This is a genomic window from Mesorhizobium sp. M1322 (assembly GCF_040318085.1).
Taxonomy (GTDB): domain Bacteria; phylum Pseudomonadota; class Alphaproteobacteria; order Rhizobiales; family Rhizobiaceae; genus Mesorhizobium.
The window spans coordinates 1-44,578 of the sequence record NZ_JAMYLP010000043.1; the positions used below are offsets into that span (position 1 = coordinate 1).

General features: G+C 62.3%; 41 protein-coding genes, 1 tRNA gene, 2 pseudogenes and 2 riboswitches. Of the genes and pseudogenes, 32 read left to right on the top strand and 12 right to left on the bottom strand.

Features of this window, described 5'->3' with window-relative positions; translation table 11 throughout:
• The 4 genes and pseudogenes from NKH12_RS17135 to NKH12_RS17150 all read right to left on the bottom strand — a co-directional run.
• Positions 1-596, bottom strand: a pseudogene (locus NKH12_RS17135) (cobaltochelatase subunit CobN); the annotation flags it as partial.
• 18 nt (positions 597-614) lie between these two features.
• Positions 615-1,667, bottom strand: coding sequence for a cobalamin biosynthesis protein CobW (gene cobW, locus NKH12_RS17140; RefSeq protein ID WP_352954219.1), 1,053 nt, complete (start codon positions 1,665-1,667; stop codon positions 615-617).
• Positions 1,664-2,098 carry a DUF1636 family protein gene (locus NKH12_RS17145; protein ID WP_352954220.1) on the bottom strand — a complete coding sequence of 145 codons (435 nt, stop codon included), beginning with the start codon at positions 2,096-2,098 and terminating at the stop codon, positions 1,664-1,666. Before NKH12_RS17145 ends, cobW begins: the two co-directional genes overlap by 4 nt.
• 37 nt (positions 2,099-2,135) lie before the next feature.
• Positions 2,136-2,339: riboswitch (cobalamin riboswitch) on the bottom strand.
• A 29-nt stretch (positions 2,340-2,368) separates the two neighbouring features.
• The gene (locus NKH12_RS17150) at positions 2,369-3,568 is read right to left on the bottom strand and encodes a winged helix-turn-helix domain-containing protein (protein ID WP_352954221.1); all 1,200 of its coding nucleotides are present in this window, start codon (positions 3,566-3,568) and stop codon (positions 2,369-2,371) included.
• Between the two features lie 332 nt (positions 3,569-3,900).
• On the opposite strand from NKH12_RS17150, the gene NKH12_RS17155 reads away from it, so the two are divergent.
• From NKH12_RS17155 to NKH12_RS17265, 23 genes and pseudogenes are all read left to right on the top strand, one after another.
• Positions 3,901-4,266 (top strand): NADH-quinone oxidoreductase subunit A, encoded by a 366-nt coding sequence (locus NKH12_RS17155; RefSeq protein WP_023798850.1) that lies wholly within the window; start codon positions 3,901-3,903, stop codon positions 4,264-4,266.
• A complete protein-coding gene (locus tag NKH12_RS17160) occupies positions 4,257-4,838 on the top strand; it encodes a NuoB/complex I 20 kDa subunit family protein (RefSeq protein ID WP_027156092.1) in 582 nt (193 codons plus the stop codon). The genes NKH12_RS17155 and NKH12_RS17160 overlap by 10 nt, the downstream gene beginning before the upstream one ends.
• A gap of 5 nt (positions 4,839-4,843) precedes the next feature.
• Positions 4,844-5,446 (top strand): NADH-quinone oxidoreductase subunit C, encoded by a 603-nt coding sequence (locus NKH12_RS17165; protein WP_502910807.1) that lies wholly within the window; start codon positions 4,844-4,846, stop codon positions 5,444-5,446.
• A gap of 9 nt (positions 5,447-5,455) precedes the next feature.
• Positions 5,456-6,646 (top strand): NADH-quinone oxidoreductase subunit D, encoded by a 1,191-nt coding sequence (locus tag NKH12_RS17170; RefSeq protein WP_352954222.1) that lies wholly within the window; start codon positions 5,456-5,458, stop codon positions 6,644-6,646.
• Complete coding sequence (locus NKH12_RS17175) at positions 6,647-7,963, top strand: NADH-quinone oxidoreductase subunit E (RefSeq protein WP_352954223.1); 1,317 nt, start codon at positions 6,647-6,649, stop codon at positions 7,961-7,963. It abuts the gene before it with no gap.
• 10 nt (positions 7,964-7,973) lie between these two features.
• Positions 7,974-9,278, top strand: coding sequence for an NADH-quinone oxidoreductase subunit NuoF (gene nuoF / locus NKH12_RS17180; protein WP_287235739.1), 1,305 nt, complete (start codon positions 7,974-7,976; stop codon positions 9,276-9,278).
• A gap of 129 nt (positions 9,279-9,407) precedes the next feature.
• Positions 9,408-10,097, top strand: coding sequence for a helix-hairpin-helix domain-containing protein (locus NKH12_RS17185; protein WP_352954224.1), 690 nt, complete (start codon positions 9,408-9,410; stop codon positions 10,095-10,097).
• 74 nt (positions 10,098-10,171) lie between these two features.
• Positions 10,172-12,253, top strand: a complete 2,082-nt coding sequence (gene nuoG, locus NKH12_RS17190; RefSeq protein ID WP_352954225.1) for an NADH-quinone oxidoreductase subunit NuoG — start codon at positions 10,172-10,174, stop codon at positions 12,251-12,253.
• Between the two features lie 2 nt (positions 12,254-12,255).
• The gene (nuoH, locus tag NKH12_RS17195) at positions 12,256-13,299 is read left to right on the top strand and encodes an NADH-quinone oxidoreductase subunit NuoH (RefSeq protein ID WP_023798860.1); all 1,044 of its coding nucleotides are present in this window, start codon (positions 12,256-12,258) and stop codon (positions 13,297-13,299) included.
• Entirely contained in the window at positions 13,299-13,790 is a 492-nt protein-coding gene (nuoI, locus tag NKH12_RS17200; protein WP_023798861.1) for an NADH-quinone oxidoreductase subunit NuoI, read from the top strand. The genes nuoH and nuoI overlap by 1 nt, the downstream gene beginning before the upstream one ends.
• A 365-nt stretch (positions 13,791-14,155) precedes the next feature.
• On the top strand, positions 14,156-14,776 hold the full coding sequence (locus NKH12_RS17205; RefSeq protein WP_029352049.1) for an NADH-quinone oxidoreductase subunit J: 621 nt from the start codon (positions 14,156-14,158) through the stop codon (positions 14,774-14,776).
• A gap of 1 nt (position 14,777) precedes the next feature.
• The gene (gene nuoK, locus NKH12_RS17210; protein WP_023798863.1) at positions 14,778-15,086 is read left to right on the top strand and encodes an NADH-quinone oxidoreductase subunit NuoK; all 309 of its coding nucleotides are present in this window, start codon (positions 14,778-14,780) and stop codon (positions 15,084-15,086) included.
• A gap of 11 nt (positions 15,087-15,097) precedes the next feature.
• A complete protein-coding gene (nuoL, locus tag NKH12_RS17215; protein ID WP_352954226.1) occupies positions 15,098-17,071 on the top strand; it encodes an NADH-quinone oxidoreductase subunit L in 1,974 nt (657 codons plus the stop codon).
• Positions 17,071-18,576: an NADH-quinone oxidoreductase subunit M gene (locus NKH12_RS17220; RefSeq protein WP_352954227.1), complete on the top strand. Its 1,506-nt coding sequence runs from the start codon at positions 17,071-17,073 to the stop codon at positions 18,574-18,576. Before nuoL ends, NKH12_RS17220 begins: the two co-directional genes overlap by 1 nt.
• 19 nt (positions 18,577-18,595) lie before the next feature.
• Positions 18,596-20,032 carry an NADH-quinone oxidoreductase subunit NuoN gene (gene nuoN, locus NKH12_RS17225; protein ID WP_352954228.1) on the top strand — a complete coding sequence of 479 codons (1,437 nt, stop codon included), beginning with the start codon at positions 18,596-18,598 and terminating at the stop codon, positions 20,030-20,032.
• 4 nt (positions 20,033-20,036) lie between these two features.
• Positions 20,037-20,858 carry a biotin--[acetyl-CoA-carboxylase] ligase gene (locus NKH12_RS17230; protein WP_352954229.1) on the top strand — a complete coding sequence of 274 codons (822 nt, stop codon included), beginning with the start codon at positions 20,037-20,039 and terminating at the stop codon, positions 20,856-20,858.
• A gap of 80 nt (positions 20,859-20,938) precedes the next feature.
• Positions 20,939-22,609, top strand: coding sequence for a ribonuclease J (locus tag NKH12_RS17235; RefSeq protein ID WP_352954230.1), 1,671 nt, complete (start codon positions 20,939-20,941; stop codon positions 22,607-22,609).
• A gap of 96 nt (positions 22,610-22,705) precedes the next feature.
• Entirely contained in the window at positions 22,706-23,110 is a 405-nt protein-coding gene (gene mce, locus NKH12_RS17240) for a methylmalonyl-CoA epimerase (RefSeq protein ID WP_352954231.1), read from the top strand.
• On the top strand, positions 23,107-23,391 hold the full coding sequence (locus tag NKH12_RS17245; RefSeq protein ID WP_352954232.1) for a DUF1467 family protein: 285 nt from the start codon (positions 23,107-23,109) through the stop codon (positions 23,389-23,391). Before mce ends, NKH12_RS17245 begins: the two co-directional genes overlap by 4 nt.
• Positions 23,392-23,948: 557 nt before the next feature.
• Positions 23,949-25,277 carry a proline--tRNA ligase gene (gene proS / locus NKH12_RS17250; RefSeq protein ID WP_352954233.1) on the top strand — a complete coding sequence of 443 codons (1,329 nt, stop codon included), beginning with the start codon at positions 23,949-23,951 and terminating at the stop codon, positions 25,275-25,277.
• Positions 25,274-26,560 carry a lipoprotein-releasing ABC transporter permease subunit gene (locus NKH12_RS17255; protein WP_352954234.1) on the top strand — a complete coding sequence of 429 codons (1,287 nt, stop codon included), beginning with the start codon at positions 25,274-25,276 and terminating at the stop codon, positions 26,558-26,560. The genes proS and NKH12_RS17255 overlap by 4 nt, the downstream gene beginning before the upstream one ends.
• On the top strand, positions 26,557-27,240 hold the full coding sequence (locus NKH12_RS17260; protein WP_352954235.1) for an ABC transporter ATP-binding protein: 684 nt from the start codon (positions 26,557-26,559) through the stop codon (positions 27,238-27,240). The genes NKH12_RS17255 and NKH12_RS17260 overlap by 4 nt, the downstream gene beginning before the upstream one ends.
• 417 nt (positions 27,241-27,657) lie before the next feature.
• Positions 27,658-28,046: pseudogene (locus NKH12_RS17265) on the top strand (endonuclease domain-containing protein); the annotation flags it as partial.
• A 203-nt stretch (positions 28,047-28,249) separates the two neighbouring features.
• On the opposite strand, the gene lipB reads toward NKH12_RS17265, so the two are convergent.
• Positions 28,250-28,993, bottom strand: a complete 744-nt coding sequence (gene lipB / locus NKH12_RS17270; protein WP_352954236.1) for a lipoyl(octanoyl) transferase LipB — start codon at positions 28,991-28,993, stop codon at positions 28,250-28,252.
• A 180-nt stretch (positions 28,994-29,173) separates the two neighbouring features.
• Here lipB and NKH12_RS17275 point away from each other — a divergent pair.
• Positions 29,174-29,258: transfer RNA gene (locus tag NKH12_RS17275), tRNA-Leu, on the top strand.
• A gap of 291 nt (positions 29,259-29,549) precedes the next feature.
• On the opposite strand, the gene NKH12_RS17280 is transcribed toward NKH12_RS17275, so the two are convergent.
• The gene (locus NKH12_RS17280) at positions 29,550-30,479 is read right to left on the bottom strand and encodes a dihydrodipicolinate synthase family protein (protein ID WP_352954237.1); all 930 of its coding nucleotides are present in this window, start codon (positions 30,477-30,479) and stop codon (positions 29,550-29,552) included.
• Positions 30,480-30,797: 318 nt separating this feature from the next.
• Between NKH12_RS17280 and NKH12_RS17285 the strand changes: the two genes are divergently transcribed.
• Together NKH12_RS17285 and NKH12_RS17290 are read left to right on the top strand one after the other, a co-directional pair.
• Complete coding sequence (locus NKH12_RS17285; RefSeq protein WP_352954238.1) at positions 30,798-31,664, top strand: phosphatase PAP2 family protein; 867 nt, start codon at positions 30,798-30,800, stop codon at positions 31,662-31,664.
• Positions 31,665-31,951: 287 nt separating this feature from the next.
• Positions 31,952-33,673, top strand: coding sequence for a GH32 C-terminal domain-containing protein (locus NKH12_RS17290; protein ID WP_352954239.1), 1,722 nt, complete (start codon positions 31,952-31,954; stop codon positions 33,671-33,673).
• Positions 33,674-33,695: 22 nt separating this feature from the next.
• Here NKH12_RS17290 and NKH12_RS17295 read toward each other — a convergent pair whose 3' ends face one another.
• Both NKH12_RS17295 and NKH12_RS17300 read right to left on the bottom strand, forming a co-directional pair.
• Positions 33,696-34,469, bottom strand: a complete 774-nt coding sequence (locus NKH12_RS17295) for an HAD-IIB family hydrolase (protein ID WP_352954240.1) — start codon at positions 34,467-34,469, stop codon at positions 33,696-33,698.
• Positions 34,466-35,803 (bottom strand): glycosyltransferase family 4 protein, encoded by a 1,338-nt coding sequence (locus NKH12_RS17300; protein ID WP_352954241.1) that lies wholly within the window; start codon positions 35,801-35,803, stop codon positions 34,466-34,468. The genes NKH12_RS17295 and NKH12_RS17300 overlap by 4 nt, the downstream gene beginning before the upstream one ends.
• Positions 35,804-36,350: 547 nt before the next feature.
• Here NKH12_RS17300 and mgtE point away from each other — a divergent pair.
• Both mgtE and NKH12_RS17310 read left to right on the top strand, forming a co-directional pair.
• Entirely contained in the window at positions 36,351-37,769 is a 1,419-nt protein-coding gene (gene mgtE, locus NKH12_RS17305; protein ID WP_352954242.1) for a magnesium transporter, read from the top strand.
• A 136-nt stretch (positions 37,770-37,905) separates the two neighbouring features.
• Positions 37,906-38,292, top strand: a complete 387-nt coding sequence (locus tag NKH12_RS17310) for a MerR family transcriptional regulator (protein ID WP_023685221.1) — start codon at positions 37,906-37,908, stop codon at positions 38,290-38,292.
• Between the two features lie 155 nt (positions 38,293-38,447).
• Here the strand turns inward: NKH12_RS17310 and NKH12_RS17315 are convergent, their stop codons facing one another.
• From NKH12_RS17315 to NKH12_RS17325, 3 genes are all read right to left on the bottom strand, one after another.
• Positions 38,448-38,939: a methyltransferase family protein gene (locus NKH12_RS17315; protein ID WP_352954243.1), complete on the bottom strand. Its 492-nt coding sequence runs from the start codon at positions 38,937-38,939 to the stop codon at positions 38,448-38,450.
• The gene (locus tag NKH12_RS17320) at positions 38,936-39,928 is read right to left on the bottom strand and encodes an acetyltransferase domain-containing protein (protein WP_352954244.1); all 993 of its coding nucleotides are present in this window, start codon (positions 39,926-39,928) and stop codon (positions 38,936-38,938) included. Before NKH12_RS17320 ends, NKH12_RS17315 begins: the two co-directional genes overlap by 4 nt.
• A gap of 83 nt (positions 39,929-40,011) precedes the next feature.
• Positions 40,012-41,193 (bottom strand): aromatic ring-hydroxylating oxygenase subunit alpha, encoded by a 1,182-nt coding sequence (locus tag NKH12_RS17325; RefSeq protein ID WP_352954245.1) that lies wholly within the window; start codon positions 41,191-41,193, stop codon positions 40,012-40,014.
• A gap of 232 nt (positions 41,194-41,425) precedes the next feature.
• A riboswitch (cobalamin riboswitch) is annotated at positions 41,426-41,627 on the top strand.
• 37 nt (positions 41,628-41,664) lie between these two features.
• On the opposite strand from NKH12_RS17325, the gene NKH12_RS17330 reads away from it, so the two are divergent.
• Genes NKH12_RS17330 through cobO form a run of 4 tightly spaced genes read left to right on the top strand, consistent with a single transcriptional unit; the run spans position 41,665 to position 43,775 of the window.
• On the top strand, positions 41,665-41,844 hold the full coding sequence (locus NKH12_RS17330) for a CbtB domain-containing protein (protein ID WP_352954246.1): 180 nt from the start codon (positions 41,665-41,667) through the stop codon (positions 41,842-41,844).
• A 15-nt stretch (positions 41,845-41,859) separates the two neighbouring features.
• A complete protein-coding gene (locus NKH12_RS17335) occupies positions 41,860-42,636 on the top strand; it encodes a CbtA family protein (RefSeq protein WP_352954247.1) in 777 nt (258 codons plus the stop codon).
• A 28-nt stretch (positions 42,637-42,664) separates the two neighbouring features.
• A complete protein-coding gene (gene cobU / locus NKH12_RS17340; protein WP_352954248.1) occupies positions 42,665-43,156 on the top strand; it encodes a bifunctional adenosylcobinamide kinase/adenosylcobinamide-phosphate guanylyltransferase in 492 nt (163 codons plus the stop codon).
• A gap of 1 nt (position 43,157) precedes the next feature.
• The gene (cobO, locus tag NKH12_RS17345) at positions 43,158-43,775 is read left to right on the top strand and encodes a cob(I)yrinic acid a,c-diamide adenosyltransferase (RefSeq protein WP_352954249.1); all 618 of its coding nucleotides are present in this window, start codon (positions 43,158-43,160) and stop codon (positions 43,773-43,775) included.
• 417 nt (positions 43,776-44,192) lie between these two features.
• On the opposite strand, the gene NKH12_RS17350 is transcribed toward cobO, so the two are convergent.
• A partial coding sequence (locus NKH12_RS17350; protein ID WP_352954250.1) for a cobalamin biosynthesis protein occupies positions 44,193-44,578 on the bottom strand: 386 nt, incomplete at its 5' end.

The following is a 44,578-nucleotide window of genomic DNA, read 5'->3' on the forward strand; positions in this document are numbered from 1 at the left end:
GCCTGCGGCCGGACCCTCCCCTCAAGGGGGAGGGGGACGACACCGCGTCCCGGCTCATAATAGCCCGCCTTCGGCACGACAACCGGCTCCACGACCGCCGTGTCCTGTCCCGCCAGCCGCGCCAGCCTCTGCACCAGCGCCGTCATATTCTCCGGGCCGCCTTCGCGAAAATAGCCCAGCAGGCCGTCGAGCTCTTCGCGCGGCAGCGTCGAGCATTCGATCAGCCGGAGATCCTCGTCGCGGCACTCGCCGGGCAGCAGCGCCAGTTTTATGCAGCGTGCGCGCGCGATCGAGGCGAGTTGGTCGCAGCCATAGCGCCACCAGTCGTAACCGCCGAGGATGCGAACCAAAATAACCCTCGCGTGCCGGGCGACACTGTCGATCCAGAGGTCGACTGACATCGGATGACGCAGGTCGCGTAAAGCCGCCAGCCGCATCGACGGCAGGCGATGCGCGTCTGCTTTCCACGCCGCTGCCAGCCCGGCCAGATCGCTGTCGGTGAAGGACATCGCCACGACATCTGCAGGCGTCTGCCTGAGATCGACAGGCTCGGCGAGATCGTCGAGCGAGGCGGATGTTGTGGTGAGTATGTGCATCGCGGCTCGTGCCTGAGGTCAGCCGGCGAGAATGCGCTCGATTGCCGGGCGGTTCAGCCCTTTCAGACCGATGACGACGAGGCGCGAGCGGCGGTCATCTTCAGCGGTCCAGGCGCGGTCGTAATAGTGATTGACGCGCGAGCCGACAGCCTGCAGCAAGAGCCGCATCGGCTTGCCGCCGACTTCGACGAACCCTTTTACGCGCAGCACGTTTTCTTCCTCCGCTGCGGTGGCGACGCGCAAAGCCAGCTCATCGGGATTGGCGATCGACGGAATGTCGATGACGAATGAGTCGAAATCGTCATGCTCGTGGTCGAGCTCGTCGTCGTGGTGGGTCTTGCGGTTCTCGATGTCGTCCTCGACGGCAAGGCCGAGGCCGAGCAGCACAGACGGATCGACCTTACCCTGCGAGGTCGGTACGATCTTGACGGCGCGCGCGGTGTGCTCGCCGATGATGGCATTGGCGCGGGCTGAGCCAGCGGCGTCCATCAAGTCGCTCTTCGACAATATGATCAGGTCGGCGCAGGCGAGCTGGTCCTCGAACACCTCCTCGACCGGATCGTCGTGGTCGAGCGTCTCGTCCTGCGCGCGCTGCGCCTGCAGGGCGTCCATGTCGTTGGCGACGCGGCCATCAGCCAGCGCCGGTCCGTCGACCACAGCGATGACGCCGTCGACCGTCACCCGGCTCTTCACCGACGGCCACTGGAAGGCCTGGACCAGCGGCTTCGGCAAAGCGAGGCCGGAAGTTTCGATCAGGATATGATCGACCTTTGGCGTCAGTGAAAGGATTTGATCCAGCGCCGGGACGAAGTCGTCTGCGACGGTGCAGCAGATGCAGCCATTGGCCAGCTCGACGATGTTTTCCTCGGGGCAGGTGTCGATGCCGCAGCCCTTCAGAATCTCGCCGTCGATGCCGATGTCGCCGAACTCATTGACGATGATGGCCAGCCGCTTGCCCCCGGCGTTTTCGAGCAGATGGCGGATCAGCGTCGTCTTGCCGGCGCCGAGAAAACCGGTGACGACGGTGCAGGGCACGCGGGAGACGTTAGCGGACGACTCTGGGGCGGTCATATCTGGTCCTTCAAAAGGTCGAGGGGAGGGATGCGGGCGACGAGGCCGCGCTTCAGGCAATCGGGGCGGCCGCGCCATGGAATGAGGCCGTCCTTCGAGGTGGCGAAGAGCTTTGCGCCAGCTACGAGATCGGCGCCGCTTGTCGCGGTCAGGTCGCCGAAGACATAGCTCCAGCAGCCGTCGCGCAGGATCGCGGCGCTCAGCCGGCGCTTGCAGTTGCCGAGGCATTCGACGGTGCGGATACGGATATTTTCGCCTGATACAGCGCGGCGCGTGTCTTCGGCAAGCAGTTCGCCGGCGCGGGGATGGGCGTCGGAGCCGGTCTCATCGCGGCAGGAGGCGCAGACGATCACGGTGACGCCGGCCAAGGCTTCACTATCGCCGAACAATGCGCCCGCTGTCTCAGCCGAAAAACTGCTGTCGCGTTCCAAATCAGGCTCCTTGCCCGGAAAACCCGCCAGGCGATCGGATTCTTATGTCCTGACGGCAGGTCTCCTGGCTCGCGGGTCATCGCCTTGGTGCCGCCTTCCCGGGAACGTCCCAGTGGTTTTCGGCCTTGGCTCGTCGCTTACAGTTGCGGGGACAGCCGCGGATTTGAAATCGGAATTTCGCACCGCATTCCCTCTTGGCTCCTCCCTTTGCCGAGAGGAGACCGTCTGAAGCGGATTTAGGCTTGTGGAGGCAGTCGTGTCAACGCACGTCTACGGCGCGGCGATATTGGCGAGAGCCGAACCAAGATCCCCCGCAGGCGTCACCTCGATGCGTTCCAGCCCGAGCCAGCCCTGCATCAGCTTCAACTCCTCGAAGAGTTCGGCGGCGGTTTGCGGCGGGGCGCCGGGCTCGGCATAGGCGGCATGGACACGCAGCACGCTTGCAGGCCGGTCTGCTTTGAGGTCGATGCGTGCCACGATCCTGTCGCCGAGCAGGAACGGCAGCACATAATAGCCGTATTGGCGTTTTTCGGCCGGGGTGTAGATCTCGATGCGATAGCGGAAGTCGAACAGTCTTTCCGTGCGCGCTCGCTCGAAGACGACCGGATCGAACGGCGCAAGCAAGGCGCGCGCCTCGATCTTGCGCGGAAAACGGGCGTCCTTGTGAAGATAGGCAGGCTTGTCCCAGCCTTCGACGCGAACCGGCAAAAGGTCGCCTGCCTCGACCAGTTCCTCAATGCGGCCCTTGATGTCGGCGGGAGAAAGACGGAAATAGTCGCGCAGGTCGCCCGCTGTCGCGACGCCGTGGGCGCGGGCGGAGATGCGCAGCAATTCGCGGTGCGCATCCTCAGGGGAGGGCACCGGCAGGGCAAGTATCGCCGGTGGCAGCACGCGCTCCGGCAGATCGTAGAGCCGCTCGAAGCCACGACGCGACGCCGTGGTGATGCGGCCGGCCCAGAACAGCCATTCGAAAGCGTGCTTGGCATCGCTCCAACCCCACCAGCCGCCCGAGCCTTTCTGGCCTTCCAGGGCGGAAGCGGCGATCGGGCCGCGTTGAACGACCTCGCGATAAATGTCTTCAATGTAAGCGGCGCGTTCGCGGCCCCACTTGGCCAGGCCGTTATACATTTCCTCGCCGCGCTCGGCCCGCTCCATGCGCCAGCGCATCAGTGGATAGGTCTCGACCGGCAGAAAGGAGGCCTCATGCGCCCAATATTCGAAGACTTTGCGCTTGCGCGTCACGGCGGCGTTGTCGAGCAGCGCAAGCGGGTAGGGGCCAAGCCGCGAATAGAGCGGCATATAATGGGCGCGCACCACCGCACTGACGGAATCGATCTGCAGCAGGCCGGTACGCCCAAGCACACGGGCCAGATGGCGGCGATCAGGCGTGCTGTTAGGGCGAGGATCGGCAAACCCCTGTGCGGCAAGCGCGATGCGCCGGGCCATGGCGAGCGAGATTTTTTCCTTCATGCAGACGGCACTCTGTTGGCGTTCGGCCAAAGGTTGGGACGATGATTCCGGCCATGCTAGCAGGGTTTTGGCGGCATCTATGTCAGGAGAGAAAAGTGGAGTAAAGTGAAGGAAATCAAACAGGAGCAGATCGGACCAGTTTATCCGCATATGCCGTCCAGCACCGTGTTTTGAACAAGGTTTGACTTGCTTCGCCGAAAGCGCTGCGCTAACCCTCGCCGCGTTGCAGCATAGAGCCTCCTAAAACGGTTCAGTGGTTAAACTGTCACGCTTCCGCAAGTGGGTCCGGTGCTGTAATCAGAGTGGATTGGCCGCCAACGGAAAGCTGCAGCATGAACGCATTGTTGAGTTCGTACCTGCCCATCGTCCTGTTCATCGGCGTGGCGCTGGTTGTCGGCCTGGCGCTGCTTGCCGCACCCTTCCTGGTGGCCTACCGCAACCCAGATCCGGAAAAGCTTTCCGCCTATGAATGCGGCTTCAACTCGTTCGACGACGCCCGCATGAAGTTCGACATCCGCTTCTATCTGGTGTCGATCCTGTTCATCATCTTCGATCTGGAAGTGGCCTTCCTGTTTCCGTGGGCAGTGTCTTTCAGCCAGATCGGCATGCTCGGATTCTGGTCGATGATGGTGTTTCTGGCGGTGCTGACCATCGGCTTTGCCTATGAATGGAAGAAAGGAGCGCTGGAATGGGATTGAGCGACAATTCCGGCACGCTCGTCGCGCCGAAGCCGAAGGGCATTCTCGATCCCAGCACCGGAAAGCCGGTGGGGGCGAATGATCCATTCTTCCTCGAGATCAACAACGAACTGGCCGACAAGGGTTTTCTCGTCACCTCAACCGAGGCGCTGATCACCTGGGCCCGCAGCGGCTCGCTGATGTTCATGACTTTCGGTCTCGCCTGCTGCGCGGTCGAAATGATCCACACCTCGATGCCGCGCTATGACTCGGAGAGGTTCGGTGTTGCTCCTCGCGCGTCTCCGCGCCAGTCCGACATCATGATCGTCGCCGGTACGCTGACCAACAAGATGGCGCCGGCGCTGCGCAAGGTCTACGATCAGATGCCGGAGCCGCGCTACGTCATCTCGATGGGCTCCTGCGCCAATGGCGGCGGCTACTATCACTATTCCTATTCGGTGGTGCGCGGCTGCGATCGCGTCGTGCCCGTCGACATCTACGTGCCCGGCTGTCCGCCGAGTGCGGAAGCGCTGCTCTACGGCATCCTTCTGTTGCAAAAGAAGATCCGCCGCACCGGCACGATCGAGCGGTGAGCGGGATGATGAGCCTGAATGAACTCTCGACCTATCTCGGCGAGAAGCTGAGCGGCCGGATCGGCGATGCGGTGTTTGCCTATGGCGAACTCACCATCTCGGTCGAGCCGCACGATCTGATCGAGGTGGTGAGCTTCCTGCGCGACGATCCAAAATGCCAGTTCATCTCGATCATCGACGTCTGCGGCGCCGATTATCCATCGCGGGCCAAGCGCTTCGACGTCGTCTATCACCTGCTGTCGCCGAAGCAGAATATTCGCATACGCATCAAGGTCCAGGCCGACGAGGAGACGGTGGTGCCGTCGATCACCGGCGTTTATCCCGGCGCCGACTGGTTCGAACGCGAAACCTACGATCTCTATGGAGTGCTGTTTTCGGGCCATCCCGACCTGCGGCGGATTCTTACTGATTACGGCTTCGAGGGTCATCCGCTGCGCAAGGATTTCCCGCTGACCGGTTTCGTCGAGGTGCGCTACGACGACGAGGCCAAGCGGGTCATCTACGAGCCGGTCGAGCTCAAGCAGGAATTCCGCAATTTCGATTTTCTCAGCCCTTGGGAGGGGACGGATTACGTCCTTCCAGGCGACGAGAAAGCCAAGACGAATTGAGACGCCAGAATGGCTGAGACCTCCGTCCGTAATTTTAACATCAACTTTGGACCTCAACACCCTGCAGCGCATGGTGTTTTGAGGCTGGTTCTTGAGTTGGACGGCGAAGTCGTCGATCGCGTCGATCCGCATATCGGGCTGTTGCATCGCGGCACTGAAAAGCTGATCGAAGCCAAAACCTATCTGCAGGCGGTGCCTTATCTCGACCGTCTCGATTACTGCGCGCCGATGAACCAGGAGCATGCCTTCGCGCTGGCCGCAGAGCGGCTGCTTGGGATCGAGGTGCCGAAGCGCGGCCAGCTGATCCGCGTGCTCTATTGCGAGATCGGCCGCATCATGTCGCACATTCTCAATGTGACGACGCAGGCGATGGATGTCGGCGCGCTGACGCCGCCTCTGTGGGGCTTCGTCGAGCGCGAAAAACTAATGGTGTTCTATGAGCGGGCCAGCGGCTCGCGCATGCATGCGGCCTATTTTCGGCCCGGCGGCGTCCACCAGGACCTGCCGCAGCAGCTGGTCGAGGATATCGGCAAGTGGATCGACCCATTCCTGAAATCGGTCGACGATCTCGACGCATTGCTCACCGGCAACCGCATCTTCAAGCAGCGCAATGTCGACATCGGCACCGTCTCGCTGGCCGACGCCTGGGCCTGGGGCTTTTCGGGCGTCATGGTGCGCGGCTCCGGCGTCGCCTGGGATCTGCGCAAATCGCAGCCTTACGAATGCTATGCCGAGATGGATTTCGACATTCCGATCGGCAAGAACGGCGACTGCTTCGACCGTTACCTCGTGCGCATGGAAGAAATGCGCCAGTCGGCGAAAATCATGCGCCAGTGCGTCGACCTGCTGCTCGGCAAGGAGGGCACGGGTCCGGTGTCGAACCTCGACGGCAAGGTGGTGCCGCCGAAGCGCGCCGCGATGAAGCGCTCGATGGAAGCGCTGATCCATCACTTCAAGCTATACACCGAAGGCTACCGCGTGCCGGCCGGCGAGGTCTATGCGGCGGTCGAAGCGCCGAAGGGCGAGTTCGGCGTCTACCTAGTCTCCGACGGCACCAACAAGCCTTACCGCTGCAAGCTGCGCGCGCCCGGCTTCGCCCATCTGCAAGCCATGGATTTCTTGTGCCGCGGCCACATGCTGGCCGACGTCACCGCCGTTCTCGGCTCCCTCGACATCGTGTTTGGTGAGGTCGATCGCTAAATGTCAGTCCGCCGTCTCGCAGAAGCCAGCCTCCAGCCAGCCGCCTTCGCCTTCAACCGGGCGAATGCGGCAGCGGCGAAGCAATGGATCAAGAAGTATCCGAAGGGCCGCGAGCAGTCCGCGATCATCCCCTTGCTGATGCTGGCGCAGGAGCAGGAAGGCTGGGTGACCAAGGCGGCGATCGAGACGATCTCCGACATGCTCGGCATGCCCTACATCAGGGGGCTCGAAGTCGCGACCTTCTACACGCAGTACCAGCTCAATCCGGTCGGCACCCGCGCGCATATCCAGGTCTGCGGCACCACGCCCTGCATGCTGCGCGGCTCGGAAGCGCTGATGGACGTGTGCCGGTCGAAGATCCATCACGACCAGTTTCATACCAACGACAAGGGCACGCTGTCGTGGGAAGAAGTGGAATGCCTCGGCGCCTGCGTCAACGCGCCGATGGTGATGATTTTCAAAGATACGTTCGAGGACCTGACGCCGGAGCGCCTTGCCGAGATCATCGACCTCTATGCTGCCGGCAAGGGCGCCTCGGTGACGCCGGGGCCGCAGAACGGCCGCATCACCTCCGAGCCGATCACCGGTCTGACGACGCTGAAGAGCGAAAAGTCAATCCTGAAGACGACCCGCGACAGGGAAGCCAAGGCGGGTGCCAAGGTCGCCAGGGCGGCAGCACCAGCGGCAATTGTCGCGACGCCGGCGGCTCCGGCCGCACAGGCACCGGCGGCCCCGGTCGCGCCGTCGAAAGCCAGCAAGCCGAAGACCGATGCGCCCGAAACCAGCCCGACGCTGGAGACGCCTTCTCCTGCAAAGGTCGCACCAGAGACGGAAAAGGCGGCGAGCGTCGCCGCGCCGCGGCATTCGGCGGCCAATGCCAATAAGGCGGCGCCGGAAGTCGAAAAGGTTTCAAAACAGCGCAGCGGTCCCAAGACCAAGGCTGAGCCGGCGGCTGCTTTCAAGGCGCCGGAGTTGAAGGAAGCGCCGTTCGGCGTTGCCGGCAAAAAAACCGCCAAGCCTGCCAAGCCTTCGCTCGAAGACAAGAACCGTCCGGCCGGCATCGCAAAGCCGGCACTGGTCGACGATCTCAAGCTGATCTCAGGCGTCGGCCCGAGAACCGAAGGTATCCTGCATTCGCTTGGCATCTTCACTTACGCGCAAGTCGCGTCCTGGAAGAAGGCCGAGCGCGAATGGGTCGACGGCTATCTCAGTCTCCGTGGCCGCATCGAGCGCGAAGACTGGGTCAAGCAGGCCAAGGCGCTCGCCACGGGCGGGGTCGCCGAATATATCCGCGTCTTCGGCAAGAAACCGGTCTGAGGAACGAACAATGCTTCAGGACAGAGACCGCATCTTCAACAACATCTACGGCCGCTTCGACAAGTCGCTGGCCGGCGCGATGGCGCGCGGCGCCTGGGACAACACGCCCGGCATCATCGCCAAGGGGCGCGACTGGATCGTCAACGAGATGAAGGCATCAGGCCTGCGCGGCCGCGGCGGCGCCGGCTTCCCGACCGGGCTAAAGTGGTCGTTCATGCCCAAGCAGAGCGACGGCCGGCCGAGCTATCTCGTCGTCAACGCCGACGAATCCGAACCCGGCACCTGCAAGGACCGCGACATTTTGCGCCATGACCCGCACACGCTGGTCGAAGGCTGCCTGATCGCCGGCTTCGCCATGGGCGCGATCGCCGCCTACATCTATGTGCGCGGCGAGTTCATCCGCGAGCGCGAGGCGCTGCAGCGCGCTATCGACGAGGCCTATGCGGCCAAGCTGATCGGCAAGAACAACACGTCCGGATACGATTTCGACATCTACATGCATCATGGCGCCGGCGCCTATATCTGCGGCGAGGAAACGGCGCTGCTCGAAAGCCTCGAAGGCAAAAAGGGTCAGCCGCGGCTGAAGCCGCCGTTTCCGGCCAATGTCGGCCTCTATGGCTGCCCGACGACGGTCAACAATGTCGAGTCGATCGCGGTGGCGCCGACCATTTTGCGCCGCGGCGCGGCCTGGTTCTCGTCCTTCGGCCGGCCCAACAACGTCGGCACCAAGCTGTTCTGCGTTTCGGGCCACGTCAACACTCCGTGCACCGTCGAAGAGGCGATGTCGATCCCGTTCCGCGAGCTGATCGAAACGCATTGCGGCGGCATTCGCGGCGGCTGGGACAATCTGCTGGCGGTCATTCCGGGCGGCGCTTCGGTGCCGCTGGTGCCGGCGGAGCAGATCATCGACGCGCCGATGGATTTCGATGCGCTGCGCGACCTGAAATCGGGTCTCGGCACGGCGGCTGTCATCGTCATGGACAAATCGACCGATGTCGTGAAGGCGATTGCCCGGCTTTCCTACTTCTACAAGCACGAGAGCTGCGGCCAGTGCACGCCGTGCCGCGAAGGCACCGGCTGGATGTGGCGGGTGATGGAGCGGCTGGTACGCGGCGAGGCGCAGAAGCGCGAGATTGACATGCTGCTCGACGTGACCAAACAGGTCGAAGGCCACACGATCTGCGCGCTGGGCGATGCGGCGGCGTGGCCGATCCAGGGCCTGATGCGGCATTTCCGCGGCGAGGTGGAGCGGCGTATCGACGAGTTTTCTCGCAATGCGCACCGGGCTGAGCCGGTGATGGTGGCGGCGGAATAGACAAGAATTTGAAAGAAGGGCGAATGCCCGATTGGAATGCGGGCAAGTGCCCGATCTGAAATACGGGCAAGGGCCCGATTTGAGGAAACAGGCCCGGGGCATACGGAAGAAACGACCAGGAGACCACCCATGTCGCTGAATTCGAGACCCGATTATTTGATGCCAGATTTGGATCCGTTCGAGAAGATGAGCCAGGACCTGACCAGGATGATGCCGAAGGAGATGGCCAGCGCCGTCAATCTCTTGGCGCACCCTGTCGCGGGTGCGGCAGCGATGTCGGCGCTTGGCATCGGGCTTGCCAATCATGCCTTTGGGGTGTGGATGGGCGTGCTCTCGGGCGCAGCCGAGGCCTCGCAGCGGCTCTTCCAGCCGATGGTCGACGATTTCGATGCCAGGATCGAACGCTTTTCGGAAACAGGGACAAGCTCCTCGACCAAGGCGCGGGCGGCGACGAAAACCTTGATCGCCGAGGCGAAGTCCTTCGCCAGGGACGTGAATGACATAGCGGCGAACAGCATGGATGATGCACCGAGCGTGGTGGATGCGGCTGCCGCCGCGGCCGGGTTGATGCCCGAGGATTTCAAGCAGCCCAAGGCCATGGATCGCCCGGAAAATCCGGCCGACCTCAAGGCGATATCGGGCATCGGGCCGAAGCTGGAAGAGGTGCTGAACGGCTTGGGCATCTGGACTTACGGCCAGATTGCGGCATGGACGCCGGAAGAGATCGCCTGGGTCGACGATTATCTGTCGTTCAAGGGCCGCATCGGTCGCGACAATTGGCTTGGCCAGGCGGCGGTGCTGGCCGCGGCCAAACATTGAATTCAATGCCGGGCGCGGTTTCGGCTCCGCCCGGAAAGAAAGATTGCGGAATGTCCGCAGGGGTTTGAGACGACATGGCAAAGCTCAAGGTCGACGGGAAAGAGATTACTGTACCCGACCACTACACGCTGCTGCAGGCAGCCGAGGACGCCGGCGCGGAAGTGCCGCGCTTCTGCTTCCATGAGCGGCTGTCGATCGCCGGCAATTGCCGCATGTGCCTGATCGAGGTGAAGGGCGGGCCGCCCAAGCCGCAGGCGTCCTGCGCCATGGGCGTGCGCGATCTGCGCCCCGGCCCGAATGGCGAAACACCGGAAATCTTCACCAACACGCCGATGGTCAAGAAGGCCCGGGAAGGCGTGATGGAATTCCTGCTGATCAACCATCCGCTGGATTGCCCGATCTGCGACCAGGGCGGCGAGTGCGACCTGCAGGACCAGGCGATGGCGTTCGGCGTCGATTCCTCGCGCTATCACGAGAACAAGCGGGCGGTCGAAGACAAGTATATCGGGCCGCTGGTCAAGACGATCATGAACCGCTGCATCCATTGCACGCGCTGCGTTCGCTTCACCACCGAAATTGCCGGTATATCCGAGCTAGGCCTGATCGGCCGCGGCGAGGACGCCGAGATCACCACCTATCTCGAAAGCGCGATGACCTCGGAACTGCAGGGCAATGTCATCGACCTTTGCCCGGTCGGTGCGCTGACCTCCAAACCCTACGCCTTCCAGGCTCGGCCGTGGGAACTGACCAAGACCGAATCAATCGACGTGATGGATGCCGTCGGCTCGGCGATCCGTGTCGATTCGAGAGGCCGCGAGGTGATGCGCATCCTGCCGCGCACCAACGAGGCGGTGAACGAGGAGTGGATTTCCGACAAGACCCGCTTCATCTGGGACGGCTTGCGCACCCAGCGCCTCGACCGGCCATACGTACGCAAGAACGGCAAGCTGGCCCCGGCAAGCTGGGCCGAGGCTTTCTCCGTGATCAAGGAAGCGGTGTCGAGTACCGCACCCGACAAGATCGGCGCCATATCAGGCGATCTTGCCGCGGTCGAGGAGATCTATGCGCTGAAGCTGCTGATGGCCTCGCTCGGCTCGAAGAACACCGACTGCCGCCAGGATGGTGCCGCGCTCGATCCGTTGCTCGGCCGGGCAAGCTATATCTTCAACCCGACCATCGAGGGCATCGAGCAGGCCGACGCTGTGCTGATCATCGGCGCCAATCCGCGCTTCGAGGCATCCTTGCTCAACGCCCGCATCCGCAAGCGCTGGCGGGTCGGCAACCTGCCGGTCGGCGTCATCGGCGATGTCGGCGATACGCGCTACGACTATGAGCAGCTCGGCGCCGGAACGGAATCGCTGAAGGATCTGGCCGATGGCAACGGCAATTTCTTCCAGGTGCTGAAGAAGGCGACGCATCCGCTTGTTATCGTCGGCCAAGGAGCCTTGGCACGTCCAGATGGCACGGCCGTGCTCGGCCAGGCGGCGAAGCTCAGCCTGGCCGTCAATGCCGCGAGAGCTGACTGGAACGGCTTTGCCGTGCTGCACACTGCGGCGGGGCGTGTCGGCGGTCTCGATGTCGGTTTTGTGCCGGGCGAGGGCGGCAAGAGTGTCGCCGGCATGCTGGGCGATATGGACGTGCTGTTCCTGCTCGGCGCCGACGAGCTCGACATGGCCGAGATCGGCGGCGCTTTCGTCGCCTATATCGGCACGCATGGCGACCACGGCGCGCACCGCGCCGACGTCATCCTGCCGGGCGCCGCCTATACTGAAAAGTCGGGCACCTACGTCAACACCGAGGGCCGCGTGCAGCAGACCAACCGTGCCGGCTTCGCACCGGGCGATGCGCGTGAGGACTGGGCGATCCTGCGGGCGCTGTCTGATGTACTGGGCAAGAAGCTGTCGTTCGATTCACTGCCGCAGCTTCGGGCAAAACTCTATGGCGAATACCCGCATCTCGCCCGCATCGACCAGGTCGCGGCCGGCAACGCTGACGAAATCGCCAAGGTGGCGAAGCTCGGCGGGCGGCTTAACAAGGGCAGCTTCACCTCGCCGGTCAAGGATTTCTACCTGACCAATCCGATCGCGCGGGCTTCCGCGGTGATGGCGGAATGCTCGGCGCTGGCGAAAAACGGCTTCAGGCAGGCGGCGGAATAAGCATGGACACCTTCTTCTCCTTTTACGTGCTGCCGGCGCTGCTCATCCTGCTGAAGTCGGTCGTGCTGATCGTCGTGCTGTTGATCTTCGTCGCCTACATCCTCTACGCGGACCGCAAGATCTGGGCGGCGGTGCAGCTGCGCCGCGGTCCGAACGTCGTCGGCCCATGGGGCACGCTGCAGGCTTTCGCCGACCTTCTGAAGTTCGTATTCAAGGAGCCGGTGATTCCGTCCGGCGCCAACAAGGGCGTTTTTCTGCTGGCGCCGCTGGTTTCGGCGGTGCTGGCGATCTCGGCCTGGGCGGTGATTCCGGTCAATGAGGGCTGGGCGATCGCCAACGTCAATGTCGGCATCCTCTATGTCTTCGCCATATCCTCGCTCGAGGTCTATGGCGTGATCATGGGCGGCTGGGCGTCTAACTCGAAATACCCGTTCCTTGGCGCGCTGCGCTCGGCGGCGCAGATGGTGTCCTACGAAGTCTCGATCGGTTTCGTCATCGTCACCGTGCTGCTTTGCGTCGGCTCGCTCAACCTGTCCGATATCGTGCTGTCGCAGCAGGATGGGCTGGGCACCCGGGTCGGCCTGCCCAACACCTTCCTCGACTGGCATTGGCTGTCGCTGTTCCCGATGTTCGTCATCTTCTTCATCTCGGCGCTGGCCGAAACGAACCGCCCGCCTTTCGACCTTGTGGAAGCCGAATCGGAACTCGTTGCCGGCCATATGGTCGAATATTCGTCGACGCCGTTCCTGCTGTTCTTCCTCGGCGAGTATGTCGCCATCGTGCTGATGTGCGCGCTGGCCACCATCCTGTTCCTCGGCGGTTGGCTGCCGCCCTTCGACTTCGCTCCCTTCACCTGGGTGCCGGGGCTGATCTGGTTCGTGCTCAAGGTCTGCCTGGTGTTCTTCATGATCTCGATGGTGAAGGCTTTCGTGCCGCGTTACCGCTACGACCAGCTGATGCGGCTCGGCTGGAAGGTCTTCCTGCCGATCTCGCTGGCGATGGTGGTGATTGTCGCCGCGTTCCTCAAGATCACGGGGTTTGCGTGATGTCCGCTCTAGCCCAAGCCGCTAAGTCGCTGCTCCTGCAGGACTTCGTCAGCGCTTTCTTCCTGTCGATGCGCCAGTTCTTCGCGCCGAAGGAGACGATCAACTATCCGCACGAAAAGGGGCCGACCAGCCCGCGCTTCCGCGGCGAGCATGCGCTGCGCCGCTATCCGAACGGCGAGGAACGCTGCATCGCCTGCAAATTGTGCGAGGCGATCTGCCCGGCGCAGGCGATCACCATCGAGGCCGGCCCGCGCCGCAACGACGGCACCCGCCGCACCGTGCGTTACGATATCGATATGGTGAAGTGCATCTATTGCGGCTTCTGCCAGGAGGCCTGCCCGGTCGACGCCATCGTCGAGGGGCCGAATTTCGAATTCGCGACCGAGACGCGCGAGGAACTTTATTACGACAAGGACAAGCTCCTGGCCAATGGCGACCGCTGGGAGCGCGAACTGGCGCGCAACATCTCGCTGGACGCGCCGTACCGATAGGGCAGCTCTCTTCTCCCCGTTCACGGGGAGAAGATGCCGGCAGGCAGATGAGGGGCGGCGCCAACGTCACGCAATTCAGCCCTGGGCCACCAGCCGCCCCGGGGGCGCCCCGCACCACCCCCTTCCCGGGAATATGATGCGGGCAGCCATATGAGGGGCGGCGCCAACGTCACGAAATTCAGCCCTGCCCCTCATCCGGCCCTTCGGGCCACCTTCTCCCCGTGAACGGGGAGAAGGAAACGGAATGACGCATGGACGAGGCGAAGGGCCTCGTTTAAGGAACACGCGGCTTCGGCACCGGAGGCGGAACGAAGCCAGACAGCGGACAGGGCGAAAGCCGGTCCGACAGGAACCCGAGGGAACCCATGCTGAATGGACTAGAGGCGGCCTTTTTCTACCTCTTTGCCTTTGTCGCGGTGGCGTCGGCGTTCATGGTCATTTCGGCGCGCAATCCCGTGCATTCGGTGCTGTTCCTGATCCTGACCTTCTTCAATGCCGCCGGCCTGTTCATGCTGACCGGCGCCGAGTTCCTGGCGATGATCCTGCTCGTCGTCTATGTCGGCGCGGTCATGGTGCTGTTCCTGTTCGTCGTCATGATGCTCGACGTCGATTTCGCCGAAATGAAGGAAGGCGCCCTGCAATACGCGCCGATCGGCGCGCTGGTCGGGCTGATCCTGGCGGCTGAGCTGATCGTGGTGCTCGGCGGCTATACATTCGCGCCGCAACTGGCCGCGACGGTTTCGAAACCCATTCCCGACCTTGCCGCGCGCTCGAACACGGCAGCGCTCGGCGACATCCTCTACACGGACTACCTCTACTATTTCCAGATTGCTGGCCTGGTGCTGCTGGTCGCCATGATCGGCGCCATCGTGCTGACGCTGCGCCACAAGCCGGGCATCAAACGGCAGTCGATATCAGCCCAGGTCGGCCGCACGCCGGCAACGGGAATGGAAATCCGCAAGGTCAAGACGGGCGAAGGAATCTGAGATGGTCGTCGGCATCGCGCATTATCTGACCGTATCGGCGATCCTGTTTACGCTCGGCGTGTTCGGCATCTTCCTCAACCGCAGGAACATCATCGTCATCCTGATGTCGATCGAGCTTATCCTGCTCGCGGTTAACATCAATTTCGTTGCCTTCTCGGCAGCGCTCGGCGACCTCGTCGGACAGGTGTTCGCACTGTTCGTGCTGACGGTCGCAGCGGCTGAAGCCGCCATCGGCCTCGCCATTCTCGTCGTCTTCTTCCGCAACCGCGGTTCGATCGCGGTCGAAGACGTGAACATGATGAAGGGTTGACGGAAACCACCATGTATCAGGCCATCGTCTTCCTTCCTCTGCTCGGCTTCCTGATCGTCGGCCTGTTCGGCACGTCGCTCGGCGCCAAGGCTTCCGAATACATCACCTCCGGCTTCCTAGTGATATCAGCCGTGCTGTCGTGGGTCGCCTTCTTCGCCGTCGGCTTCGGCGAGGGCGAGGTGTTCACCGTGCCGGTGCTGCGCTGGATCCAGTCGGGCGGGTTGGAGGCCGCATGGGCGCTGCGCATCGACACGCTGACGGTGGTGATGCTGGTTGTCGTCAACACGGTTTCGGCGCTGGTCCACGTCTACTCGATCGGCTACATGCATCACGACCCGAACCGGCCGCGCTTCTTCGCCTATCTGTCGCTGTTCACCTTCGCCATGCTGATGCTGGTGACGGCCGACAACCTCGTGCAGATGTTCTTCGGCTGGGAAGGCGTCGGTCTCGCCTCCTACCTGCTGATCGGCTTCTGGTACAAGAAGCCGTCGGCCAATGCCGCCGCGATCAAGGCCTTCATCGTCAACCGCGTCGGCGATTTCGGCTTCGCGCTCGGCATCTTCGGTGTGTTCGTGCTGTTCGGCTCGGTCAATCTCGGCACCATCTTCGCCAATGCGGCGACGTTCATTCCGGCCGAAGGCGCCCCCGGGGGCGCAGCCGTGCTGACATTCCTCGGTTATGCCCTCGACAAGCAGGCTGCGATGACCGTCGTCTGCCTGCTGTTGTTCATGGGCGCCATGGGCAAGTCGGCACAGGTGCCGCTGCACACCTGGCTGCCGGACGCCATGGAAGGGCCGACGCCTGTCTCGGCGCTCATCCATGCCGCCACCATGGTGACGGCCGGCGTGTTCATGCTGGCGCGGCTGTCGCCGCTGTTTGAACTGTCGCATTCAGCGCTGATCGTGGTCACCTTCATCGGCGCCTTCACCGCCTTCTTCGCGGCGACCGTCGGCCTCGTCCAGAACGACATCAAGCGCGTCATCGCCTATTCGACCTGCTCGCAGCTCGGCTACATGTTCGTGGCGCTTGGTGTCGGCGCCTATGGCGCGGCGATCTTCCATCTGTTCACGCATGCCTTCTTCAAGGCGCTGCTGTTCCTCGGGTCCGGCTCGGTGATCCACGCCGTCTCCGACGAGCAGGACATGCGCAGGATGGGCGGCCTCAGAACGCTCATTCCGAAGACCTACTGGATGATGGTGATCGGTACGCTGGCGCTGACCGGCGTCGGCATTCCGGTGACGGTGATCGGCACCGCCGGCTTCTTCTCCAAGGACGCGATCATCGAAAGCGCCTTTGCCGCGCACAATCCGGTCGCCGGCCTTGCCTTTGTGCTGCTGGTCGTCGCCGCCTGCTTCACCAGCTTCTATTCCTGGCGGCTGATCTTCATGACCTTCCACGGTCAGCCGCGGGCGAGCCACGAGGTCATGCACCATGTCCATGAATCGCCGCCGGTCATGCTGGTGCCGCTGTACATCCTGGCGGCGGGCGCGCTGTTCGCCGGCGTGATCTTCCATGGCGCCTTCATCGGCGAGGGCTATGCCGAGTTCTGGAGGGCGTCGCTGTTCACGCTGCCGGAGAACCACATCCTGCACGACATTCACGAAGTGCCGTTGTGGGTGAAGCTGGCGCCGTTTGTCGCCATGCTGATCGGCTTTGCGATTGCCTGGCAATTCTATATCCGCGCGCCGGAGATGCCGAAGAATTTGGCGGCGCAGCATCGCGGGCTCTACGCCTTTCTGCTCAACAAGTGGTTTTTCGACGAGCTCTACGACTTGCTTTTCGTGCGGCCGGCAAAACGCCTGGGGCACTTTCTATGGAAGACCGGCGACGGCACCGTCATCGACGGGCTTGGTCCTGACGGCGTTTCGGCGCGCGTCGTCGACGTGACCAACCGGGTCGTCAAGCTGCAGACCGGCTATCTCTATCATTATGCCTTCGCCATGCTGATCGGCGTTGCCGCATTCGTCACCTGGATGATGCTCTGATGACCGCCTGGCCGATCCTCTCGCTGGTCACCTTCCTGCCGCTGGTTGGTGTGCTGCTCATCCTGTTCGTCCGTGACGACAGCGAAAATGCGCGCCGCAACATCCGCGCCATCGCGCTGTTTACGACGACGTTTACCTTCGTGGTTTCGCTGTTCATCTGGACCGGCTTCGACAATTCGGAGCCTGCCTTTCAGTTCGTCGAGAAGTTTGCCTGGCTGGATTCCGGCATCTCCTACCATATGGGTGTCGACGGCATCTCCATGCTGTTCGTCATCCTGACCACTTTCCTGATGCCGCTCTGCATCCTGGCTTCGTGGGAATCGATCGAGAAGCGCGTCAAGGCCTACATGATCGCATTCCTGCTGCTGGAGACGCTGATGATCGGCGTGTTCTGCGCACTCGACATCGTCTTGTTCTACGTCTTTTTCGAAGCCGGCCTGATCCCGATGTTCATCATCATCGGCGTATGGGGCGGCAAGCGGCGCGTCTACGCCTCGTTCAAGTTCTTCCTCTACACGCTGGCCGGCTCGGTGCTGATGCTGCTCGCCATCATGGCGATGTTCTTCCAGTCCGGCACCACCGACATCCCGACGCTCCTGACGCACAACTTCCCGGCCTCCATGCAGACCTGGCTATGGCTCGCCTTTTTCGCCTCCTTCGCCGTGAAGATGCCGATGTGGCCGGTGCACACCTGGCTGCCGGACGCCCATGTCGAGGCGCCGACGGCCGGTTCGGTGATCCTGGCCGCCATCCTGCTGAAGATGGGCGGATATGGCTTCCTGCGCTTCTCCTTGCCGATGTTTCCGATCGCCTCGGAGATGTTTGCGCCGCTCGTCTTCGCACTGTCCGTCGTCGCCATCATCTACACCTCGCTCGTGGCGTTGATGCAGGAGGACATGAAGAAGCTGATCGCCTACTCGTCGGTCGCCCATATGGGCTTCGTCACCATGGGCATCTTCGCGATGAACCAGGAAGGCGTCCAGGGGGCGATCTTCCAGATGCTGTCGCACGGCCTGGTCTCCGGCGCGCTGTTCCTCTGCGTCGGCGTCATCTACGACCGCATGCACACGCGCGACATCGACGCCTATGGCGGGCTGGTCAACAACATGCCGAAATACGCAACCGTGTTCATGATCTTCACCATGGCCAATGTCGGCCTGCCCGGCACCAGCGGCTTCGTCGGCGAGTTCCTGACCATGCTTGGGGTGTTCCGGGTCAACACCTGGGTGGCGTTCTTCGCCGCCACCGGCGTCATCCTGTCGGCGGCCTATGCGCTCTGGCTCTATCGCCGGGTGATCTTCGGCGCGCTGACCAAGGACAGCCTGAAAGGCCTGCTCGACCTGTCGACGCGCGAGAAGGTGATCATCTACCCGCTGGCCGTGCTGGTCATCTTCTTCGGCGTCTACCCGGCGCCGGTCTTCGACGCGACCGCCGCATCGGTCAAGGCGCTCGTCACCAATGTCACCGCATCCATCGACACCGCGCAGACCGCGGCGGCGAACTGACCCGAGAGGTTTGCGAACCATGACGCCGGACCTACTCTCCAGCCTGTCGCTGTCGACACCAGAGCTTATCCTTGCCGTCGGCGCCTTGGCGCTGCTGATGCTCGGCGCCTATTCGCGCGCCAACACCACCACCACGGTGAGCGGCCTTGCCGTCGCCGTCCTGGTGGTTGCCGGCGTCTGGACGATCTTTTCCACCGGGCAGGGCAACGCTTACGGCGAAGCCTTCGTCCAGGATCCCTTCGCCCGCTTCATGAAGGTGCTGGCGCTGATCGGCTCGGCGGTGACGCTGGTCATGTCGATGCGCTTCGCCAAGGCGGAGCATTTCGACAAGTTCGAGTATCCGGTGCTGATCCTGCTGTGCACGCTCGGCATGATGCTGATGATCTCGGCCAACGGCATGATCGGGCTTTATCTCGGCCTCGAACTGCAGTCGCTGGCAATCTACGTGCTGGCGGCGATCAACCGGGACAATCTGCGCTCGACCGAGGCGGGGTTAAAATATTTCGTCCTCGGCGCGCTGTCGTCGGGCATGCTGCTTTACGGCATCAGCCTCGTCTACGGCTACACCGGCAACACCGGCTTCCAGGAGATCGCCGCAGCGCTTGGCGGCGGCGAGCGGCAGCTTGGCCTGGTCTTCGGCCTGGTCTTCGTGTTAGCAGGCCTTGCCTTCAAGATATCGGCGGTGCCGTTCCACATGTGGACGCCGGACGTCTATGAAGGCGCGCCTACGCCGGTGACGGCCTTCCTCGCTGCGGCGCCGAAGATGGCGGCGATGGCGCTGATCGTGCGCGTCACCATGGACGCCTTCCAGCCGATAGCGGCCGACTGGCAGCAGATCATCGTCTTCATCTCGATCGCCTCGATGCTGCTCGGCGCCTTCGCGGCCATTGGCCAAACCAACATCAAGCGGCTGATGGCCTATTCCTCCATCGGCCATATGGGCTACGCGCTGGTCGGCCTCGCCGCCAACAGCCAAGCCGGCGTGCGGGGTGTCGCCATCTACATGCTGATCTATCTGGTGATGACGCTCGGCACCTTCGCCTTCATCCTCGCCATGCGGCGCGAGGAGGGCAATGTCGAACAGATCAGCGATCTCGCCGGCCTGTCGTCGACCAATCCGATCATGGCGACGATCCTCACCATCCTGATGTTCTCGCTGGCCGGCATCCCGCCGCTCGCCGGCTTCTGGGGGAAGTGGTACGTGTTCCTCGCCGCCATCAACGCCAACCTCTACGCGCTGGCGATCATCGGCGTGCTGGCCTCGGTAGTGGGCGCCTATTATTATCTGCGCATCATCAAGATCATGTGGTTCGACGAACCGGTCGGCGGCTTCGTGCCGATGGCGACCGAGCTTCGCGTCGTGCTCGGCGTCTGCGGCGCCTTCGTGCTGTTCTACGTGCTGATCGGCGGGCCGATCGGCACCTATGCCGAAGCCGCCGCCAAGACATTTTTCTGACGGGATGGCATTTCGGCTGGCTCCAACAGCGGCGTCGGAAGGGTTCCGGCTCGAGGCCCATGACACGGTCGGTTCCACCAATGCGCTGGCGCTGGACCAGGCGCGGGCGGGGGATCCGGGCAAGCTCTGGGTCGTTTCAAAAAAACAGGAAAGCGGCCGTGGCCGGCGCGGCCGGGTCTGGGCGACGCCCGAGGGCAATCTGGCGGCGACGCTGCTGGTGGTCACCAATGCCGAACTTCGCTTGGCCGCGACGCTCGGCTTCGTCGCCGGCCTGGCGCTTGCCGATGCGCTCGACGCCGTCGTGCCGAAGGGCAGGATCGCAATCGGCCTCGACGGCGGCAGCGATGGCAAGAACCGCTTCGAGCTGAAATGGCCGAACGATGTGCTTGCCTCTGGCGCCAAGCTTGCCGGCATCCTGCTGGAATCGGCGATTCTCAAAGGCGATCGCTTCGCGGTGGCGGTGGGCATCGGAGTCAATGTTGTGGAATACCCTGACGATTTGCCTTATCCCGCGACATCGCTTAGCGCGCTAGGCGCCGCTTGCGATGCCGAGACGGTGTTTCTGGCGCTGTCGGATGCCTGGAGCGAGAATGCGCGGCTGTGGAATGATGGCCGCGGACTTTCCGCCGTCAGGCGGCGCTGGCTGGCGCGCGCGGCAGGGCTTGGCGGGCAGGTTGCTGTCAGAATTGACGGTAATGTGGTGCGCGGCACGTTCGAGACCATTGACGAGGACTGCCGTTTCGTGATCCGCGACGATGAGGGTTCGGTTCTGACGATCGCCGCCGGCGATGTGCATTTCGGTGCGGTCGCGTCGGCCCAGGTTTGACGGGCCCAGATTTGACGGACCGGTTTTGACGGGCCCCGGTTTTGAAGGGCCTGGCTTGACCGGCCAGGAAAGGAAAGATCATGGCGACAGCGGAAAACGCCGAACTCGTCTTCGTGCCGCTCGGCGGCGTCGGCGAGATCGGCATGAACTTCGCTCTCTATGGCTACGGCCCGGCCCATGCGCGCGAATGGATCGTCGTCGATGTCGGCGTCACCTTTCCCGATGCCAGCCTGCCCGGCGTCGACCTGGTGCTGCCCGACACGCGCTTCATCGAGGAGAACGTCGCCAACCTGCGCGGCATCATCATCACACACGCGCATGAGGACCATTACGGCGCGCTGCTCGACACATGGCCGAAGCTCAAGGCGCCGGTCTGGATGACGCCGTTCGGCGCCGGATTGCTGGAAGCCAAGCGCCAGGGCGAGCAGGGCGCACCGAAGATCCCGGTGACGATCTACCGCGCCGGCGAAAAGTTCAGCGTCGGCCCGTTCGAGATCGAGGCCATCCCGGTCGCGCATTCGATTCCCGAGCCGATGTCGCTGGCGATCACCTCGCCGGCCGGCACCGTCATCCACACCGGAGATTGGAAGATCGATCCGGCGCCGACGATCGGGCCGATGACCGACGAGGCCCGCTTCCGAGCCTATGGCGACAACGGCGTGCTGGCGCTGATCTGCGAGTCCACCAATGCGCTGCGGGAAGGGGAGTCGCCGTCGGAAGTGGCGGTTGGCGAGGGCCTCAAAGGCGTCATCCAGAGCGCCAAGGGCCGTGTCGCGGTCACCACTTTTTCCTCCAATGTCGGGCGCATCGTCTCCATTGCCAAGGCGGCACGCGACGCCGGCCGCCAGTGTCTGGTGCTCGGCCGCTCGCTGAAGCGCGTCATCGATGTTGCCGGCGAGCTCGGCTATATGGACGGGTTGCCCGAATTCATCGCCGAGGAGGATTTTGGGTTCATCCCGCGCGAAAACCTCGTCATCATCTGCACCGGCAGCCAGGGCGAGCCGCTTGCGGCCTTGGCAAAACTGTCGCGCGAGGAGATGAAATCGGTGTCGCTGACGGCAGGCGACACGGTGGTGTTTTCCTCGCGCACCATTCCCGGCAACGAGAAGGGTATCCTCGAGATCAAGAACCGCCTGATCGATCTCGGCATCAAGATCATCGAGGACGGCGATGCGCTGGTGCATGTCTCCGGCCATCCGCGCCGCAGCGAGTTGCGCAAGATGTATGAATGGGTGCGCCCCCAGATCGGCGTGCCGGTGCATGGCGAGGCGGCGCATCTTGTAGCGCAAGGGTCGCTGATGTCGGTGTCCGGCATTGGCCAGGTGGCGCAGGTGCGCGACGGCGACATGCTGCGGCTCTATCCCGGTGCGGCGACGATCATCGACCAGGTGCCGTTCGGTCGTATCTACAAGGACGGCAGGCTGATCGGCACCGACCAGGCGATGGGCATTCGTGACCGGCGCAAGCTGTCCTTTGCCGGCCATGTCGCGGTCAATGTTGTGCTCGACGACAAGTATGAGCTCGCCGGCGATCCCGATCTGGTCGCAATCGGCGTTGCCGAGGCCGATGCCCGCGGCGACAGCCTGGAAGACCTGATGATCGATGCGGCAATCGGCGCCGTGGACTCCATCCCCCGTCAGCGCCGAAGAGACCTCGACCTCGTGCAGGAGGCAGTGCGCCGCGCCGTGCGCGGCGCCGCCAACGAAGCGTGGGGGAAGAAGCCGCTGGTGACGGTGTTCGTCACAAGGTAAGGGCATAGGGGAGTAGGGCAGTACGGCAGTAGGGGGAGAAAGCAGTTTTCCCTACTCCCATACTGCCCTATTGCCTTACTGCCCTAAGGAAAACCTATGCTCGGACGCCTGAACCATGTAGCGCTTGCCGTGCCGGATCTGGCCGCGGCGACGGCGGCCTATCGCGACACGCTCGGCGCTCGGGTGACCGCGCCGCAGGCGCTGCCGGAGCATGGCGTGACGGTGGTGTTCGTCGATGTCGGCAACACCAAGATCGAATTGCTGGAGCCGCTCGGCGAGGCCTCGCCGATCGCGGCATTTCTTGAGAAGAACCCCTCGGGCGGCATGCATCATGTCTGCTATGAGGTCGACGACATTCTTGCCGCGCGTGATCACCTCAAGGCCAGCGGCGCCCGTGTCCTGGGCGACGGCAACCCGAAGACCGGCGCGCATGGCAAGCCGGTGCTGTTCCTGCACCCGAAGGATTTCTTCGGCACGCTGGTCGAACTGGAGCAAGCATGAGCTGGGTTTCGTTTATCGCCCTGTTCTTCATCACATGGTGGGTGGTCCTGTTCGCCGTCCTGCCGTTCAGCATGAGAACGCAGGACGAGGATGAGGACGTGACGCTGGGCACGGTGCACAGCGCGCCTCGCGGACCGCATATGCTGCGCGCCGTGCTGCGGACGACGATCGCCACGATGGTTCTTCTTGGCATCTTCTATGGCATTACGAGGGGGCTCGGCCTCGGCATCGACGACATCCCGCACATCGTGCCGGATTTCAGCCAGAACCCCGAAAATTAGACCGCCGGGCACGGCTGTCCACATCCTGCATTGTGAGCACCAATCCGGGCCGGAGGCCGATGCAGGTTTCGAACCCGCTGTGCCGACGTTAGGTAAGGTGGTTTGGCAATTTGTCCTGCTAACCAAATGATTGCACAAAAAAAATGCAAGGCACGAGGCCTTGCAATTTAAACGCGTCCGATCTGTTTCCGGTGTCCGGCGGCAGCGAGTAACCGCGCCTAGATCGCATCCTCCCAAGACTTTGACCGCGTAGGAGGGCAGATTTCTTTCCGCCCTCTCGGTTATCGGGGCACATTAGACCAAGGCGGGTGAAAATGTCACGCAGAATTTTGCCTGGAAATAAGCAATCTCGTGCTGCAGTGCACAATAGTGTGGCAGGCGTTGCTTGCGAAACGACCAGCAAGGCGGATGAGGCACTGCGGCGCCTTTGCGACGCCGCAATGGGGGCCCTGGGGGGCGGGTTTCCATTCCGTCATGAAATGGCTATGAAGCCGGGGCAAGCAAGCCTGCGCTGCGCCGATTCCGGTGCGGCAATCCTCTCTCTCACGGACCAGTCCATGCGTTTGTCGCGCTATTTCCTGCCTATCCTCAAAGAAAATCCGCGCGAGGCCGAAATCGTCTCGCACCGGCTGATGCTACGCGCCGGTATGATCCGCCAGCAGGGGCAAGGCAGTTTTTCCTGGCTGCCGCTCGGCAAAAGGGTGCTGGACAAGGTCTGCCGGATCATTCGCGAGGAGCAGGACCGGGCCGGCGCGCTCGAGATCCTGATGCCGACCATCCAGTCCGCCGAGCTGTGGCGCGAAAGCGGCCGCTATGACGACTATGGCAAGGAGATGCTGCGCATCAAGGACCGGCAAGACCGGGACATGCTCTACGGGCCGACCAACGAGGAGGTGGTCACCGAGATTTTCCGCGCCTATGTGAAGTCCTATAAGGATCTGCCGCTCAATCTCTATCACATCCAGTGGAAATTCCGCGACGAGGTGCGGCCGCGGTTCGGCGTCATGCGCAGCAGAGAGTTCCTGATGAAGGACGCCTATTCCTTCGATCTCGATTTCGAAGGCGCCAAGGCGGCCTATAACAGGATGTTCGTGTCCTATCTCAGGACGTTCACGCGCATGGGGCTGCAGGCAATCCCGATGCGTGCCGACACCGGGCCGATCGGCGGCGACCTCAGCCACGAATTCATCATCCTGGCCGACACCGGCGAAAGCCAGGTCTATTGCCATCGCGATTATCTCGCTCTTGCTGTGCCGGGCGCGGACACGGACTTCTCCAACGATGACGCGATCGGCGACATCGTCAAGACATGGACGACGCCCTATGCCGCGACCGACGAGATGCACGACGAGGCGGCGTGGGAGAAGGTTGCGCCAAGCGACCGGGTCTCGGCGCGCGGCATCGAGGTCGGCCACATCTTCCATTTCGGCGACAAGTATTCGAAGCCGATGCGCGCCAAGGTGACCGGGCCCGACGGCAAGGACCATTTTGTCTCCGGGGGTTCCTACGGCATCGGCCCGTCGCGGCTGGTCGCGGCGATCATCGAGGCCAGCCATGACGACAACGGCATCATCTGGCCGGAGGCGGTGGCGCCTTTCGACATCGGCCTGATCAACATGAAAGCCGGCGACGCCGACTGCGACCGCGTCTGCGACGAACTCCATGCGGCGTTTGTCGCCGTCGGCAAGGACGTGCTCTACGACGACACCGACCAGCGGCCAGGCGGCAAGTTCGCCACCGCCGACCTGATCGGCCTGCCGTGGCAGGTGATCGTCGGGCCGCGCGGCGTGGCCGCCGGCGAGGTCGAGACCAAGAACCGCAGGACTGGCGAGCGTGAGACGCTGCCGATCGAGGACGTGAAGAAACGTTTCGGTTTTGCCGCATGAGCGAAGCGGCAGTAGCGAAACCCCCGGCCGCCGGACCTTTTTCCGTTTTCGAACGCATGGTCGCGTGGCGCTATCTGCGCTCGCGCCGCAAGGAGACGGTGATCTCCGTCATCGCCTCGATCTCCTTCCTCGGCATCATGCTGGGCGTCGCCACGCTGATCGTCGTGATGGCTGTCATGAACGGGTTTCGCGCCGAGCTCCTGACGCGCATCCTTGGCGTCAATGGCCATCTGATCGTGCAGCCGCTCGATATGCCGCTGGAGGACTATGCGCAGGTCGCCGGCCGCATCAACGGCGTTCCCGGCGTCCAGTACGCCATTCCGCTAATCGACGGGCAGGTGCTGGCGCAAGGCAATATCGGCGGCGGGTCGGGGGCGCTGGTTCGCGGCATACGCGGCGAGGATCTGGGCAAGATTTCGATCGTCGCCAACAATATCAAGCAGGGCTCGATCACAGGCTTCGACACAGGCGAGGGCGTCGCCATCGGCAGCCGCATGGCTGACAATCTCGGTCTTGTGCTCGGCGACACCATCACGCTTATCGCGCCCGACGGCGATGTGACGCCGCTCGGCACGACACCGCGCATGAAAGGCTATCCGGTCACGGCGATCTTCGAGGTCGGCATGTCAGAATATGACAGCTCCATCGTCTATATGCCGTTCTCGGAAGCGCAGCTCTATTTCAACATGGATGGCCGGGCCCAGGCGATCGAAATCTATGTCGACAATCCCGACAATGTCGACGCGCTGAAGCCGCAGGTCGAGGAGGCATCGCAGCGGCCGATCACCATGGTCGACTGGCGAGAACGCAACAGGACGTTCTTCGATGCGCTGCAGGTGGAGCGCAACGTCATGTTCATGATCCTGACGCTGATCGTGCTGGTGGCGGCGCTCAACATCATTTCGGGCCTGATCATGCTGGTGAAGGACAAGGGCCACGACATCGCCATCCTGCGCACTATGGGCGCCACGCGCGGCGCTATCCTGCGTATCTTCCTGATGACGGGGGCGGCGATCGGAGTGGTGGGCACCATCGCCGGCGTCCTGCTCGGCGTCGTCATCTGTCTGAACGTCGAGCGCATCCGCCAGTTCTTCTCCTGGCTGGCCGGCGAGAGACTGTTCAACCCCGAGCTCTACTTCCTGAGCCAGTTGCCTGCCCGCATGGACGCCAGCGAGACGATCTCGGTGGTGCTGATGGCGCTGGTGCTGTCGTTCCTGGCGACGCTGTTTCCGGCATGGCGCGCGGCCAGGCTCGATCCGGTCGAAGCGCTGAGGTACGAATGATAGCCGAGGCCATTATCGAGCTGAAGAGCGTCGAGCGGCACTATGTGCAGGGGCCGCGCAAGCTGACCATCCTCAACGGTGCCGATTTTTCGCTGAAGCGCGGCGAGATCGTGGCGCTGGTGGCGCCTTCGGGCACCGGCAAATCGACGCTGTTGCACACCGCCGGACTGCTGGAGCGGCCAGACGCCGGCGACGTGATTCTGGCAGGCCGCGCCTGCGGACGGCTTTCCGACGACGAGCGCACGGCGATCCGCCGCAACGATGTCGGCTTCGTCTATCAGTTCCATCACCTGCTGCCGGAGTTCACGGCGCTGGAAAACATCATGATGCCGCAACTGATAAAAGGGCTGACGCGCAAGGAGGCTGCCGAGCGTTCGGCGCAACTGCTCGACTACATGCAGATCGGCAAGCGCGCGCAGCACCGGCCGTCCGAATTGTCCGGCGGCGAGCAGCAGCGCGTCGCCATCGCGCGCGCCGTCGCCAATGCGCCGCTGGTGCTGCTGGCAGACGAGCCGACCGGCAACCTCGATCCGGTCACCGCCTCCTATGTGTTCGAGGCACTGGGAGCGCTGGTCCGGCAATCGGGCTTGGCGGCGCTGATCGCCACCCACAATCACGAGCTTGCCTCGCGCATGGACCGTCGCGTCACGCTCGCCGACGGCAAGGTTGTTCCGCTTTAAGGTGTATCGATATTCAGGTGACGCCGGCCTGACCTGAATCTCCGCCCCGGCGACTTGATTCTCAGCATGCTGTCTGGCTGCACTTTCCCGACACGCAGCCAGCGGAAACAGGGCAATCCGCCTCTCAACCTTTCCTTAACCCTGCCGAACTGAGCGCCCGAAATTCCGCGGCATGCTCGCACGGCGGTTGTTGACATTCGAACAAAATCAGAACAAAATACGAACATACTGAAAACAGGAGAGCGCTATGACCGATCTTGTTCAGGATGTCGTGTCACTGGTGTGCATGAGCACGTTTCTCATTTCCATGGCGATCTGGATCGGCGCGATGTGAGGATTTTCTGAAGGCGTGGCTCGACGCTGACGCCCCCCTCTCCCCGTTCTTCACGGGAGAGGGTAAGGGTGAGGGGCAGCGCCATGCGTGGACCGGAAATCGAGACGACGAAGCGGGCAAGGCGGCTGCGCCAGTCAGACAATGATGCCGAAGGCGCACTTTGGCTTGAGCTGCGTGACCGCAGACTGAACGGCCATAAATTCGTGCGCCAGCTTCCGATAGGCTCCTACTTCGCCGATTTCGCCTGCAGGGAGCGCCAGCTTGTTGTCGAGATCGATGGCAGTCAGCATGTCGGCAACAAGTACGACCAGATCAGGGATCGCTTCATCGTCTCGAAGGGTTGGTCCATGCTGCGCTTTTGGAACGTCAACGTATTGAAGGACCGCGAAGAAGTGCTTGAAACATATTGGCTGCGATCGAAGGACGCCTCGAACGCTGTATCGAAACGCATGATCTTCGATTTGTTGCCGCCAAAGGCTATGGCATGTCCTTGATCGCTTGCGCCGCCCCTCACCCCCCCTCTCCCCGTGAAGAACGGGGAGAGGGGGGCGTCAGCGTTGAGCCACATCCCCTGACACTTGCCGTTGTTGGTTGCGTGATGTCGTAAGCCTTTCTCGCCGCATTACGTGAGGTCAACGCGCCAGCTTTGAGCTGGCACAGGCGTTGGGCATTACTTCAACCAGCCTTGCGGGCCGCTTCGACAAGCAAAGGCGCCGCGGGTCCGAAGATGTCTTCGAAGGCGGATTTCAGCGCGAGATCGAGGTCGGCCATCCCCACGGGAAGGCCGAGGTCGACGAGGCTGGTGACGCCGTGATCCTGTACACCGCACGGCACGATGCCGCTGAAGTGGCTGAGATCCGGCTCGACATTGATGGCGATGCCGTGAAAGCTCACCCAGCGCCTCAGCCTGATACCGATGGCGGCGATCTTGTCCTCGGCCGGCGAGCCGTCGGCCAGGACGGGGCGACCCGGCCGCACCACCCAGACTCCGACGCGGTCCTCACGCCGTTCGCCGCGCACGTTGAAGACGGCGAGCGTGCCGATGATCCATTGTTCGAGCGCCGCGACGAAGGCGCGGACATCCTCGCGCCGCCGCTTCAGGTCGAGCATCACATAAGCGACCCGCTGGCCCGGCCCATGATAGGTGTACTCGCCGCCGCGCCCGGCCGCGAACACCGGGAAACGGTCCGGCTCGATCAGGTCCTCGATGCGGGCGCTGGTGCCGGCGGTGTAGAGCGGCGGGTGCTCGACCAGCCAGACCATCTCGCCGGCGGTGCCGCTGCGGATCGCTTCGGCACGCGCCTCCATCACGGCAAGCGCATCCGGATAGGCGGTGAGGCCGGGTTCGATCCGCCATTCAACCGGCGCCGAACCGGGCAGGGGCAGGAACGACGTGGCGATCTGGCTGCGTTCTGTCATGGCGTGTCTCGTGTCGCTCTTCATATGGCGGCAATCGGCTGAAACGTCCAGTTGCGAGCGCGTTCCAACCTTTGCAGGCTTATGCCGAATCCGGGGGCAATTAATGCACGACGCGCCCTTGTTTCGCCGGAAACGATTTGCTACACGCCGCGAGCCGGTTCGTTCCGGCTTCTACCACGTGCGGTCGTGGCGGAATTGGTAGACGCGCAGCGTTGAGGTCGCTGTGGGGCAACCCGTGGAAGTTCGAGTCTTCTCGACCGCACCAGCTTTATCCAATAAGCCGTTATTTTATTGCGCAATTTTCTGTTTCACTGCAGCTCTTCCCAAGACTATTTGTGCAAGCTGAAACACTGTGCGAACCTGCGGCTGGTTGGGCGCGGAATTCCGCGCGCTAACCGCATGGTTGACCCGTCATCAAGTGCCAGCTGCTTCAAAGACCCGAACCGTGTCGCGAAGCGGGCCATTGGGAATCCTCGGCAAAAAATGCGCTTTTCACGCAAGTGCTCACGCGGCTATCTGTTGATGCGATTGCGCGGCAAATAGCCCGCTGGTTGCGTTATCCTGAGGCTTGTTTGCGGACGCGACTTTCCAGCCGCATAAGCAAATAGTCGACTTCTTGTCTGGCCGCCGCCGACAACGCACTGGCCGGCTTGCGCTGGGCGTCGGACGCGATGGCGCCGCGCTTCATCATCACATATTTGCGTACCGCAAGTCCCACGCCGGGTTGCTGCTCATAGCGCAGATAGGGCAGGTGGGCGTCGAAAAGATCGTGCGCCTTGTCGCGCTCGCCGGCGGCAGACAATTTCACCACATCGACCAGCATATCGGGGAAGGCATAGCCGGTCATCGCGCCGTCGGCGCCGCGCTCCATCTCGAAGTCGAGGAAGAGGCCGCCATTACCGGTGAGGATGGACAGCGGCCGCAGCGAGCCGTCCTTCTGGAAGCCGCGCAGCGCGCTGATCTTCTCCAGGCCCGGCCAGTCCTCGTGCTTGAGCATGAAGCAGGCCGGGTTGTCGGTGACGATGCGGCGGATGACGGCCGGCGTCATGATGACCGAGAGGGTCAGCGGATAGTCCTGCAGGACGAAAGGGACATCCTCGCCGACCGCTTCGGATGCGTTGCGGAAATAGATGACGATCTGGTCGTCGGTGCGCAGCGCCGGCGGCGGCGCAATCATCACGCCCTGCGCGCCAACCTCCATCGAGGCGCGCGCAAGGCTGCGCATGGCCGCGAAGCCAGGGGCAGAGACGCCGACGATGACCGGCAGCTTGGTGCGCGCCACGATACGCTTGACGATCTCGAGCGATTCGCCGGCGTCGAGCTTCGGGGCCTCACCCATGATGCCGAGGATTGTCATCCCATCGACGCCGCAGCGCTCGTAGAAATCGACCATCGAATCAAGTGATTCCCAGTCGATCTTGCCATCCGCCTCGAACGGCGTCGGGGCGATGGTGTAGACACCTTTGGTGTCAGGACCGATGGCCATTAGATCCTCCTAAATTCAGCTTTCAGTCATAGCGCAGGACCGACGGTCCGATCCACCCGGCAGTGGGTCCGGACGGGCGGGGCGCGAAGTAACTGCATGGTAAGCTTGCTTCGCTATCACATTGATAATGCCACCGATAACGTATTTGCATCTTGGTAAATTAGTATGTCATTAACTATAGGGGTAAGGGACTACAGTCCATCGACAAGATGGTCGTTGCGCCTTGCCTTGTTTATAGCAATTTTCGTGGCAGGCGCGTCTGCACTAAGTCCGCAGTCTTTCTTCCACCTAATCCTGGTTTATGCCCAGAAGTTCGCCGTGGGTATTCCGATCTTGTTTATGGGCGGTGTCTGTTCTGCCGCGCTTATTTACGGCCGAGGAGAGCCAACTCGCTACGCCATAGATTTGGTTCGAGCGCGCTGGCGTGGCAGTTTGCTGGTGCTGCTGTTCTTCTTCGCCAGCTTGACCGCGTACTCTACCTACAAGATGGCCATCCCGTCCGTCGTTCCATTCTATGCGGACAACTGGTTAGCCGATCTGGATGAATGGTTGCACGGGATTGCGCCGTGGGAACTCACGCACAGGCTCGACAGCAGCATGTGGTCGATCGTCGTCTTCAACAGCTATGAGGTGATTTGGTTTTTCCAATGGTTCGGCACCATGCTTTTCGTGTCTCTCTGGTCGGACAAGGTTGGCCGCATCCGCTATCTCTGGGCAGCAGCGCTGACGTTATGCATCCTCGGCACCATCTTGGCCTCGGCGCTGGCGTCGGTCGGGCCGATCTACTACCACCAGTTTGTTGGCGAGGACCGCTTCAACGGACTCAAGGTCGCCATGGACGGTCTCGACTATAGCCACATGGTGCGGGAGCCCGCCGCATATCTTCTGACGGCTTACCAGAGCGGCCGGCCAGACCTTGGCGGCGGCATCTCGGCCATGCCAAGCATGCACGTCGCCTTTGCCACACTGAATGCGTATCTGCTTTCTTCTCTCAATCTCTGGCTCGGTATTCTCGGTTGGATGTTCGCAGCCCTAATAATGTACGGTTCGGTATATACCGGATGGCACTATGCTGTTGACGGCTACGTCTCCATCATCGTGGTGTCGGTGATCTGGTGGGTGACCGGACGCCAGCCAGCGCAGATTGAGACACAGTTTGCGATACGCCAATCCATAGAAGGTTAGGTGTCCTGGCAATGGTAGCCAGAGTCAACAGCGCTGGCTAACTGGGCGTCGCCCTCTGCATAAGGGACGCCAAATCCGCGAGGTCGAAAGGGCTTAAAATCCGCGGAAAAGAGAGGTCTTGCGCTGGCGCGATCCGCGCAGCGACTGAAGTCAAGAACTGTCGATCCGGGGAATGACTTTGCCAAAGTGAAAATCCAGCCTTAACCTTCTGCCACGCATTTCCAGGTCGAAAACCGGGTTTGATACTCTATCTGTCCGGGAACGCCGCACGGAACGGAGCCATGTTCATGAGTGACAGCCAGGTCAAGGTAAGGATTGCGGGAGGTAACACCGTTCGAAGCCTGCATGCCGACCTGCCAGTCAACGCCACGTTTCATATCTGGCTTAAGGCGGCCAAGCCGGACGTTCCGGGATCGCTGTCTTTTTCCAATGTCCGTGGCAAGTTCGGCGAGGTGAGCGTTACGAACGCCGAAGAGTATGAATTCAGAATTTTTCACGTCTTCGGCGGCGGCAGTGTCGAACTCGACTACGACACCGATCAAACCTCGATATCAGTTGCCTACTGGTTCGCATTGGCCGACGTGCTGGAGACGGGCATTACAGTTCTCCACACCAATCCGGGAAATGCCCCGCCGAACATCCCTGACAGCTATCATTTTCGCCCGCCGTTTGGCTGGATGAACGATCCAAACGGATTCGGCCGGTTTGGAGGTCGCCCACATCTCTTTTATCAGCATTATTCCCATGGGCTTCGGTGGAACACGATGCATTGGGGCCACGCCGTATCTTCGGATTATTTGCGATGGCGTCACATGCCCATCTTCCTGTTCCCTTCGGAGGATCTTACCGCGAGGCCCGACAAACGGGGCGGTGCGTATTCCGGCTCAGCCATCCCGCTTGCCGATGGCCCGGGCATTCGCGTCTTTTTCACCGAGCAGGTACAGGACCGTATCCCGGAACAGCAGATCCAGCTCACTGCCACTTCCAGCGACCTCATCACGGCGGGAAATGCCGACGTCATCCTGCCCTACCGCCCACTTGACGAGGGATTGACCACCGATTTTCGCGACCCATACGTCTTCAAGGGACCGGATGGCCGTTGGAAAATGCTGCTGGGCAGCCAGAGCGATGAGGGCGGCGTTGTCCTGCTCTACGAAACCCATGACCATACGGCCGCCACCGGCTGGACATATATCGGCAAGCTTCTGGTCGAGAAACACTATCGGACGACGGCGATCGAATGTCCCTGTCTGCTGCCGCTTGACGGGCCTGCGACCGATCCCGCGACGCGCTGGGTTCTAATTCTCGGGCTGATGAACAGTGAGGACCGGTCCACCCGGCGCAGGAATCTGACAATGGCCATTGTCGGCTGGTTCGATGGTCAGACCTTTGCCAAGGAATTCGAACAGGAACTGGACTTCGGGACGGACAACTACGCCTTCCAGGCCTTCGTCGACGGTGATGCCATCGTCGGTATAGGATGGCTTGCCAACTGGGCCGATACCGGACCGGCGATCGATTTCCCCACGGCCATGACGTTGCCTCGCAATATCCATCTGTCTGCAGGCGAGTTGCATACCCCGCCCATCGGAGCAGCCGAGAGCCTGCGGAGCCATATTCTGGACCGGACACGCCTCGCAGCCGGGGAGCAGGTAAGCTTTATCAACGGCGCCGTCGAAGTCCTGTTCGAGCTGGAAAAGCCGGGTGCCCATTTCCGCCTGAAGCTCCAACATCCAACTGTCCGGCTTGAAGTTGTGGTTGACGACGAGGGACTTGCCATTCGTCATGAAGACGGAGGCGCGGCGGTATCTCCTCACTTTATCGCCAAGGGAGCCCGTCCAAAACGGCTGCGGATATTCCTTGACTACGGATCGATCGAGGTTTTCGCGGATCGCGGTCGTTGGGCTGGCACGAAGCGGATCAGCGGTTTTGAGCCGGTACAATCCGCACGTCTCATCGCCGAAGCGGGCGCTGTTCTACACGCGACGGTATGGGCGCTCAAACCGTGACAAGGAGATCAATATTTCCGGCTCAGGATTGAGCGTCCGCAAAAACCGACCAATGAACAAGGCCTTCGACGACGCCAAGGGCGAACTGTTCTTTAGCGCTGTAAATCAGTGGGTTGTCCCGCGCCATGTCAAGCAGTTCGGGAAGGGCATTGGCGACGACAATCCCACGCGCACCCGGCAGGTCGAACATACTGCGATCGTTGTTGGTATCGCCGGCAACCACCACCTCATCCAGGCCGATGCCGAGTTCATTGCAGAGCCAGGCCAGCGCCTGCCCCTTGTCTGCTGAACGCGGCAGGATGTCGAGATCGCGTCCGCTCGAATAAATCATCGTCACTGACAGGCCGGCCTCGGCCAGAGCGCGCTCGATGCTGGCAAGGGCTTCCGGACTTGCGTCGTGCAGGTACCAACTCGATTTGAAGGCGTGTTGATAGCCGTCGGGTTGGCGGACGGTGTCTTCCAGCGGTCCGAGCACCGCATCGACCTTTTCAAGAGACCAGCCTTCCGAAAACCTCTGGGTAAAATGGCCCAAATCGGCAAAGTGTGTGGGACGAGAGGTGTGTCGCGGGCCGGCGAGCATCGTACCGACACCGCCGATCACGTAGTCCGGCGCCGGCAGGCCGACTTCGTCGACGAAGTTCAAAATGTCGTCGGCTAGACGACCGCTGTTGTAGACGAGAACCGGCCGGTGCTCGGGGTCGAGCGCTTCCCATTTCAACCGAAAGCGTGACGTCGCCGGCGCATCGCCTGCCAGGGTCCCGTCGAGATCGCTCGATAAAAGCGCGATCGGTTTCAATCGCCGTCGTTCCACGGCTCGTCCCAGTCATGGTCGTCGACCGCCTTCAGCACCGGACGTCCTTCGACAAGGCTGACAAGCTGCTGCGCGATACCTGTCCAGGTGAACAGGCTGCGCGCCTTGTGCGCACCCATGCGGCCCAGTCGGCCGTAGAGGCGCTGGTGCTTCATAGGCTTGACGATCGTGATGCCGAGATCTTCCTTGTCGAACGGATCACCGAACAGCGCGTGCCGGCCATAGCTGATACCACGATAGAGGCCGCCATGGATCGTAACCACGGTGGGCGTTCCGCAGGCCATTGCCTCGATCGCGGTCATGCCGAACGGCTCGTAGCGGCTCGACAGGACGAACATGTCCGCCGCCCGATAGGTGTCGGCCAGATCCTCGTCGGCAACATAGCCGGAGAAGACGACACGATCCTGTAAGCCTAGCTGTTCAACCTGTTGCTTGAGCTGGTTCAGGATTTTCTGTTCCTGCTCGTCCATGTTCTCGCCGCCGACAGCAAGTCTCAGGACCGCATCCGGCACACGCGGCGCCACCACGGAAAATGCATCGATCAGCAGGTCGTAGCCCTTGTTGGTGGCGAGCCGGCCGAGCGCCAGGATCGTTCGCCCTTCGAAGCCGAGCCGATGGCGGATCAGCCGGCGAGACGCTTCGCTGACGGGGAAGAACCGGTTGTCGTCGTAACCGGGCGGAATCATGTGCACGCGGTCGCGCTCGAGACTGTAGTCCTCGACCAGCATGTCCACCTGCGGCGGCGTTGTTGCAATCACCATGGCGCAGCTTCGATAGATGATCGTCTCGTGCTTGATGCGCTCGGTGAAATTGAACTCGGCCTCGAATGTATCGGCTTTATCAGGGTAGTCCGTCTTCATCTGGCGCTGCTTCCATATGCCGAGGGAATGCGGCGTATGGATGTGCGGGATATTGAGCGCTTCCGACAGTCGCTGCCCCGCCACGCCCGCATCCCAGTAGTGACTGTTGATGAAGTCGTAGGAGAGATTTTCCCGGCGAATCAGGCGCAGCGCGTTTTCACACCACTCGAGAAGGTGGCGGTGGAGATATTCCTTCGGAATAAAATCGGGTCCGCCACAGGCGACACGCAGGACACGAACCCCGTCTGCCACCTCATCGGCAGGAGGCTGGTCTTCAAATCGCCGCGTCCAGATATCGACGGCATAACCCAACTGGGCCAGCTTTTTGGCAAGTTCCAGGACGTAGACCACCTGTCCGCCGGTATCGGCAGCGCCGAGTGGTGGGTTGGCTGCTACGTAGCCGTGGGTTGAAATGAGTGCAATTCGAGGTATCGCCGCATCCGAGTTGACGTCCGGCATCTGTATCCTTCTCTACGATTCTACACGCCCGCAGTCGAAAGCGTGCGCCAATTCACAACTATAAGGATTCCACCACCCATCCGCAAATTCCGAGCACGCGCTCAGGTCAACGCAATTGACGTGGTGGTAAGGCAAACCGGTTCTGTCGCATATTTCGGCCACCGAGTTGCCCGGAATCGACGTTCGATTGTTGTTCGAGGATTTATGGTGTCCAACGGCTGCCATTTCGATCAGTCTGTCATCCCTTGCGCCCGTTGATATCTGGCCTCGGGACTGAGCCGACGCGTCCCTGAGGAGAGGGTGCGGCATCAACGTCTGTCCGGCGATCCGGTTGCACCAGCCTTCGCTCCGCGGCGGGGAACGGCGCATTTCGTTTGATATTCCCGCGCATTGCGCCATAGAGCTGCGGACCCTCAGGTCTAGACGTGCCGCCGCTCTATCTTTGTGTTTGAGCATCGGATTTTCCCAAAACCGGTTTCCACTTCGGGGTCCAATGCTCTAGACCTGACAGGCACCTTTTCCGGAATTCTGATGGCGGGAGGCGCTGGTGGAAGGCCAGGACGAACAGACGACCGGCGCCAGGGCCGCTGAGGACAGCCACGCCGACATCTATGGCGAGGACGGCGCCATTCTGCCGTCGTTCCTTGCCGCGATCGGCGCAGCGATCGCCGATCGCGACACGCTGACGCTGAAGCGTGAAGTCGACGACCTGCACCAATCGGAACTCGGTGATCTGCTCGAGGCGCTTCATCCCGAACAGCGCCGCGCGCTGGTCGAATTGTTGGGCGCCGACTTCGACTTTTCCGCGCTGACCGAGGTCGACGAGGCGATCCGCCGCGACATCGTCGACAGTCTGCCCAACGCGCAGATTGCCCAGGGCGTGCAGGACCTCGATTCCGACGACGCGGTCTACATTCTCGAGGATCTCGAAAAGGAAGATCAGGACGAGATCCTGTCGCAACTGCCGTTCACCGAGCGGATCAGGCTGCGCCGCTCGCTCGACTATCCCGAAGAGACCGCCGGCCGTCGCATGCAGACGGAGTTCGTCGCGGTGCCGCCGTTCTGGACGATCGGCCAGACCATCGACTACATGCGCGAGGACCAGGACCTTCCCGACCGCTTCAGCCAGATTTTCGTCATCGATCCGAGCTTCAAGCTGCTCGGCGCCATCGATCTCGACCAGATCCTGCGCACCAAGCGCTCGATCAAGGTCGAAGAGGTCATGCATGAGACCAGGCACGCCATTCCGGCCACGATGGACCAGGAAGAGGCGGCGCGCGAATTCGAACAATACGACCTTCTCTCCGCCGCCGTCGTCGACGAGGACGAGCGGCTGGTCGGCGTGCTGACCATCGACGACGTGGTCGACGTCATCCAGCAGGAAGCAGAGGAGGATCTGCTGCGCATGGGCGGTGTCGGCGACGAAGAACTGTCGGATAGCATTCTTTCGACCTCGCGCTCGCGCGTTCCGTGGCTGCTCGTCAACCTTTTGACCGCGTTCCTGGCGGCCTCGGTGATCGGTCTGTTCGACCGCACGATCGAGCACATCGTGGCGCTGGCTGTGCTGATGCCGATCGTCGCCGGCATGGGCGGCAATGCCGGCTCGCAGACCATGACGGTCACGGTGCGGGCGCTGGCGACGAGGGACCTCGACATCTACAATGCCGGCCGCATCATCCGCCGCGAGATGGGGGTGGGCTTCATCAACGGCATCATCTTCGCCATCCTGATCGGCATCGTCGCGGCCGCCTGGTTCCGCGATCCCAATTTGGGCGGCATCATCGCGGCGGCGATGATCATCAACATGTTCGTCGCCGCACTTGCCGGCATCCTGATCCCGTTGCTGCTCGACCGGTTCAAGATCGACCCGGCCGTGGCTTCGGCCGTTTTCGTCACGACGGTCACCGACGTCGTGGGCTTCTTTGCCTTTCTCGGCCTCGCCACATGGTGGTTCGGCGTGCGCTGAGCGACCCTCTCAATTGACTTTTACGTAAATGCCATGCGAGATTTTGGAACTGCCTATCGGCCGATTCTGACACCCGTCTGGACGATTGCGAGGCCGCATGGTTGGAACTCGCAGCGTGGCCGGACATGGAGTGATGATGCGGGAATATTATTCGATCACCGAACTGACCCGCGAATTCGATGTTTCGACGCGGACGCTGCGCTTCTACGAGGACGAGGGGCTGGTGCAGCCGGTACGTCGCGGCCGTACGCGGCTGTTTCGCCCGTCGGACCGGCATCTCATCCGCCAGATCATGCGCGGCAAGAGGCTCGGCTTTTCGATCAACGAAATCCGCGAGATCATCCAGATGTACAAGGAGCCGCCTGGGGAGGTCGGTCAGCTCAACCTGATGATCAAGCGCATCGAGGAAAAGCGCGAGGATCTGCGCCAGAAGCGCCGCGACCTCGAAGAGACCTTGGCCGAGCTCGACCAGGCCGAGGAATCCTGTGTCGAGCGGTTGGTGGAGCTCGGCGTCAACACCTGAGCGGCCTTTTTGATAATTCTACTCTGGCGGCCAGCTATCGTGGTTTTCTGCGCTTCCGGTGCTCACGTACTCAAATGTACGCTCCGCTCCGGTTCTCGAAAAACACGCTATCTGACTCGCCAGAGCGAATTCTGAAACAGGCCTTGCCGCACGCCTCAAATCCAGCGCCGCACCCTTTTCGCGTAGTCTCGGTATTTCTTGCCGAATTTCGCCGTCAGAACTTTTTCCTCGCCCTCGATCGCCATTTTCTGCGTTGCGAAGGCGGCGATGATCGCCAGCGGCAGGAACCATACGATCCCCGAGATAAGGGCCACGCCGATCAGCAACAGCGTGTTGGCCAGATATATCGGGTTGCGGCTGACGGCGAAGGGGCCTGATGTTACCAGGTGATCCGGCACGGCGTTTGGGTGGAGCGCCGTCTTTGCCCGGATCATGGTGCGGATCGCCGTGAACCAGAGCGCGACGACGCCGAACAATGCCACCCAGCCGGCCGCGAACAGGATGTCGCCGAAAAGGCCGCCGATCCACGGCAGCGGATAGAACAAGCCAAGCGCGATGCTGATGGCTATGGCCGCAACATAGATAAGCGGCGGCCATGGTATGAGCCCCGGTTTCGGCTGCCCCGGTTTCAGTTGATGGTCGGTCATTGTGCTCCTCCCTCCATCAATGTGCTGTCGGCTTTGGCAGTGCAGGCGCCGGCGAGCTCGTCGAGATGTGCCTTCCATTCCGCAGCCTGGTCGTTGCGGTAGAGCCGATCAAGCGTGGCCTCGCCCTCGAGCGTATCGAGCATGCACACACAATAGCTGGAGCAGAACCCCGTGTCGCGCGATTGCTCGCACGATGTCTGGCATTCTTTCAAGAAGGTGACCTGCCTGGTCTCGACGGGTGCCGGCACCACTTGCGAAAGCAGCCAGACCGAGCCGATCAGCACCGGCTGGTGGATCAGATAGAAGGCGAGGCTGTGCCGGCCGATAAAGACCAGCGGGTTGGTCCAGCGGCCGGGCGTCAGGCCCGCCAGCCGCGTCAGCACGCCGGAAGCGGAGGCGAGTTTTGCCGCCGCGATACCCACAAGCACGGCGCCGAACCATGGAAACAGCGGGACATAGTCGTTGGAGCGCGGGTTGGTTGCCGACAGGCCGACCCACCACAGGGTCGGATCGTCAAAGATCTCGGACCTGAGGTAGAGCGGCGCGGTGATGACGAAAGCTGCGACAACAAGCATCAGCAGCGCCGGCAGCCGCAGAAAAGCCAGGCCGAGCAGGCTGGCGAGCGCGATCTCGTGCAGGATACCGAAGAAGATAAAACTGTCCGGCGTGGCAAACCTTGTGGCAGCCGATATGGCGAGCGCCGCCCCGGCGACCATGGCGAAGCGTTTCCAGAAGCCGTTCCAGCGGATCAGTTTGCCATGGGCGAGGAACAGGCTGACGCCGACCAGGAACAGGAAGGTCGAAGCGATACAGCGCGCGTAGAATTTCCACCAGCCGAAGGCGGTCAGGCCGGGATCGGTGTAGCCGAAGAATTCGAGATCCCAGGTGAAATGGTAGCTCGCCATGGCAAGCAAAGCGATGCCGCGGGCGACGTCGATGGCGATGATGCGCTTGGATCGGTCCTGAACGGTCGGCGTAGAAATGCTCATGGTCTCGCAATCTGATTCAGCACCGCAAGACGACTATCATGGTTGCCCCGGACAAAAGAAGGCGGGCCAAATCCCTTTGATGTTCAGGGCTTGGGTGAAAGCGTTGCATGCCGCTCGCGTACCCAGTTGTGGAAGCGAAGCAATTCATATTCCTCGGGCATCAGCACGCCGGCCTTGTGGCGCATCGAGCGCAGGCCTTTCTGGTTGATCTCGCAGATATCGGCGTCTTCCTCCAGCACTTGGCTGCCGAAAGCGACGATGTTGTCGATATCCGCCGTCGGGTCGGCGAGCGCTTCGGGAGAAAAAAGCCATTCGGCGGTCAGTTCGGTCTGCTCCGGTCCAAGCGGCACCAGCCGCACGGTTCTGACATAGTCGACATGGCCGACGATGAACATCGACGGCAGGTTGGTGGCATAGGTCTGCCCGGCGGAACGCTCGACTGAAGTCAGGTCGGAAAAGGCCGGGCCATGGACGCGCCCGTCGCGCGACCATGTCTCGGCTCCGGCCCGCAGGCCGCCGGAAAACTCCGGCGCGTCATTGTCGGCGTGACGGGCCCATTCGGGGTCGTCGTGCCGCCCCATCAGGCCGCGGCCATAGATCGGCACCAGCCTGGACAGGTCCTTGTGGACACCCGGGCAATGCAGGCACTCGTTGAAATTCTCCCAGAAGATCTTCCAGTTACAGTTCATCACCTTGCGCAGCACATGGCTGGTGACCAGTGTTTCCAGCGGCCAATTGGCGAGATTGCCGGATGTGGGATCGAACGATGTCTCGGCCGAACCGGCGGCGTCTTCCCTGAGATTGACGAAGACGAAACCGCGCCATACCGAAAGCGCCACGCGGTAGAGTGGATGATCGGCCTTGTCGAAGCCTTCAGGCAGCGATTTCGACGGCACGCGCACGAGATCGCCGCGCAGTGAATAGGACCAGGCGTGATAGGGGCAGGTGATGAGCCGCGCCTTCAGCCGTCCTTCGCTCTCCTGGCAAAGCTGCGAGCCGCGGTGCCGGCAGGTGTTGTGGAAGGCGCGAAGCACGCCGGTCTCGTCGCGCAGCACGACGGTCTCCTGCGTGCCGACACGGAACGTCCTGAACGCCAGCGGCTGGGCGAGGTCGGCCTCGCGGCAGACGAGCAGCCAGCTTCGATACCAGATGGCGTCGAGATCGCGCTGATATGCCTCGATGTCCCAGTAGGCCGATGACGGCAGCGTCGGTTCAAGTCGCGTCAAACCGTTATAGGAATCGCGCTTGCTCGGGCTGGGTTGCATGACCGACTTCCTGTGGTGCGCCAGCCGACACCCGGCCGCGAAAATTGTCAATCGCGGGACCGGCCGGCTGATCTGCCGATACGACGCATTCGCGCTGGTAGCTGGCGGAATTTGGTTTGCCGGGCGCGACGATTCTGCCTATAGTCGCAGCTGTCGTCGGTTCCGTTTTGGAACCGCGCATGATCCCGGAACCGGAATCGGTTCCGGAAAGGTCATGCGCAGAGTCTAAGTGTTAGAGCGTCCTTTGTGCGTCCATGCGGACGCACGGCGCTCTAAAGGGAATGCGGTGAGGGCAAAATTTGCCCAATGCCGTGGCTGCCCCCGCAACTGTGTGCGGTAGTCCTCTCCATATGCCACTGAAGATTTGTCTTCGGGAAGGTGGGGAAGGGCGCTGATCCGCGAGCCAGGAGACCTGCCGGCGACAGGAGAACTGACTTCTATGCCCTCGGGTGGAGGGCGAAAGGACAAGACATGAATACCGCTTCCGTCTCGCTCGGCACTTCCGTCTCCTCGCAGTCGCGCTTCGTGCAGCTGGCGCTTGCTGCATTGCTCGGCATTTTCGTGATGGGCTTTGTCGGCTTGTCGCATATCGATGCGGTCCACAATGCCGCTCACGACTATCGCCATTCGATGGCATTCCCCTGCCACTGACGAGGGGCTGACATCATGACACTGTTTCGCAACGTCGTATTCATCGCGGCGATCGCAGGGCTCGTGGCCGGCGTCGTTCTCGCCTGCATGCAGGCCTACGCCACGGTGCCGCTGATCCTCAAGGCGGAAGTTTACGAACAGGCCGGCGGTGGTCACACGCATGACCATGCCGTGACGCCGGCCGCGAAAGCCGGGGATACCAATGCCATGACCAGCGCGGCGCCAGCAGAGGCTGAAGCTGCCGCTCCGGAAGACGAAGGCTGGGCTCCGGCCGATGGCTTCGAGCGCTTCGCCTTCAACGTTGTTGCCAATGTCGTCACCGGCATCGGCCTTGCGCTGATCCTGGTCGCCGCTTCGGAGTTCGCCGGCGGCATCGGCAATTGGCGTCAGGGCGTGTTCTGGGGCCTTGCCGGCTTTGCCGTGTTCACGTTGGCTCCGAATCTTGGCCTGCCGCCCGAACTGCCGGCAATGCCGGCGGCCGATCTCACCCAGCGCCAGATCTGGTGGATGGCGACGGTGGTGGCGACGGCCGCCGGTCTCGGCCTGCTTGCCTTCCGCAAGTCGCTGCCGCTGGCGCTGCTTGCCGTGATGTTGATCGTGACGCCGCATATCGTCGGCGCGCCGCAGCCCGACAGGTTCGAGTCGCCGATCCCGGAAGGCCTGCACCACCAGTTCGTGGTGGCGGTGACGCTGACCAATCTGGTGTTCTGGCTGGTGCTCGGCGCCGTCGTCGGCGTGGTGCGTGGCCGCTTGACCGGCACCGCGACCGGCCTGCGCGACAGCTTTGCCTGATCCCGCTGCTCCCGGCGGGAGGCTGACCATGGTGATCGGCGGTGCGCGCGCCGGAAAGAGCGCGCATGCCGAAAGGCTGGCGACGGCTTATCCGGCGCCGTGGGCCTATATCGCCACGGCGCAAGCCTATGATAACGAGATGCGCGAGCGTATCGCGCTGCACCGGTCGCGGCGCAGCGAGGGCTGGACGACCATCGATGCGCCGCTCGATCTCGTCGGCGCGATCGAGGCGCTGCCTGCCGACCGGCCCGTCCTGATCGACTGCCTGACTTTGTGGCTGACCAACCATATGCTGGCCGAAGATGACGTTGAGGCTGAATGCCGAGGGCTGGTGGATGTGCTGTCACGACCGCGCGGGCCGTGGTTTGTGGTTTCCAACGAGGTTGGCCAGGGCATCGTGCCGGACAATGCGCTCGCCCGCCGGTTTCGCGATGCCGCCGGCCGGCTCAACCAGCAAGTCGCGGCAGTGTCCGATACGGTGCTGCTCATGGTGGCGGGACTGCCGCTCAAGGCGAAATGACATGGCTGATACTATCGATCCCAAGGACGAAGAACGCCACCGCGCCAAGATGGCCAAACGCAAAGCGGTGCAGGACGCCGAGGTCGCGGCAAAGACGGTCGAAAAGGGACTGCTGATCGTCAACACCGGCCCTGGCAAGGGCAAGACCACTGCCGCCTTCGGGCTGGCGCTGAGGATGCTAGGTTACGGCAGGCGCGTCGGCGTCGTCCAGTTCATCAAGGGCAAATGGCACACCGGCGAGAAGGACGCTTTTGCCGCTTTCGGCGATCGGGTCGTCTGGCACACAATGGGCGAGGGTTTCACCTGGGAGACGCAGGATCTGAAGCGCGACATCGCTGCCGCCGAAGCCGCCTGGGCCAAGGCGCTTGAGCTGATGGCCGATCCATCGATCAGCCTTCTGGTGCTCGACGAGTTGAACATCGCGCTGCGCTACGACTATCTCGATCTCGACAAGGTGGTCGCGGCGCTGCAACGGCGGCGCGAAAACCTGCATGTCGTCGTCACCGGCCGCAACGCCAAACCGGCGCTGGTCGATGCCGCCGATCTTGTCACCGAGATGGGCGTGACCAAGCATCACTTTTCCGCCGGTGTGAAGGCACAGCAAGGCATAGAGTTCTGAGAGGTTTTGCCCGCGGTTGGGGTAGCGCAATGGCTTCAGACAAACGTAACCTCCAACTCATGTTGGAATGACCAATTGTCGATGTCGGCGCCGCCCCTCATCCGCCTGCGGGCACCTTCTCCCCGTATAGCGACGGGGAGAAGGAGGCTGGCCGCAACCTTGGCACTCTTTCTGCAACGCTAGAGATTGGCGAAGTCCTTTTGCGAAGGCGTCCTTCTCCCGTCGCTATACGGGGAGAAGTGCCCGGCAGGGCGATGAGGGGCAGCGCAAACCTGAAGCGATTGGCCACGTCGTGGCCCGAAATCAATTGCTTTGTGACGACAGTTGTGCTAGGAATTTATTCATGGTGCAGATTCGCGCCAGCGACCCGCCTTTGAGGCGGGTTTTTGTTTTAGCCGATCTCGACCCGATTAAACGTCACGCAGCGATGACGATCACCGACAGCAAGCCGAACAGCGCGATCAGCAAAAAGTCGGCGATCCGATAGAGTTTCAGCGCCCGCCTGATGTCGGCGCTCTCGGCATCGCGGTGGCCGCCTTCGCCCATGAACGCATCGTCGACCATGACGCCGTCATAGGAACGCGGGCCGGCGAGCGCCAGGCCGAGCGCGCCGGCCATCGCCGCCTCCGGCCAGCCGGCATTGGGCGAGCGGTGCTTCTTCGCGTCGCGCCGCACGGTGCGCCAGGCGTTACCGGCATCGGCGCCTTTGACGAGGAAGGCCGCTAGAACGATGAGCAGCGCGGTCAGCCGCGCCGCCGGCAGCTTCATCCGCTCGTCGAAGCGCGCTGCCGCCCGGCCGAAGG

Bases quoted from the DNA above. Each gene is read 5' to 3' on its own strand.
- mce (WP_352954231.1), top strand. From the start codon at position 22,706: ATGCTCGGACGCCTGAACCATGTAGCGCTTGCCGTGCCGGATCTGGCC.
- nuoH (WP_023798860.1), top strand. From the start codon at position 12,256: ATGGACACCTTCTTCTCCTTTTACGTGCTGCCGGCGCTGCTCATCCTG.
- nuoL (WP_352954226.1), top strand. From the start codon at position 15,098: ATGTATCAGGCCATCGTCTTCCTTCCTCTGCTCGGCTTCCTGATCGTC.
- cobU (WP_352954248.1), top strand. From the start codon at position 42,665: ATGGTGATCGGCGGTGCGCGCGCCGGAAAGAGCGCGCATGCCGAAAGG.
- NKH12_RS17245 (WP_352954232.1), top strand. From the start codon at position 23,107: ATGAGCTGGGTTTCGTTTATCGCCCTGTTCTTCATCACATGGTGGGTG.
- NKH12_RS17330 (WP_352954246.1), top strand. From the start codon at position 41,665: ATGAATACCGCTTCCGTCTCGCTCGGCACTTCCGTCTCCTCGCAGTCG.
- NKH12_RS17235 (WP_352954230.1), top strand. From the start codon at position 20,939: ATGGCGACAGCGGAAAACGCCGAACTCGTCTTCGTGCCGCTCGGCGGC.
- NKH12_RS17230 (WP_352954229.1), top strand. From the start codon at position 20,037: ATGGCATTTCGGCTGGCTCCAACAGCGGCGTCGGAAGGGTTCCGGCTC.
- NKH12_RS17155 (WP_023798850.1), top strand. From the start codon at position 3,901: ATGAACGCATTGTTGAGTTCGTACCTGCCCATCGTCCTGTTCATCGGC.
- NKH12_RS17255 (WP_352954234.1), top strand. From the start codon at position 25,274: ATGAGCGAAGCGGCAGTAGCGAAACCCCCGGCCGCCGGACCTTTTTCC.
- NKH12_RS17160 (WP_027156092.1), top strand. From the start codon at position 4,257: ATGGGATTGAGCGACAATTCCGGCACGCTCGTCGCGCCGAAGCCGAAG.
- proS (WP_352954233.1), top strand. From the start codon at position 23,949: ATGCGTTTGTCGCGCTATTTCCTGCCTATCCTCAAAGAAAATCCGCGC.
- lipB (WP_352954236.1), bottom strand. From the start codon at position 28,993: ATGACAGAACGCAGCCAGATCGCCACGTCGTTCCTGCCCCTGCCCGGT.
- NKH12_RS17325 (WP_352954245.1), bottom strand. From the start codon at position 41,193: ATGCAACCCAGCCCGAGCAAGCGCGATTCCTATAACGGTTTGACGCGA.
- NKH12_RS17290 (WP_352954239.1), top strand. From the start codon at position 31,952: ATGAGTGACAGCCAGGTCAAGGTAAGGATTGCGGGAGGTAACACCGTT.
- NKH12_RS17220 (WP_352954227.1), top strand. From the start codon at position 17,071: ATGACCGCCTGGCCGATCCTCTCGCTGGTCACCTTCCTGCCGCTGGTT.
- NKH12_RS17185 (WP_352954224.1), top strand. From the start codon at position 9,408: ATGTCGCTGAATTCGAGACCCGATTATTTGATGCCAGATTTGGATCCG.
- nuoN (WP_352954228.1), top strand. From the start codon at position 18,596: ATGACGCCGGACCTACTCTCCAGCCTGTCGCTGTCGACACCAGAGCTT.
- NKH12_RS17205 (WP_029352049.1), top strand. From the start codon at position 14,156: ATGCTGAATGGACTAGAGGCGGCCTTTTTCTACCTCTTTGCCTTTGTC.
- NKH12_RS17170 (WP_352954222.1), top strand. From the start codon at position 5,456: ATGGCTGAGACCTCCGTCCGTAATTTTAACATCAACTTTGGACCTCAA.
- nuoG (WP_352954225.1), top strand. From the start codon at position 10,172: ATGGCAAAGCTCAAGGTCGACGGGAAAGAGATTACTGTACCCGACCAC.
- NKH12_RS17335 (WP_352954247.1), top strand. From the start codon at position 41,860: ATGACACTGTTTCGCAACGTCGTATTCATCGCGGCGATCGCAGGGCTC.
- NKH12_RS17315 (WP_352954243.1), bottom strand. From the start codon at position 38,939: ATGACCGACCATCAACTGAAACCGGGGCAGCCGAAACCGGGGCTCATA.
- cobW (WP_352954219.1), bottom strand. From the start codon at position 1,667: ATGACCGCCCCAGAGTCGTCCGCTAACGTCTCCCGCGTGCCCTGCACC.
- NKH12_RS17175 (WP_352954223.1), top strand. From the start codon at position 6,647: ATGTCAGTCCGCCGTCTCGCAGAAGCCAGCCTCCAGCCAGCCGCCTTC.
- NKH12_RS17300 (WP_352954241.1), bottom strand. From the start codon at position 35,803: ATGCCGGACGTCAACTCGGATGCGGCGATACCTCGAATTGCACTCATT.
- nuoI (WP_023798861.1), top strand. From the start codon at position 13,299: ATGTCCGCTCTAGCCCAAGCCGCTAAGTCGCTGCTCCTGCAGGACTTC.
- nuoF (WP_287235739.1), top strand. From the start codon at position 7,974: ATGCTTCAGGACAGAGACCGCATCTTCAACAACATCTACGGCCGCTTC.
- NKH12_RS17280 (WP_352954237.1), bottom strand. From the start codon at position 30,479: ATGGCCATCGGTCCTGACACCAAAGGTGTCTACACCATCGCCCCGACG.
- NKH12_RS17320 (WP_352954244.1), bottom strand. From the start codon at position 39,928: ATGAGCATTTCTACGCCGACCGTTCAGGACCGATCCAAGCGCATCATC.
- NKH12_RS17310 (WP_023685221.1), top strand. From the start codon at position 37,906: ATGCGGGAATATTATTCGATCACCGAACTGACCCGCGAATTCGATGTT.
- cobO (WP_352954249.1), top strand. From the start codon at position 43,158: ATGGCTGATACTATCGATCCCAAGGACGAAGAACGCCACCGCGCCAAG.
- nuoK (WP_023798863.1), top strand. From the start codon at position 14,778: ATGGTCGTCGGCATCGCGCATTATCTGACCGTATCGGCGATCCTGTTT.
- NKH12_RS17260 (WP_352954235.1), top strand. From the start codon at position 26,557: ATGATAGCCGAGGCCATTATCGAGCTGAAGAGCGTCGAGCGGCACTAT.
- NKH12_RS17165 (WP_502910807.1), top strand. From the start codon at position 4,844: ATGATGAGCCTGAATGAACTCTCGACCTATCTCGGCGAGAAGCTGAGC.
- NKH12_RS17150 (WP_352954221.1), bottom strand. From the start codon at position 3,568: ATGAAGGAAAAAATCTCGCTCGCCATGGCCCGGCGCATCGCGCTTGCC.